The following is a 56379-nucleotide window of genomic DNA, read 5'->3' as shown; positions in this document are numbered from 1 at the left end:
ACCACGCCGTAATAGGTGAGGTAGAGGACGCCGGCCACGGCGGCGAGCGCGGCGCCGATGACGAAGGTCAGCGAGATCGTCCGGTCGACATCGACGCCGAGCAGCGCCGCCATCTTGCGGTCCTGTTCGCAGGCGCGCTGGGCGCGTCCGAGTGCGGTCTTCTGCACCAGCCACCAGAAGGCGAACAGGAGAACCGCCGTCACGACCATGATGAGGATCTGCTTATAGGCCAGCGTCACCGCATAGCTGCCGCTGTCCCACACCACGATCACGTCCGGCAGGATCGGCGGCAGCGCCTTGTTGCGCGGGCCCTGCGCCACCTGGACGAAATTCGAGAGCAGGATCGACATGCCGATGGCGGAGATCATCGGCGCGAGCCGGAACGAGCCGCGCAGCGGACGATAGGCGACCCGCTCGATCGCCCAGCTGACGAGGCCGGTGAACGCCATCGCCACGACCAGCACGATCGCCAGGACCAGGAAGATCGAGGTGATGCCGAGAAGGGTGGTCAGCAGCAGGAAGGCGATGAGGGCGGTGAAAGTGCCGACCATGAAGACATCGCCATGGGCGAAATTCACCATGCCGATGATGCCGAACACCATCGTATAACCGATCGCGATGAGCCCGTAGATGGAGCCGAGGGTCAAGCCGTTGATCAGCTGCTGGAGGAAAATGTCCATGCGGCTTCAATCCCCTCTGGTTGAAGGCGCACATTGCTTGACCGTGCCTCATGATTGGGCGGCGCCTTCCTTCAAGTCATAGCGCGCGCCGGTTCTGGTGACAAATGGGTGTCACCCACGCCTTTCGACCAAGGCTTAAGCGTGTCAGCCGGTGGTGAGCTTCAACCGCCGCATCTCCTCCGGCGAGAAGAAGAAGAGTTTCTCGCGCGGCGTCTCCATGGCGTGAACCCACACTTCGAGGTCCACGCCCATGTCGCGCAGGTGGCGCTGGCAGGCGGCCGAGATCCTCTGCGCCCGCGCCATGCTTTCCGGCAGATCCCGGCCGGAAGGCTGCGCGGCGGCATAGACCTGATGGACCCCCAGAGCCGCGTCGCGGCCGGCCCGGCGCTCCACGCCCCCGGCGAACACCAGCGGGCAGGACGAGGCACAGCGGCCATTGTCCGGGACTTCGGTGGCGTAGCCCTTGTCACGGATCATGCGCCCCATCGCGAGGGCCTCCTGGACCGCGCCGCCGGGCGAATCGAGGACCACAGTGCGCACATAGCCGCCGCGTTTCTCCAGCTCCGCCGCCAGCGCCTTCGCCGCACCGGGCAGAATGCTTCCGGTTGCGTAAAGGCGTCCATCCGCGCGCAGTTCGAAGGTCATTTCCGGGCCGGATCCCGGGTCGGTATCCGGAAGGTCGGGGTTCGGGCCTTCGAAATCCGGAATCATTCCCGGCAGATTGCTGAAGGTGGCGGGCGTAAGCCCCGCCTCGCGGGCGAAGCGCGCGCCGTCTTGCGCCAGCATCGCGCCCGTCAGCGCGAGGAGCCCGGCGAAGACCAGGCTCAGGATCGCGTCGTCGGGCCGCGTGCGCCAGTTCTTGAGCGTTGCGCGCAGGGTGGGGACGGGCATGTCGGCTCAGTCCCGCAGCGCCGGCCGGAGGGCGGTCACATTGGCCTCCGGCTCGGCATCCGCCCGGACCCGCGATGGCAAAGCGGCCGACCCGTCAGGGGCGACGTCGGAGCCGGTTGCCCGCGCCGTGTTCGTGCCCGGCATGGCGGCAGGATCCACCTCGGGCAGGCGCGGACCCGGCACGTCCGGCAGGTCGCTGGCGGGGGCGGCGGGGGCCGGGGGCGCGCGCAGCGCGGCATGGGCGCTTCCGACTTCGTGCGCCATGCGCAGCGCCGACACAAGCTCGGCCGCCGTCATCTCCCCCGCCCTCGGCAGAGGCGCGCCCTCGCGGCGGATTGCGGCGTGCACGACGCAGAGGATCAGAACCAGGACACCGGGCAGCAGGTCGATGGAGATCGCGCCGGCCCAGCTCGGCACGAAATCGTTCGCATAGCGCAGCACGGCTTCGGCGGGGGAGATCTGTTCGTACCGGCTGGCCACAACCGGCGGGCGGTCGATCACCGCATCCGCGGCCTTGGCGAGGGCGCGCGCCTGCGCTGCGACGGCGGTCTGGACACGGCCGACGACTTCGGTCTGACGCCCGGCAATCTCTGCGGTCCGGCCATCGGCGGCGGGAGCGATGAAGTTCTCCCCCAGATCCGCCGCGATCCGCTTGACCGCAGGGGCGATCGACGCCTGCTGAAGGGCGGTCATCACGCCGGCGAGCGCGGTCGATGCATTGCCGAAATCTTCGGCGCGGGCAGCGACGGGGCCGCTCGCGGCGATGCGTTCGCGCATGGCGGCGAGATGGCGCGCGCCTTCTTCATTGAGATCGGCGATCCGCCCGCCGGAGGCCGCGACTTCCTTGCCGAGGGCGGCAAGCTGGTTCGACATCTGGCCGAGCAATTGCACGACCGTTCCCGATCCGCTGGTTCCGGTCAGCGAGCCGGACCGCTCGGCCTGGGCGAGCTCGGCGAAGCGCGTCGCGGCGAGCTGGATGTCGGGCGCGAGCCCCTGTGTCGCGAGAGCGTTGCCATAGGCGCGCTGGAATTCGTCCTCTGCCTGCGCAAGGCTGGCGCCGAGATGCCGTTCGAGCGCCGCCGCGCCCGCCAAGGCGCTGGCGTTCAGCCAGGACGACATGGCGACGATCATCACGCAGCCCAGCGCCATTGCGCCGAGCAGCAACATTCGGCTGGTCGCATCCACCACCTGCGGCAGGAAGCGCATCAGGAAGGCCCAGAAGGCATAGATCGCGACGGACACCGCGGCGGAATAGATGATCGCCGCGAAGAACACCGCCGCCGGGCTCGCCTCCAGAAGCTCGCGCACGCCGAGATAGGTGTAGACCCCGCTCGCCAGAGCAAGGACCAGAAGGGAAACGCGCGCCGTGGTCTCGAGGTGACGCACGCCGTCGCGCAGCGCAATGGACATGACAGAGCTTCCCCAGGTCCCGGGACCGGTTGGAATTCGCAATATTTTTCAGGTTGTTCCGTAGGTAAGGGGGGAATTCGGCCGCAATTGGGAGACTTTGTGCCGATTTGTGCATTGCAGCGCTCGCGCTTGGGGCAAAGCGCGTTGCTCGGGCTTTCGTGGCGCGTTGTCCTGGCGCAGGATGCGGCGCGACAAAGGAGGCACGAATGGCCCTTGAAATGACCGGCTCTTACGAATTGCCCGTGGCGCGCGAGAAGGTGTGGGAAGCGCTGAACGATCCCGAAATGCTGAAGCGCTGCATCCCCGGCTGCGAGGAACTGGAGCGGGTGGCGGACAATGAATTGCGGGCCCTGGTGGTCGCCAAGGTCGGGCCGGTCAAGGCCAAGTTCAAGGGGAAGGTGTTTCTCGCCGACCTGGATCCGCCGGCCGGCTATCGCATCTCGGGCGAGGGCGATGGCGGGATTGCCGGCTTCGCCAAAGGCGGCGCGCGGGTGGACCTTGCCGAGACCTCGGTCGGGACGCTCCTCACCTACACGGCCGAGGCCCAGATCGGCGGCAAGCTCGCCCAGCTCGGCCAGCGCCTCGTCGCCGGTACGGCAAAAAAGACCGCGGACGAATTTTTCCAGAACTTTGCCGCGGCCATGACCGAAACCGCCGGCTGAGGCAGAATCGGCGCGGCCGCAGGGGGGCGCGCCGCCGCCGCATCGCTGTGGTGCGGGCCATCCGGACCGCTTCGGCGCCGCGCCTCACGATCCGACCCCATGTCACGCACAAGGCACCGGTTGCGCCTTGACCGGGTGGGAAGTGCGGCCCCACACTGGAACCTGAAAAAAGAAAAACAGGCGGCCGGCCATCGGGTCCGCGCCGCGGCCGGCGTGTTCCCGGCGTCTTTGAGGAGGTCGCGCATGACGCACGTTTCCATGACGGTGAATGGTCGCGCCGTCTCTGCCGATGTCGAACCGCGCATGCTTCTGGTGCAGTTCCTTCGCGAGAAGCTGCTGCTGACCGGGACCCATGTCGGCTGCGATACCAGCCAGTGCGGGGCCTGCGTCGTGCAGGTCGACGGCGCGGCTGTGAAATCCTGCACGCTGCTCGCAGTTCAGGCCGACGGCTGCGCCGTCCTGACCATCGAAGGTCTTGCGCCTTCGGGCGCGCTGCACCCGATGCAGGAGGCGTTCCGCGAGCATCACGGTCTGCAATGCGGCTTCTGCACGCCCGGCATGATCATGACGGCAATGGACATGGTGGCGCGGCTCGGCCCCGATCTCGACGAAGCGACGATCCGCGAAAACCTCGACGGCAATCTCTGCCGCTGCACCGGCTACCACAACATTGTGAAGGCGGTGGCGGCCGGGGCCCGCGCGATGGCTCCGGCGAGCGCGGCGGCCGAGTGAAGCCGGGCCCGGCTTAGGGCGCGCTTCGACGTCAAAGACAGATCGTCCTTCAGGGAGGACACGATGAACGCCAGCACCGTCACCCCCATCGGCGCCCCGGTCCGGCGCAAGGAAGACAAGAGGTTCATCACCGGAAAGGGACGCTACACCGACGATCTGTCCCGGCCCGGTCAGGCGCATGCCTATTTCCTGCGCTCGCCTTACGCCCATGCCCGGATCCGCACCATCGATACGGCGGCCGCCGCGGAGATGCCGGGCGTCGTCGGGGTACTGACCGGCCGTGATCTCGCGCAAGACGGGCTCGGCGGCCTGATCTGCGGCTGGATGATCAATTCCAAGGACGGTTCGCCGATGCGCGCCGGTGCCCATCCGGCGCTGGCGGTCGATACGGTGCGCTATGTCGGCGACCATGTCGCCGTCGTGATCGCCGAGACGCTCAATCTCGCCAAGGATGCGGCGGCCGCTCTCGCGGTGGAGTACGAGGTGCTCCCCGCGGTGCCGGACCTTGCAGTGGCGCAGGCGCAGGGGGCGGCCCAGATCCATGAGGCGGCGCCGAACAATACCGTGTTCGAGTGGGAACTCGGTGATCGCGCAGCGGTCGAGGCGGCGTTCGCCCAGGCTGCGCACGTGACCGAGATCGACATCGTCAACAATCGGCTCGCGCCCAATCCCATGGAGCCGCGCGCGGCGATCGGCGAATACGATGCCGGAGACGAGGCTTATACGCTCTGGACGACGAGCCAGAACCCGCACGTCGCCCGGCTCGTCCTTTCCGCCTTCGTGGGTCTCGCGCCGGAGAACAAGCTGCGGGTGATCGCGCCGGATGTCGGCGGCGGGTTCGGCTCCAAGATCTTCATCTATGCCGAAGAGACGGTCTGTGCCTGGGCCGCCAAGAAGGTCGGTCGTCCGGTCAAATGGACCTGCGAGCGCGGCGAGGCTTTCCTGTGCGACGCGCACGGCCGCGACCATGTGACGAAGGGTCGGCTCGCGCTCGACGCGCAGGGCAAGATCCTCGGCTTCCAGGTAAAGACGATCGCCAATATGGGCGCCTATCTCTCCACCTTCGCGTCCTGCGTCCCGACCTATCTCTACGCGACCCTGCTCTCCGGCCAATACGCCATTCCGGCGATCTATTGCGAGGTCGATGCGGTCTATACGAACACGGCGCCGGTCGATGCCTATCGCGGGGCCGGGCGGCCGGAAGCGACGTTCCTGGTGGAGCGGATCGTGGACAAGGCGGCGCGCGAACTCGGCATCGACCCGGCCGAGATGCGGCGGCGCAATTTCATCACCGCCTTCCCGCATCAGACGCCCGTCATCATGTGCTACGACGCCGGCGATTACGCCGCCTCCCTCGATAAGGCGCTGGAGATGGCGGATTATGCCGGATTCCCCGCCCGCAGGGCCGAGGCGGAGCGGCGCGGCAAGCTGCGCGGCATCGGGCTCTCCAATTATATCGAGGCGTGCGGCATCGCGCCCTCGGCCGCAGTCGGCTCGCTCGGGGCGGGCGTGGGTCTCTGGGAGAGCGCCGAGGTGCGCGTCAATCCGACGGGCAATGTCGAAGTGCTCACCGGCTCCCACAGCCACGGCCAAGGCCACGAGACCACGTTCGCGCAACTCGTCTCGGCGCGGCTGGGCATTCCGATCGATCAGGTCACCGTGATCCACGGCGACACCGACAAGGTGCAGTTCGGCATGGGCACCTATGGCTCGCGCTCGGGCGCGGTGGGCATGTCGGCCATCGTCAAGGCGCTCGACAAGGTCGAGGCCAAGGCCAAGAAGATCGCCGCCCATATCCTGGAAGCGAGCGAAGGCGACATCGAGTTCAAGGACGGGCGCTTCTCGGTTGCCGGCACCGACCGCGGGCTCGCCTTCGCCGAAGTCGCGCTCAACGCCTATGTCGCGCACAAATTCCCCACCTCTGAAATCGAGCCGGGGCTGAAGGAAGGCGCCTTCTACGATCCGACGAATTTCACTTTCCCGGCCGGCTGCCATGTCTGCGAGCTGGAGGTCGATCCGGAAACCGGCACAACGGAGATCGTCAATTGGATCGCCGTGGATGATTTCGGCACCGTGATCAATCCCATGATCGTCGAGGGGCAGGTGCATGGCGGCATCGCGCAGGGCGTCGGCCAAGCCTTGATGGAGCGCGTCGCCTATGACGGCGAGGGGCAGCTCGTGACGGGCTCCTACATGGATTACCAGATGCCGCGCGCCGAGGATTTTCCGGCCTTCAAGGTCGGCATGACGGAGACACGGTGTCCGTCCAATCCGCTGGGTATGAAGGGGTGTGGAGAGGCGGGCGCCATCGCCGCGCCGCCCGCCGTGATCAACGCGCTCGCCGACGCACTCGGCACGCAGGACATTTCGATGCCGGCGACGCCGGCCAAGGTTTGGGCGATCGCGCAGGCGCGGGTGACGCGTCAGGCCGCGGAATAGGGGAGCGCGTCATGTATGCCTTCGACTATCGGCGGCCTTCCGCCCTCGACGAGGTGGTTTCGCTGCTCGGCGGGCTCGAAGAGCCGAAGCTTCTGGCCGGCGGTCAGACGCTTCTACCGACCCTCAAGCAACGGCTCGCCCAGCCCGGTACCCTCGTCGACCTCGCCGGCATTCCCGGCCTTGCCGACATCGCAGCGGAAGGCGGGGGGGTGCGGATCGGCGCCATGGCCACGCATGCACGCGTCGCGACCTCGGACGTGGTGCGCGCCGCCATCCCGGCGCTGGCGGAACTCGCCGCGGTGATCGGCGATCCTGCCGTCCGCAATCGGGGAACGATCGGCGGCTCCGTCGCGAACAATGATCCGACCGCGGACTATCCGGCCGCTTGCCTCGCCCTCGGCGCCATGATCGTCACCACGGCGCGGCGCATTCCGGCGGACGAATTCTTTGCCGGCCTGTTCGAGACCGCGCTGGGCGAAGACGAGGTGATCGTCGCGATCGAGTTCCCCAGGCCCGAGCTTGCCGCCTATCGGAAGTTCCGCAACCCGGCCTCGCGCTACGCCATGGCCGGCGTGTTCGTTGCGCGGACCGGGGAGGGGGTGCGAGTCGCCGTGACGGGTGCCGGGCAGTCCGGCGTGTTTCGTTGGGGCGCGGCCGAGGCTGCGCTTACGGATGATTTCACCGCCGCCGCGCTGGAAAGCGTTCCGCTCGACGCATCAGACCTGATGAGCGATCTGCATGGCGGCGCGGACTATCGTGCGCAGCTCGTGAAGGTGATGGCGAAGAGGGCGGTGGAGGCGGCCGCGCGGTAGCCGTCCGTCAGCTGACATTACCCCGTCGGGGGCGCCCCTTCGAGCGGCACGATGGGGGCGTTCTTCGCCTGCTTCAGGGTGAGGGCGGTGCGCACGTTGCGCACGTTCGGCGTGGCCGTGATCTCCAGGACGAAGCTCTGGAACGTGCGCAGATCGGGTGCGACGCAGAGCATGATGAAATCGACATCGCCCGAGAGCATCCAGGCGCCACGCACCAGCGGCCATTGGTCGATGCGGCGCTGGAAAGCATCGAGGTCGATTTCGGCCTGGCTGATGAGGTGAACCATCGCAAAGGACATGAGATCATAGCCGAGCCGCTTCTCGTCGAGCAGCGCCCGATAACCCTGGATCAAGCCTTGCTCTTCCAGTGTGCGCACACGTCGCAGGCAGGGCGGCGCGGAGATGCCGACCCGGCGCGACAGCTCCACATTCGTCATGCGCCCGTCGCGCTGAAGTTCGGCAAGGATCTTCCAGTCCACGGAATCGAGATGGGCGCGCAAGGAAACCTCCGGGGGCGGCGGGCGCACCTTAATTGAGCCGACGCGGGGTGCAACGCAATATTATTGCGCAACGGGTTGGGGATTTCCGAAGCGGGGCCGCACTGCGGGCGCTGCACGCCTTGTGACGGAAGGGCCGTGCTCCTACATTGCCGCATAGCTCGGTACGGGAGGCATATGAATTTTATGCCCCGTCTTCCGCTTCCGTTCCGCACGAAGGCGTTCGGAGCGTTGTCTGTCTCGAGGTTTCCATGACCGCCCACCATGTCAAGGTCGTCATCATCGGGTCGGGTCCGGCCGGATATACGGCGGCCATTTATGCGGCTCGCGCCATGCTTGAGCCGGTGCTGTTCGAGGGCATCCAGCCCGGCGGACAGCTCACGATTACCACCGATGTCGAAAACTATCCGGGTTTCGCCGATGTCATCCAGGGGCCCTGGCTGATGGAGCAGATGCGCGCACAGGCGGCGCATGTCGGCACCCGGATCGTCGCCGACCATGTGGCGAGCCTTGATCTGTCGCGCCGCCCGTTCCGCCTGACGACCGATGGCGGCGACGTCTATCTGGCGGAGACCGTGGTGCTCGCCACCGGTGCGCAGGCGCGGTGGCTCGGCCTGCCCTCCGAGGAGATCTATCGCGGCTTCGGCGTTTCGGCCTGCGCGACCTGCGACGGCTTCTTCTATCGCGGCAAGCGGGTGGTGGTCGTCGGCGGCGGTAACACAGCGGTCGAAGAGGCGCTCTTCCTGACGAATTTCGCGGCCAAGGTGATTCTTGTCCATCGCCGTGACCGGCTGCGCGCCGAGCGCATCCTTCAGGACCGGCTGTTCGCCAATCCCAAGGTCGAATTGGTGTGGAATGCCGAGATCGCCGAAATCATCGGGGATGTGGAGCCGACACGGGTGACCGGCGTCAAACTGCGCGACGTCTTCACGGGCACGGAGAGCGTGATTCCCGCGGACGGCTTCTTCGTGGCGATCGGCCATGCTCCGGCGACCGCGCTGGTGGAGGGGCAACTCCGTCTGAAGTCCAACGGCTATGTCTGGACCGAGCCGGATTCCACGGCCACGTCCATTGCCGGCGTTTTCGCTGCGGGCGACGTCGCGGACGACGTGTTTCGCCAGGCGGTGACGGCTGCCGGCCGTGGTTGCATGGCGGCGCTCGAGGCGGAGCGCTTCCTGACGCTCGCCGAAGCGCCAGTCGCCGCGGAATAAAAGCGGATCCGGACGTCGGATCCGGATCGAGAACACGGGACCGCTCGTGCCTTCCCGGCCGGGCGCCTCCCAGGAGGGGCGCTCCACCATGGACTGGGACAAGCTCAAGGTCTTTCACGTCGCGGCCGAGGCCGGGTCTTTCACCCATGCGGGCGAAACGCTCGGCCTTTCGCAGTCCGCTGTCAGCCGACAGGTGTCGGCACTGGAACAGGAGCTGAAGGTTCCGCTGTTCCACCGCCATGCCCGCGGACTGATCCTCACGGAGCAGGGCGAACTTCTCTATCGCACCGCGCACGAGGTGTTTCTCAAACTCGAATCGGCGCGCGCCCAGCTGACGGACAGCCGCGAAAAGCCCAACGGCGAACTGCGCGTCACCACCACGATGGGGCTCGGCACCCATTGGCTGACCGCGCGGGTCGGCGAGTTCGTCGAACTCTATCCCGATATCCGCATCCAGCTCATTCTCACCGACGAGGAACTGGATCTCGCCATGCGCGAGGCCGATGTCGCGATCCGCATGCGCCAGCCGGTGCAGCCCGATCTGGTCCAGCGCAAACTCTTCACCGTGCATTTTCATGCCTATGCCTCGGCCGATTATATCAAGCGGCATGGCCATCCCCGGACGCTGGACGAGTTGGACAAGCACCGCATCCTTCTCCTCGGCGGGCCAATCCCAAGCTATTTCCAGGGCCTCAATTGGCTCGAACATGCGGGGCGCGATGGTGGGGCGCCCCGCGTGCCGGCTTTCGAGGTCAACAGCGTGCTGGGCCTGCGCCGCGCGGTGGAGCGCGGGGTGGGAATCGGCACTCTGCCAGACTACCTCACCGACGACGCGACCTCGCTCGTCCAGCTCTTCACGGATCGTGAAACGCCTCAATTGGAGGCATATTTCACCTATGCTCAGGAAATGCGCTCGGTCGCCCGTATCCAGGTGTTCCGTGACTTCCTCATTTCCAAGGCTCAGCGCTGGAATTACTGATTTATGACGGTTGGCGGGGCGTTCTGCCGCTGAATGCGAAATGAGCTAAGCGTCCCGAACATGCCTGACATGCGATCAGGCTCCCTTGCTTTCTGCCCATCCGAAGGGCATCTTGACCTTGCACTGCTTGCACCTTGTGCGGTGCAGCAGCTGTTCCCCTCTGGAAGGTTCGCCGCTCTGCGGCGATACTTGCCGGACCTCGAAAGAGGTCCGGCATTTTTCTTTGTGCGCTGCGGCACCCACCCGTCCGACAACGCGAAAAATCTTGCTGGTGCGATCGATTTCCTCGGATCGCGGGCGTGTGAGGAACGCGGCGGCTGGGCGGGCGGAACGTGCCGTCCCATCGTGCGTTTCTCTGCATGGACCATCGGGGGACACACGCATGACACGCAACCAAATCCCGGCTCCGGACAAAGGGCGCGCAATCTGGTGCGGCCCTTTCCCCGGCTACGATCCCGTCCGCCCGCCGGAACCGCCCATCCCGCCGCCCGACCCGGTCGAGGATCCCCACGACGTCCCGGAACCCGGCCCGGACCTGCCGCCGCTGCCTGAAGGCGATCCCACCCGCGACCCGCGTCGCGATCCTTTTCCCGAACCCGGCCCGATTGACGATCCCGCCCCCGATCGCCAGGATCCCCTGCAAAGCCTTGCCGCGGCGCTCCCCCCTTCACGGATCCCGGGCGTTCGGCAAGGCGTGCATTGAGGCCGGGACACGGGACATGGATGTACGGACGGCGGGTGTGGCGCTCGCTTTGGGATTGGCGCCGCTCCCGGCTGCGGCCAATTCCGCGCTGCCGGCGGGTTTCGTCGACGTGGCGCAGATCGTTCCGTCTGCCCAGTTCGACGTCCGCTATTACGGCACCGATAATTTCGTCGGGGCGCGGGTCGAGGGATATGACGCTCCGCGCTGTTTCCTGACCGAGGCCGCGGCGCGCGCCTTGGCGAAGGTCGCCGCAGATGCGGGGCAACAAAATCTGCGACTGCGGATCTTCGATTGCTATCGTCCGGCCCGTGCCGTCGCCCATTTCGGACGCTGGGCCGCGGATTTGTCGGACCAGCGCACCAAGCCGGCCTATTATCCCGACGTCGACAAAGGTGACCTCTTCAAGGAGGGATATATCGCGGCACGCTCCGGTCATTCGCGGGGGTCGACGCTCGATCTCACTCTGATCGACGCCTCGACCGGTTCAGACCTCGACATGGGAACCCCGTTCGATCTTTTTGGGATGCGCTCGTGGCCGGATTCTCCGGATGTCACCGCCGCGCAGCGCACCAATCGCGACCGGCTCGCCGCGCTGATGATGCGCAACGGATTCAAGCCGTTCGACAAGGAGTGGTGGCACTTCACGCTCCGGGACGAACCATTCCCCGACACCTATTTCGATTTCCCGATCCGCTGAGCCGGTGCGCAGGATGCATCAGTTGGGGGTCGCCTCTTCGACCTTCAGCCGGCGTCCCCAAGTGTCGAAGAAATGCCCGTCATTGAGCGTGAGGCGGTCTTCGCGCACCCGCGCCTCCAGGGCCCGCAGCCGCGCCCGCGCCTCCGCATTGAGCAGCGGCCCGCCCGCGTCAAGGACGGGAAAGAAGGCCGCGCCGTCCCATTTATGTCCCGATCCGCCAAACAATGCGACGATCTCCGGCCATCGGATTTCGGCGCCGATCACCGAGAGAAAGGTGGAGGCGAGCGGGGCCACTTCAAGCGGACCAATTCGAACCAGGATCACCAAAGCGGTGAATGGACCCTCGGCCTCGAAACTGGCGACCAGCCAGTCGTCGAAATCGGTCCGCCCGACGTCCTGTTTCGGCTTTTTGTATCGGGGCTTGTCCGCCCCGCGCCTAGAAGTCGACAAGCGGCGTCTCCGGCATGTAGTGCTCGAACAGATACCAGAAGGGGGTTTCGCGCGTCTCCAGATACCAGGTCTCGAAAGTCGCCATCGCGGCGGCCGGGTCGGTTATCTCGTCCCCGGCGGGAGCATCGGCCAGGGCATAATGGATCGCGGTCGCGACCGGTGCGAAATGCGCCAGCACTTCGACCCGCGCAGGGGTGTCTTCGGTCCAGCCCAACCGGTCGCGCAGATAGGCCGAGCCCCGCCGCACGGCGTCCTCGGGGTCGGCACCGCCGATCACCCCGGCGAGCGGGCGGAGGAAATTGACCCGCCGATAGGCTTCGGCGCGGGCGGCCGCGAGCGCCTTGGAGCGGGCGTCGGCTTCGGCGCGGAACGTGCGCTCCGCGGCCTCGGCCTCCTGGGCGGCGAGGTCCAGCGCGGACAGATAGGATGCAAGGCTCATGGGCGGCGCCTCATTCAGGGCCGCGTCGCGCCGTTGCGGCGCGGGGGCGGGTTGATGTCGCGTCCGCGACCGGCCGGACCGGGGGGCGTGGCGGAAGAGAGTGGGAGTCGAACCCACCAAGGACCGGCTCGCGGCCCCTCCCGGATTTGAAGTCCGGACGCCCCACCAGGGACGCTTCTCTTCCATCGCTGTGCGCCGCACCGGAAGCGGCCGGCATATCCTTCGCCGACGCATCATCTGCGAGCGGACGAAAGAGGTCCAGACGGTGCGGGTTGATGCGGCGCAGATCGCCACGGCGCAGTGTTACACCGTGGCGGTCGAAGAATTCCAGGATCTGGATCGCGACCTTGCGGCCATTCTCCATCTGGTCGCGGAATTGGGCGGCGGTGAATTCGGCGCGCCCGGCGCCCAGCCGCGTCAGGATCCCCACCATCTCCGCGACGGTGGCACGAAGGAAGAAATGGTCGTGGGCGATCTCGTCGACCCGGCCGATGCGGCTCAGAAGCTTCATCATCCGCCGCACGTCCGGCTCGGGCTCGCCGAGCAGTCCGGCAATATCCCGCACGCGCGGGGGCCGGAATCGCTCCCCGCCGGCGAGGAGGGGGCCCACCCGTTCCCAGAGCGCCTCGTCGCGCCCTCCGAGGCGGACCGTGAACCCGGCGCGTCGGATCCAGGCGCCCTCGAGCGCGACTTCGCCCGCGCGCGCCATCCCTTGGAGCGCGGCTGCGAAGACGGCAGGGGGAAGGCGGGGGACGATCTGGAGGCGCATCCGCTCCGTGCCGATCCCCGGCAGATCGGGATTGTCGGCGTGGAATGTGTCGAGGCGGCCCAGCAGCGCGGTATGGAACATCTTCCAGTGCGCCGCGGACAGGACGTGAAGGGTGGATCCCACCATGAGGCGGGTCAGGTTGAGGTTCCCGGCAATCGTCGTCTCGGCCCCTTCCTGCAGGCCGCGATCGCGGACGAAGGCGGTGAGATCGAGCACGAAGGGTGAGATATCGAGCAGCCGCGCAACCGCCGCGGTGGGCTGCGCTTCGCCATGGGCCGCGATGGCAGCGAGCCGGTCCGCCGTGCGGCGGCGGCGGGCCGGAGCGCGAAGGTCCAGCAGGCGACCGCCGCCGATCGTGCGTTGCGCCGAGGTATCGCGCACCACATAGCGGTCCCCGGAAGCGACCGCGATGGGCCGCTCCAGGACCACCTGAACGAGACCGCTCTCGCCCGGCGCAATCGGATCGCCGAGAAGGACCAGCCGCCCGCCGACTTCGCACGAGGCGGTATGGACCCGGACCGGGAGCCATTGGGCGATGGGTCTGCGCTCGCTGGCGAGCACGTTCAGCGTGGCGTCGATCCGGTCCGTGGGGGCATGGAGGCTCGGGTCGAGGACCACGTCGCCGCGCGCGACGGCGTCCTTCGAAATGGTCTCCCCGGCCAGATTGAGGCCGCAGCGGTCGCCTGCCCGGCCGATCTCGGCCGGCCGGTCCTGGGCACGGATGGAGCGGATGCGCGCCGTCCGCCCGGAGGGGCTGACGGCCACGCGATCGCCCGCCCGTACGCTGCCGGACAAGACCGTCCCGGTCACCACGGTGCCGGCCCCGGCCAGCACGAAGGAGCGGTCGACGGCGAGGCGGAAGCGTCCGGTATCCGCCCGCATTCCGACAACCCGCGCGGCCTGCGCGAGGTGCGCACGGATTTCGTCGATGCCGGCGCCCGACTGCACCGAGGTGGGAAGGATCGGCGCGCCTTCGAGCGCAGTCCCCGCGAGCGCCGCCGCGATTTCGCGGGTCACCGCCGCGATGCGGTCCGGGTCCGCGAGGTCGCTCTTTGTGAGTGCGACGAGACCGCGGGAGATGCCGAGCAAATCGATGATGGCGAGATGCTCGCGGGTCTGGGGCATGATCCCGTCGTCGGCCGCCACCACCAGCAATGCGAAATCGATCCCGGTCGCGCCGGCGAGCATGGTGTGGACGAACTTCTCGTGCCCCGGCACGTCGATGAAGCCGAGGGTGTCGCCGTCCTCGATCGGCAGATAGGCGAAACCGAGGTCGATCGAGATGCCGCGCGCCTTCTCCTCCTTCAGCCGGTCGGTATCGACACCGGTGAGCGCCCGCACCAGCGAGGTCTTGCCATGGTCGATATGGCCGGCCGTCCCGATGATCATGGCGCCGGCTCCGGCAGGGGGCGCCGCGCCCGGGCCTCGGCCGCGGTCTGCTCCTCGGGCGTGAGACCCGCGCGCGCGACGGCGAGGAACGGTCCGGCGAGGGCGCTGCCGCCCTCCTGTCCCCGCAGCAGCCATTCATAGGCGGCCGACGGATCATGCGGGACGCCGGATCCGAGATGCAGCGCAGCGCCGAGCATCGCCTGGCCGTCGGCATCGCCGCGCGCCGCGCCGCGCCGCCACCAATGGGCGGCTTCGGCGGGATCGCGCGCGACGCCGAGCGCGTTATGATAGAGCATGCCGAGGCGCGTCATGGACGAGGCGATGCCCTGGTCCGCCGCCGCTTCGGCCCAGCGACGCGCTTCGTGCACGTCGGTGGCCATGATCTCGCCTTCAAGCAGCATCCAACTCAGCATGTCCTGCGCCGGCGCATCGCCCTGTTCGGCAGCGGCGCGGTACAGCTCGGCGGCGTGCTGATAGTCCTGCGGCACGCCTTCGCCCTTGAAATACAGAGCGGCGAGATTGCGCTGGCCGACCGGGTCGCCGGCCTGCGCTGCAAGGGCGAGCCAGCGTTGCGCCAGGGCCGGGTCGCGCTCGACCCCGATGCCTTCCGCGAAACAGGCGCCGATATTGTTCTGCGCCCGCGCCACGCCGATGCGGGCGAGTTGCTCCCAAAGATCGAGAGCCGTGTGATAGTCCCCGGCGCGGGCGGCCGCCAGCGCCTCGGCCATCTGGGTGTCCGCATCGTGGGGCGCAGGAACCGGGGCGCCGCGCAGGCGGTCAAACCAGCCCATGGCGCGGCTCCAACGCTTCGAGCGCAGCCAGAAAGGCGGGCTCGTCCTCCAGACAGCGGAGGTCGAGCACCAATGCGCCCTCCTCGATGCGACCGATCACCGGAACGGGCAGCGCCCGAAGAGCCTTGGCCAGCGCGTCGAGTGCACGGCCGCCGCCATCGGGCCGCACAGCGAGCCCGTAGCTCGCGAGCGTCGCCGTGGGGAGCGCACCGGAGCCGATTTGACTGCGGCAGGGACGCGGGACCACGGCGACACCGGGGCCGAGCTTGGCCCGGAGTGCCGGGGCGAGGCGGTGCGCACTGGCCTCCAGGTCTTCCGCGCTACGGGTCAGGCGGCGCAAGGTCGGCAGCCGGGCGGCGAGGCGGTCGGGATCGCGATAGAGCTTGAGGGTGGCTTCGAGCGCGGCGAGGCGGATCTTGTCGACCCGCAAAGCCCGCTTCATCGGGTTGCGATTGATCGCCGCGATGAGGTCCTTGCGGCCGATGATGAAGCCCGCTTGCGGACCACCGAGCAATTTGTCGCCCGAAAAGGTGATGATGTCGGCGCCGTCCGCGACCGCCTCGCGCACCGTGGGCTCGTGGCCGAGCCCATAGCGCGCGAGGTCGCACAGGGTGCCGGAGCCGAGATCGTTGAACAATGGCACGCCGGCCTCGCGGGCGATGGCGGCGAGATCGCGCGGGGCGACTTCCTTGGTAAAGCCCTCGATGCGGTAGTTGGAGGTATGGACCTTAACCAGGAGGCCGGTCGACGGTCCGATCGCGGCGCGATAATCCTTGGGATGGGTTCGGTTGGTGGTGCCGACCTCCACCAGGCGCGTCCCGGCGCGCGCCATGATGTCCGGCATGCGGAACGCACCGCCGATCTCGATCAACTCGCCGCGCGACACGATCGAATCCCGATCCTGCGCCAGCGTGTTCAAGACGAGCAGGACCGCGGCCGCATTGTTGTTGACGAGCGTCGCATCCTCGGCGCCGGTGAGCGCACAGAGCAGGTCGCGCACATGGTCGTCGCGCTCGCCCCGTCCGCCGGATCCGAGGTCGAATTCGAGCGTGACCGCCTCGCGCATCGCCGCGATCGCGGCGGCGACCGCTTCCTCGGCGAGGATTGCGCGGCCGAGATTGGTGTGGAGCACCGTTCCCGTCAGGTTGAAGACCGGCCGAAGGCTGGGTTGCGCCGCGGCGTCAAGCGTCGACAGCGCGGCATGCGCGACATCGTCGGCCGTGGGCGGCGCATCGTGGCCGGTGCGGACGGCGGCCCGGGCGGCATCGAGCGCGGTGCGCACGGCTTCGGTGAAGAGGCTCCGGCCGTGGCGATCGAGGCCAGGACGCGCCGTGTCGCACGTCAGAACCTGGTCGACCGAGGGCAAAGCGCGCAGCGCCGCGCGAAGGACCTGTGGTTCCGGCATGGCCTAATAGCCCAGCAGGAAGGGATTGAACGCCGCGCGCCGATAGGGACCGCCCCGCATCAGAAGATCGAGGCCGAGCGAGGCCACGTCATCCGCCAGCGGGTCGATCCCGCTGTCTTTGCCCTCGTAGAAGACCTTCACGTAAGAGTGGCACTCGTCGCAGGTTTCAGCCTTCACCGCACCGGTTCCGCTTTCGACCTCCTGAAGGCCGATCCCCTTGGTCGAGCCGCACACCACGCAGCGCACCCGCACATGGTTCCAGAGCGTGCCGCAGAGGGCGCAGGCGCAATAGCGCGCGCCGGGCGCTTGCGGCCAATCGACGACGAGGCTCGCGAGCGGCGGACCGCCGCAGCAGGGGCACACTCCGTCCGCGAGCTTGGCGAGGCGGTCGGCCGGGAGACCCGCAGCAAGGCGGGTGAAATGCACCTGGAGGGCGCCGGCGAGGAACAGGTGCTCGGCAAGGCTTTCCACGGGCAAGGAATCTGTCAGCACGTTGCGCAGCATGGCGTCGCGCGCGACTGGGCCGGCCGCGATCACGCGATCGAGCGCGGCTTGTGCGGGGAGGGGCTTTTCCACCGCGCGGACGCCGTCGAGAAACCGCTCCAGCGTCGCGTCGAAGGCCGCATCAAGGGTGAAGCGGCCCCGGTCGAGCGGCGGCATGGCGAACTCGGCGGCGCGGGCGATCGTCTCCGCGTCGGGACCTTCCGGGGCGGGGAGATCCCGCTGGATGTCGTGCTGCACCTCAGCGAGCGCCGAGAGGAAGACGAGATACGGCTTCATCTCGCTCGCCGCTGCGAGCTGGGCGAGGCGGCGCGACCGGGTCGCGAACAAAGCGAGAGGATCGGGAAGCTTGGCATAAGCGGGCTGCGCTATGCCGCCGATCATGCTGGGATCGGGCTGAAGTCCGGAAATGCTCGACATCATGTCCTCACGAACCCCACGGGCCACGTGGTGCACAGGGTTGGCTGCCGTTGGGAAGCGGCAAGCCGAAGATTTTCCCCGAATGGGGAGAAGGCGAGGCGCAGCGCCTCGCCCCGCTCATTCTGCCGGCGTTCGGGTGGTCCGACGGCCGACCAGTTCACGCAGCCATTTGCGGTGGTGGCGCCATGCCCAGCCGCCGGTGACCTTGCCCTTGGTCATCGCACCGATCGTACCGCGCACCCAGATCGCGGCATAAACATGGATGATCCAGACGCAGATGATCGCCACCGCGGCCAAGGCATGGATCAGGATCGCGACGCGCTTCTGCTCGATCGTCGTGAAGGGATAGAAATACTGGTCCCACACGACGATGCCGCTCGAGATCAGCACGACGATCAGGAACGACATGCCCCAGAAGACGAATTTCTGGCCGGCATTGTACTTTCCGAGTTCGGGCAGCCGTTCCTCGTGCCCCGCCAGCACGTCGCGGATACGACGCAGCCAGGTGCCATCCTCGCTCTTCCAGAGATTGGCCTTCCAGAAGCGGATGAACAATCCGGCGAAGGAGAAGAACAGCACGACGCCGATCCAGGGGTGGATGGCGCGGGTGATCTGCCCGCCGCCGAACAGAGCGGTGAGGAAGTAGAGCTGCGGGCTGAACAAGGCCATGCCCGACAGCGCCAAAAGGATCAGGCTGACGGCCGTGATCCAGTGGTTGATGCGCGCGGCGAGCGTGTAGCGGTCGACGGTGACGGGGTGGCCGCGATGCACCCCGTCGCCTTTCTCGACGTCATAAGGTTTGCCGCTCATGTCCGGTCGCTCCCCGTCAGCTTCTCGGCATTCTCCTCATCCTCTTCGCTGACCCGGTTGGGACCGGCGACGAGGTGATGGAGCACGCCCGCGGCCGCGGCGATGCCGATGACCGCGAAGCCGACATATTTGGTGACACCCTTCCAGATCTCGACCACCGGGCTGATGGTGGGATCCTTCGGCAGGCCGGCATAGATTTGCGGCGTGTTGGCGTGCTGCAGCACGTACATGACGTGGGTGCCGCCGACGCCGGGGGGATCGTAAAGTCCGGCATTCTGGTAGCCGCGGGACTTCAGATCCTTGATCCGGCCGTCCGCCCAGTTCTTCATCTCGTCCTTGGTGCCGAAGACGATGGCCTGGGTGGGACATGCTTTGGCGCAGGCCGGCCACTGGCCGACCGCGATGCGGTCGGAGCAGAGGGTGCATTTGTAGGCCTTGTTGTCGACCTTCGAAATGCGCGGGATGTTGAACGGACAACCCTTGATGCAATAGCCGCAGCCGATGCAGTTCTCGTGGACGAAATCCACGATCCCGTTGGAATATTGCACGATCGCGCCGGGCGCCGGGCAGGCCTTCAGGCAGCCCGGATCCTCGCAATGCATGCAGCCATCCTTGCGGATCAGCCATTCCAGAGTGTCGGTTTCGGGATTCACCCATTCGGTGAACCGCATCAGCGTGAGGCTCGCCGGCGTGAGGTCCGGCGGGTTGGTATAGCTGCCGTTGAAGGTTCCGATCTCCTCGTGGAGATTGTTCCATTCCAGGCAGGCCGCCTGGCAGGCCTTGCAGCCGATGCACTTCGACACGTCGATGAGCTTGGCCACTTCGGTCTGCCGCGGGGAGGCCGGCGTGATGCTCGACGCCGACTTCCGGATCAGGTCCTTCTCGCCGAATTTGGCGGGGGTGGGCGCGATCGGGGGATTTGGGGCTGGGGGAAACATCTGTCCTACCTCCCTCAGGCCACCGGCCCGGTCGTGGGCTCAATATTGACGCAGAACGCCTTGTATTCAGGCGTCTCGATGTTGGCGTCGCCGACGAACGGCGTGAGCTGATTGGCGGGGAAGCCCTTGCGGGCGGCGCCGACAAAGCCCCAGTGGATCGGGATCCCGACAATGTGGACGGTTTTGCCGTCCACGAGCATCGGGCGGATCCGCTTGGTTACGTAGACCTTGGCGAACACCGATCCGCGCTTGGACCACACACGGGCCCAGCCGCCCTGCGCGATGCCCTTCTCCTTGGCCAGTTCCTCCGAGATCTCGACGAAGAATTCCGGCTGCAGGACCGAGTTCACATGGTTGTTCTTGGTCCAATAGTGGAAATGCTCGGTGAGACGGTACGAGGTCGCGGCATAGGGGAAGTCGGGCGAGGCGACCTCGGCGAACTGGGCGAAGTCGTCCTTGAAGACCCGGGCGACGGGATTGCCCCGCACTTTGGGCGCGATCACGTTCGCGACCGGGCTTTCGAACGGCTCGTAATGAACCGGGAAGGGGCCGTCGCGCATCATGCCCCGGGCGAACAGGCGGGATACGCCTTCCGGGTTCATGATGAACGGGCCAACATCCTGGGGCTTGGCGGTCGGTGCGATGTCGGGGACATCGTAGCCGGTCCAGCGGGCGCCGTCCCACCATAGGAGCTTGCGGGTCTCGTCCCACGGCTTGCCGTTGATGTCGGCAGAGGCGCGGTTGTAGATGATCCGCCGGTTCGCGGGCCAGGAGAACGCCCATTTGGCATAGGCGCCGGTCTCGCCCGGATCCGAATTGTCCCGGCGCGCCATCAGGTTTCCGGCCTCCGTATAGCAGCCGGAATAGATCCAGCAGCCGCAGGCGGTCGAGCCGTCGTCGCGCAGGGCGCCGAAGCCGGCGACCTGCTTGCCGGCCTCCAGCAGCTTCTTGGTCGGATCGTTCGGGTCCACGACGTCCGAGACGACGTAGCCGTTCATCTCCTTCGCCAATTCCTCGGGCGAGGGTTCGTGCGGGTCCTTGTAGTTCCACTGCAGATTGAGGAGGGCGTCGGGGAACGCACCGCCTTCCTTCCTGTAGAGCTCCTTCAGCCGAAGATGGATCTGCGCCATGATCCACACGTCGGTCTTCGCCTCGCCGGGAGGCGAGCCGGCGGGCCAGTGCCATTGCAGCCAGCGGCCGGAACTCACCAGCGCCCCCTCATCCTCCGCAAAGCAGGTGGTGGGGAGCTGGATGACTTCGGTCTGGATCTTGGCGGGTTCGGCCGGATTGTAGATGCCGTGATTTTCCCAGAATCGGGCCGTTTCCGTTTCCAGGGGGTCCATGATGACGAGCAGTTTCAGCTTGCCCAGCGCCTCGGCCAGCTTCGCCTTGTTGGGGAACGCCTGCAGCGGGTTGAACCCCTGGCAGATATAGGCGTTCATCTTGCCCTGCTTCATCAGCTCGAAAGCGCGAAGCACATCATAGGCCGGGACGTCGAGTTTCGGCAGATATTCGAAGGCGAAATTGTTTTCCGCCGTCGCCGCCGGTCCCCACATCATCTTCTGGAAACTGACGAAGAACTTTTTATAGTTCTGCCAGTAGCTCATCTGGTTCGGCCGCAGCGGTTTGAAGCCGCGGCTCGCCATATAAGTGGGGAAGTCGGGCTCTCGCTCGGTCGGGAGGGTGAGATATCCCGGGATCAGGTTCGACATGAGCCCGAGATCGGTCAATCCCTGAATGTTGGAATGACCCCGCAGCGCATTCATGCCGCCGCCCCGCACGCCGATATTGCCCAGGATGAGCTGGAGCATCGCCATGGTGCGGATGTTCTGCGAGCCTTTGGAATGCTGCGTCCAACCGAGCGCATACATCGAGGTCATCGTCTTGGTCGGCGACGCACATTCGCCGATCATCTCGCACACCTTCAGGAACTTGTCCTTGGGTGTGCCGGTGATGCGCGAGACCATGTCCGGCGTGTAGAGGGCGACGTGCGCCTTCAGGAGGTTCCACACGCAGCGGGGATTCTGGAGCGTCTCGTCGACCATGGCATAGCCGTCGGGGCCGATCTGATAGTCCCAGGTCGTGCGGTTATAGTCCCGCTTGCTCTCGTCATAGCCGGTGAACAAGCCGTCCTGATAGCCGAAGCCGTCCTTCACGAGGTAGGCGGCGTTGGTGAAGGCCTTCACATATTCCCACTGCACCTTGTCGTTTTGGATGCAGTAATTGATCACGCCGTTGAGGAAGGCGATGTCGGAGCCCTGGCGGATCGGCGCGTAATAGTCCGCGACCGCCGCCGACCGCGTGTAGCGCGGATCGACCACGACGAGCTTCGCTCCACGGGTGGCTTTTGCCTCCGTGACCCATTTGAAACCGCACGGATGTGCTTCGGCGGCATTGCCGCCCATGATGACCACAAGGTCCGTGTTCTTGATGTCAGTCCACGAATTGGTCATCGCGCCACGGCCAAAAGTCGGGCCCAAACTGGACACCGTGGGGCCGTGTCAAACCCGCGCTTGGTTGTCGAACACCAGCATGCCGGCGCTGCGTACGACCTTGTACGTGCACCAGGCGGCTTCGTTGGTGGTCGCCGAGGCGGCAAGGAAGCCCGTGGTCACCCACCGGTTTACCGTCACGCCGTCATTGTTCTTGGCGATGAAATTCTTGTCGCGATCGTCCTTGAGGACCCGCGCAACCCGATCGAGCGCCACATCCCAGCTGACCCGCTCGAACTTGTCCGAGCCGGCCTTGCGCATCATTGGATATTGAAGGCGCGTCTTCGAATGGACGATGTCCAGAAGGGCTGCGCCCTTGGGGCAGAGCGTCCCGCGATTGGTCGGATGGTCGACATCGCCCTCGATATGGGTGATTTCGGCCTTCTCGCCCTTCTTGAGATCGCCTTTGGAGAAGATGAGGATGCCGCAAGCCACCGAGCAATAGGTGCAGGTGTTTCGGACTTCGGTCGTGTTCGTCAGCCTGAAGGGGCGGATCGCGTCTGCCAGTGCTTCCTCGACGCCGCCGAACCCGAAAGCTCCAAGCGACGTCCCCGCGATCCCCGCACCCGCCGTTCTGAGGAACTGGCGCCGCGAGAGCTCCATGTTCATCGAAGGATGCCTCTTAACTGCCCCCGACGGGGGACCGTGACAGGTGCGCTACGCACTCCTGTGCCGGGATTCCGGCAAGCACTGACGCTATTTTGGAATTTGAATCATGTCAAACGGTGTCACTACAACCGTCCGTGACTTTTTCTTTGAAAATTGGGGTTTTGCGCCTGCCACTTCTGCGCGACGGTTGCCGGATTTTGAAGCCTGAAGATAGCTTCAAAAAATGCTGCATGTGCGAAGTGTATTCGAGAGGCGCGTGAGGAGAGCTTTGCAGTGCGAATTGTGTCGAGGCCAGATTGACGGCGCGGCACAGGAGCGCAATATTCACGCGTGATCCTAAAATCGGCTCCCGAGGTTCGGGGCGCAGACGAAGTGCCAGAGACGACGCTTGCCGCCGAGAACGGGAATGAACCCCCGATGGTGAGCCTGCGCGGAGCCTCTTGCAGCCGCACTTGCAATTCGCGCTGGGGCGCTTCGTCGGCGCTCGCCTGCGCTTTTGCCATTGCCTTGGTGAACGGTCCTGCTGCCGCAGCCGGAAGCCTCATGCCCTACCGAGGCGCGCCCTTGCCGCCGCTCCTGTTGGAGAGGCTGGCGCCAAGAGCCTCGGATCCCCCGGTACAAATGGGTCTTCCCGAAGCGACCGAGGGCGTGACAGTTGTGCATTTTTTCGCCACCTGGTGCGAACCCTGCCGTGATGAGCTTCCCAGCTTGTCGACCCTCGCACGGCAGAGGTCCGGCCTGACGGTTTCGGTGGTTCTCGTCGCCGTCGCCGAGGTCGATACGCGCGTGCGGCCATTCTTCGAAACCATCATGCCTCCCGGTCCGATCCTGATGGATCGGGATCGGGCAGCCGCGCGCGCTTGGGGGGTGAGCGCGCTGCCATCGAGTTTCGTCTTCGTGGGGGATGCGCCGCGTCTGTTCGCGGAAGGGGAGGTCGTGTGGGGGGACCCGGCGGTCGGGGCGTCGCTTCTGGCTCTGACCGAGCCGGCAGCGCGCCCCGACCGCTTGCGGAAATGAGGCTCGGGATCCGGCCGGCGATCATCGCCCGCCGGTACGCGGGATGGCAGACATACGGCAAGGAGTGCATCAGATGAGCACGAGACGTGACATCCTCAAAGTGGGCATGCTTGCGACTGCGGCCGCGGTGATGCCGCGCGCCGCGTTTGCCCAGAGCCCGGCGCCGGCGGTCTTCGCTCCGACGACCGGAAAATGGCGCAGCTACCAGATCGTGACCACGGTCGAGATTTTGAAGCCGCAAGGCCGCGTCCAGGCTTGGCTGCCGGTCGCCGCCTTCAGCAATCCGGACTGGTTCAAGGCGGGCGGCAACAGTTGGACGACCAATGCCGCCAAGGCGCAGATCGTGCGCGATCCGCGCTCCGGCGCCGACATGCTTCATCTCGTCTGGAACGAAGGCGAGACGGCGCCGAAGGTGGAACTCACCAGCCAGGCGATCAGCCGCGACTACAAGGTGGACCTCGCCAAGCCCGGAAAGCCGGTGCCGCTGAACGCCGAAGAGCGGAGCGTCAACCTCGCGGCGACCGATCTGATCCCCATCGATGGCATCGTGAAGCAGACCTCCGATACCATTGCCGCCGGCAAGACCGGGGACCTGGAAAAGGTTCGCGCAATCTATGAATGGGTGGTCGAGAACACCTATCGCAACGCCGCGACGCGCGGCTGCGGCATCGGCGACATCGCCGCTTTGTTGCAGAGCGGCAATCTCGGCGGCAAATGCGCCGACCTCAACGCGCTGTTCGTCGGTCTTGTGCGGGCACAGGGCATTCCCGCCCGCGATCTCTATGGACTGCGCGTGGTGCCCTCGCAATTCGGCTATAAGAGCCTGGGCGCCAGCAGCGACATCGTCACCAAGGCGCAGCATTGCCGGGCCGAGGTCTTCCTCTCGGATTTCGGCTGGGTTCCCATGGACCCCGCAGACGTCCGCAAGGTGGTTCTCGAGGAGCCGCCCGGAAAGCTGGCGATCGACGATCCGAAGGTGGTCGCGGCCCGAAAGGCGCTCTTCGGCGGTTGGGAGGGCAATTGGTTCGCCTATAATACGGCTCACGATGTGGCGCTCCCGGGATATGACGGGCCGAAGCTCGGCTTTCTCATGTATCCGCAGGCGGTATCGGCCGGCGGGCTGCTCGATTGCCTCGATCCGGACGGATTCCGCTATAGCATCCGGGCCGCCGAGATCGCGGTCTGAGCCTGAATTTCGCGTCCCGCCGGCGCGCGGTTTCCTGATCCACCCGTGCGCCCGTGCCTGATTGAGGAAGTTTGCATGACTGAACCGGCATTCCGCCTCACCAGTCTCGCGCATGGCGGGGGGTGTGGCTGCAAGCTTGCCCCCGCGGTGCTTCAGGACCTGCTTGCCGGGGCTCCCGCAGCGGCGGCGTTCGAGCGGCTGCTCGTCGGGACCGAAACCGGCGACGACGCGGCCGTTTGGGAGTTGGAGGACGGCACCTGCCTGGTGGCCACCACGGACTTCTTCATGCCCGTGGTGGACGATCCCGATCATTTCGGCCGCATCGCCGCCACCAATGCGATCTCCGACATCTATGCCATGGGCGGCACGCCCGTCCTCGCGCTCGCCATTCTGGGCATGCCGATCGGCAAGCTCGACGCCTCGGTGGTGCGGGCGATCTTGGGGGGTGGGCGCGCGGTGTGCGCGGCAGCGGGCATTCCCGTTGCCGGCGGGCATTCGATCGACAGTATGGAGCCGATCTACGGCCTCGCGGTGATCGGAACCGTCAAGAAGGATGCCATCCGCCGCAATTCGGACGCCCGGCCCGGGGACGTCCTGATCCTTACCAAGGCGCTCGGCGTCGGCATCTATTCCGCGGCGTTCAAGAAGGAGGCGCTTTCGCAAGACGCATATGACGAGATGATCGCCTCCACGACCTTGCTCAACAAGGTGGGCGCGGGGCTTGCGCAGGAGCCGGACGTCCATGCCATGACCGATGTGACCGGCTTCGGCCTGCTCGGCCATGCGCTGGAAATGGCGCGCGGCTCGCGCCTCTCGGTCACCATCGAGGCCCCGCGCGTGCCTCTTCTGTCTCATGCCGAGGCGCTGGTGCGGCAGGGTTTTGCGACCGGAGCGTCGCTCCGCAATTGGGACAGCTACGGTGCGGACATCCGCTTGCCGCGGGACTCGGAAATCTGGCGACGTCATCTCTGGACCGACCCGCAGACCTCCGGGGGCCTTCTGGTCTCCTGCGCGCCGGAAGCCGCCGACCGGTTGCTCGCCGATATCGTTGCTGCAGGTTATCCCAGCGCGCGCCGCATCGGCCATGTCGGCGCAGGCGCCTCGGTCGTCACGGTCGAAGACTCACACGTCGCTTGAGCCTGGCGGGAACGCGGACCGGGTATGGCGCGTTTCTCTGCGTCGGATCCGACGAGGTCGCACGACCTGGTCGGTGAATCCGCTCCCGGAGCCCGCACGCGCAATGCAGAATGCATCGTTCGGACGGATTTCCGTAGGGGAACTGCGCCGAGGAAACAAGCATGCCCAACATGATGCCGCGCCGGGGGGCTCCGATCGGAGCCGTCACGCTCTGCCTTCTTCTCTCCGGTCTCGGGGGCGGGCCCGCCGCCGCGCAGCAAATCGGGCCTGCGGGTTCGGGGTGCACAACGACGCCGCCGAAGGCCGCGCCGACTCCTTTGGCACAGGGTCCCGCGTCCGGCACGGAGCCGGGCGCCGCCGGCTCAACCGCTTGGAGCGGGGGGACGGGCGGATCCTATATCGGCACGACGCCGGGAAGCGCCACTCCGGCCTCGCCGAATTCCCAGCCTCCGACGGTTCAGGGCGTGTCGCCCTCGGTGGTCGGTCCGACGACCGGCGCCGGTTGCTGACGAATCCTCAGCCCTCGGCGTAACGCCGGCGCAGATGACTGATGAAGACGGAGGCGTCGAGCGGCCGGCCGGTTGCGCGGGTCAGCAATTCGTCGGTCTCGTATAGCGATCCCTGGCCGTGAATGTTCGCGCGAAGCCAGCGGACAAGCGGACCGAAATCGCCGCGGGCGATGCCGGGCAGCACGTCCGCGTCGGCCCGCTTCGCCGCGTCGAACACCTGTGCGGCGGTCATCGCGCCGAGTGTGTAGGTCGGGAAATAGCCCCAGCCGCCACTCGGCCAGTGGATGTCCTGAAGGCACCCGAGGCGATCGTTCGGCGGGGTGATGCCCAGAAGTTCCCGCATCATCGCGTTCCAGGCCGAGGGCATTTCGGAAAGCGGCATCTCGTCGCCGATCAGCGCCTTTTCCAGGCGGTAGCGCAGGATGATATGGGCAGGATAGGTGACTTCGTCCGCCTCGACGCGGATGAAGCCGCGCTCGACCTTCGTGTAGTGCCGCAGGAGCGCGTCAGCTTCCCAGGCCGGTCCAGACCGTCCGAAGGCCTCGCGCATCTGCGGCGCGGCGAAGGTGAGGAATTCCCGGCTTCGGCAGGCCTGCATCTCCATCAGCAGCGATTGGCTTTCGTGCACGCTCATGCTGCGGGCTTGGCCCACCGGCTGGTGCAGAAAAGTCTGGGGCCGGCCCTGTTCGTAGAGCGCATGGCCGGTCTCGTGCATGACGCCCATGAGCGCGCGCGCGAAGTCTTCCTGATCGTAGCGCGTCGTGATGCGCACATCGTTGTCGGCGCCGCCGCAGAATGGATGGGCCGACACGTCGAGCCGGCCGCGATCGAAGTCGAAGCCCAGCACCGCCATCATCGATAGGCCGAGGGCCCGCTGGGCTTCGACCGGGAACGGACCGTCCGGCGCGACGACCGGACCGCGCCCTGCCTGGATCGCGATCACCTCGTCGGTGAAGCCGGGCAGGAAATCGGCCAATTCGGCGAACAGCGCATCGATCCGTGCCGAACGCCCGCCGGGCTCGTAATCATTGAGCAACGCGTCATATGGGGAGAGGCCGAGTTTCTCGCCCTTCGCCGTGCCGATCTCGCGCTGCAGGCGCAGGACCTCGTGGAGATAGGGAAGGAGGGTTGCAAAGTCGGCATCGGCCCGCGCTTGCCGCCATGTCATCTCGCAGGCCGAAATGGCCTTGCTCGAGGCTTCCACGAGGTCCGCGGGCAAAGCGGTGTCGACCGTCCAGATGCGACGGATCTCGCGGACATTGGCCTGTTCCCAGGCGCCCAGGGCCGTGTCCGAGCCAGCGGCCTCCAGCCAATCGCCGATGCGCGGGTCCGTGACCAGACCGTGATGCGCGACGCGCAGATACGCGAGGCTTTCCGCCCGGGTGCCGACGGCTCCCTTGGGCATCATGGTGTCGCTGTCCCATTGCAAGATGCCGATGGCGTTCGACAGGGCCGACGCCCGCTCGAAATGGTTCGCGAGTTCCGAATAGGCCGACATGGTCTCTCCCGCCGGCGCCGCTTGATCCTGCGCCGCTGCGGGATCCTTAGGAGGCGCGGGGGGCGAAAACAAGCTGCACTGCGGGAGGCGCAGCGCAGCAAGACCGGCCGCCGGCTGCGGTCAGGATCGCCGGAAGTCAGGTCACCGCGACGATACGATTGCGGCCTTCGCTTTTGGCGCGGTAGAGCCCGCGGTCGACGATGTCGAGGAGTTGCGGCAGCGTCGCAGCGGGCGTTCCGTCGTCGTTCGCGGCCTGCGCGACCGCCCCGCTCATCGTGAGGGTGAAGGTGCCGCGATCGGCCACGAAAGCCCGGCCGGCGATCTCGCGGCGGAACCGGTCCATCGCGTCCGCCGCAGCGTTCCGCCCCGCGCCAATCAACACCGCGGCGAACTCCTCGCCGCCGATGCGGAACAGCCAGTCTTCCGTCCGCATGACTTTCCGGAAGATGTCGGCGAAGGCGAACAGCGCGCCGTCTCCGGCTTCGTGCCCGAAGCGGTCATTGACCAGCTTGAAATGGTCGATATCGACGATGGCAACCGAGAAGGGGCGGCCGACCCGGCGCGCCCGATTGAATTCGTTGGTTGCGACCATATCCAGCATGCGCCGGTTCCAGGCGCCGGTCAGCGCGTCCGTCGACGCGACACGGCGAAGTTCCAATTCGTGCGCCGTAATGGCCGCGAGGTCCCGGAGAATCTCGAGTTGCTTGGCCGTGAGCGTGCGCGGGATCCGGTCGAGAACACAGACGGTGCCGACCCGTACCCCCTCGGAGGACCGCAGCGGCACGCCGGCATAAAAGCGGATCGCCTCTTCCCCCACCACGAAGGGATTGTCCGCGAACCGCGCATCGCGCGTGGCGTCGGGGATAATAAGGGGATCGTTGCCTTCGACTGCATGGCCGCAGAAGGAATGCGCGATCGGCGTTTCCCGCATGTCGAGGCCGCAGACCGACTTGAACCATTGGCGATCCTCATCGACCAGGCTCACAAGCGCGATCGGCACGCCGATGGAGGCGGAGGCGAGGCGGGTGATCCGATCGAACGTCTCCTCGGGCGGCGTATCGAGAACGTTCATGGAATGCAGGACCTGGCTGCGCAGAAGAACATCCTTCCCCGGCATCCCCGTCATCGTCGACACCTCAACCTGCGTTGCGCGGAGATCGCGCAACCCTACGCTCCAGGCGCTTCGCGCAAGGATAGCGCAACCTTTGGTGACCGTCATTGTGCCGTTTGATTGAAATGAGACCAAGGTGCTTTCGATCGGTGGGCCGTATGCCCACATAGCAGTCCAGGCCCGCGCGGCGAGGGGCGCGCCGGATCGGAGGTCCCATGCACGTGAACGGCAGCTTGAATGCGAGACTTGGCGAGGTTACCGAACGCATCGTCAAACGGAGTCAGGAGAGCCGTGCGCGCTATCTCGCCCGGATCGACGCGGCCATCGAGAACACGCCGCCGCGTCAGCGCCTCGGTTGCGCCAATCAGGCCCATGGCTTTGCCGCCTGCGGGCCGACGGACAAGGCGCGCCTGCGCGACCAGCCGACTCCGAACCTCGCGGTCGTCACGGCCTATAACGACATGTTGTCGGCGCATCAGCCTTATGAGCGATTTCCCGATCTGATCCGCACGGCGGCCCGCGAGGCCGGCGGTACGGCGCAAGTCGCCGGCGGCGTGCCGGCGATGTGCGACGGCGTCACCCAGGGCGAAGCGGGGATGGAACTCTCGCTGTTTTCGCGGGATGTCATCGCGCTCTCCACCGCCGTCGCCCTCTCGCATCAGACGTTCGACGCGGCGGTGTTCCTCGGCATCTGCGACAAGATCGTCCCGGGCCTCGTCATCGGCGCGCTCTCGTTCGGACACCTCCCGGCGGTGTTCGTGCCCGGAGGGCCGATGACGTCGGGCCTGCCGAACGACGAGAAATCCCGGATCCGCCAGTTGTACGCCGAGGGCAAGGTGGACCGGGCGACGCTTCTCGAGTCCGAGTCCCAATCCTATCACGGGCCTGGAACCTGCACCTTTTATGGCACCGCCAACACCAATCAGATGATGATGGAGATTATGGGTCTCCATTTGCCCGGTGCCGCCTTCGTCAATCCCAACACGCCGCTGCGCGATGCCCTGACCCGCGCGGCGACGAAGCGCGCCCTTGCGATCACCGCGCTCGGCAATGATTACACACCCGTTGGCCGGGTCCTGGACGAAAAGGCCTTCGCCAACGCCGTGGTCGGCCTCCATGCGACCGGGGGGTCGACCAATCACACTCTGCATCTCGTCGCCATGGCGGCGGCAGGGGGCATCCGACTCACCTGGGACGACTTTTCGGACCTTGCCGAAGTCGTGCCGCTGCTCGCGCGGGTCTACCCCAACGGCAAGGCCGACGTGAACCATTTCCAGGCCGCGGGGGGGATGGGGTTCGTGATCCGCGAACTGCTCGGGGCCGGACTGCTGCATCGCGACGTGCGGACGGTGTGGGGCTCCGGGCTCGACGGCTATATCGTCGAGCCCGGCCTCGACGCCGCAGGCGACCTCGTCTGGCGCGAGACGGCGGCCCAGACCGGGGACGATGCGATCCTGCGGGGTGCGGCGACACCGTTCCAGCCGACCGGCGGGTTGAAGGTGATGCACGGCAATCTCGGACGCGCCGTGGTCAAAACCTCGGCGGTCGCGCCGGAGCGGCACGTCATCGAGGCACCGGCGAAGGTCTTCCATTCGCAGGAGGCGTTTCAGGAGGCGTTCAAGGCCAAGGCCCTGGGCGGCGATTTCATCGCCGTGATCCGGTTTCAGGGCCCCGCCGCCAACGGCATGCCCGAGCTGCATAAGCTGATGCCGCCGCTCGGCGTGCTCCAGGATCGCGGGCAGAGGGTCGCGCTGGTTACGGACGGGCGCATGTCGGGGGCGTCGGGAAAGGTGCTTTCGGCCATTCACGTGACCCCCGAAGCCGCGCGCGGCGGGGCGATCGCCAAAATCCTGGATGGCGATCTGTTGCGCGTCGATGCCGTCACCGGCGTGCTCGACGTGCTCGTCGATTCCGATGAATTTGCCGCACGGCGCCCGGCCGAGGCCGACTTGGCCTCGTCCCGTCCCGGCGTCGGGCGCGAATTGTTCGCGCCGTTCCGCGCCGCGGTCGGCGCGGCGGACAGCGGCGGCACGGTGTTCGCGGAAGCCTTTGCCTGACGGTGGCGCGACGCGGCATTGCGGTCTATGAGGAAAGCCGCGTGAGACCGTAAGGAAGACTTATATGACGGCGGTGGAACAGCGGGCCGCGCGGCCCGTCGAAATCGTGCCCGGACTTTTGCGGGTGCGTGTGCCGCTGCCGTTTCCCCCTTCCGAGGTGAATGCTTGGTTGCTGTCGGACGTCGGTGGCTGGACGCTGATCGATTCCGGTGTCGACGATGCGCCGACGCGGGCGCTGTTCTCGGACGTCCTGGCGGATCCCATCCTGAAGGGGGAGGGGATCACGCGCCTCCTCGTCACGCATTTTCATCCCGACCATATCGGTCTTGCCGGCTGGCTGCACGCCCGCACCGGCGCGCCCATTCAGATGAGCCGCATCGAATGGCTCCAGGCCCGGCTGATTCTCTCCGAGCCGCAGGAGGTGCCGCTCGCCGCCTTTCTCACGCAGTATCGCCGATGCGGTGCACCGACGGATTTTCTGACCCAGCTCGAACGCCGAGGCCTGTTCTACCGGCGCTGGGTCGGGCCTTTGCCGTATGACCACCGCACGATCCGCGAAGGTGATGCGCTCGATTTGGCCGGAACAATGTGGCGCGTCATCACGGGTGAGGGGCACGCGCCCGAAATGGTCTGCCTGTTCAGTGCCGAGCGGCGGATCCTGATCGCCGCGGATCAGATCCTCGGTCGCATCACGCCCCATATCGGCCTGCATCCCGCCGATCCGACGGCCGATCCCCTCGGGGCCTATCTCGCCTGCCTGAGCAAGTTCGAGGGGCTGCCGCAGGACACCCTCGTCCTGCCGTCCCACGGCGACCCGTTCCAGGGGCTGGACGCGCGCATCGCGGGGCTCCGCGCACACCACGAGGAGCGCCTGCGCCGGCTGATCGATTTCTGCGATGTGCCGCGCACCGTGATGGAGACGACCAGTGTCCTATTCCGCGCTCTTGCTCCGGAGCAGATCGGTTTCGGACTCGGCGAGGCCCTCGCACATCTGCGCCATCTGGTGGTGCGCGGCGCGATGGAGGATGTCGGCGATCCAGAGCTTTCGCGCTTCGTGCGCCGGTGAAAGGTGGTCGGCTGCCCGGTGCGCGCCTCGTCCGCGCGGTTCGCGGAGCGGAAGGCGCGCGCTCGCGCCGCAGGCCGGGCGTACCACTCACGCCAATCAAAGCAGACAGCTTTCCGCGAAGCCTGATATAGGACGGCGTCAAGCCATGGCCGGCAATGTGGAGCGGCCCCGAGCGTGACCATCTATCTTCCGATCGCCGAACTCCCCGTCGCGATCTTCACGATTTTCGCCATGGGCCTCGCCGTCGGCTTCATCTCCGGCATGTTCGGCGTGGGCGGCGGATTTCTCATGACGCCGCTGCTCATCTTCACGGGCGTGCCCGCGGCAGTCGCGGTCGCGAGCGTGTCTGCTCATATGGCGGCCTCCTCCTTCTCCGGCGCGCTGTCCTATTTGCGTAAAGGTCTGATCGACCTTCCCCTGTCCGGCATCCTCCTCGCGGGAGGGCTGGCGGGGACCGGGCTCGGGGTGGCGACATTCACCGTGCTGCGGGCCTATGGTCAGGTCGACCTCACGATCGGCCTCTCATATGTGATCCTGCTCTCCGGCGTCGGCCTGCTGATGTTCGTCGAGAGCGTCGGGGCGATCCGCCGGGCGCGCAGCGGACGCAAGGCCGAGGTGCGGCGGCCCGGCACCCATGGCTGGTTTCTGCGCCTGCCGTTCAAGATGCGGTTCCGGCGCTCGCGCATCTATGTCTCGGTGATCCCCGTTGCGGTGCTGGGGCTCGGGATCGGCTTTCTCGGCGCGCTGCTCGGCGTCGGCGGCGGCTTTCTCCTGGTGCCGGCTTTGATCTATCTGCTGCGCGTGCCGACCCAGATGTCGATCGGCACGTCGCTGGTCCTGACCCTCGTCACCATGACCGCCGCCACCGTGCTCCACGCCGTCGCCAACGGTACGGTGGATGCGATCCTTGCTTTGATTCTGATGATCGGTGGAACGATGGGCGCGCAGTTCGGCGCCCGGGCCGGCCAAAGGCTGAAGGCCGAGTATCTGCGCTTGCTTCTGGCGATGCTGGTGCTCGCGGTCGGCCTGCGGGTCGGCTACGATCTGGTGCGGCCGCCCGCCGACCCGTTCGTGGTGCGCACGGAGGAGGGGCGGAGATGAGGCGCCGGCTGCTCGCGATCTTGCTGTTCGGCCTCGCAGCGCTGGCGGGTCCGGCGCGCGGCGAGCGGCTGGTCCTTTCTGTGTCCCAGCCGGAGGTGCTCATCACCTCCAATTTCACGGGCGCGGATCTCGTCTTGTTCGGCGTCGTCGAAGGCGATGGCCGCCCGAAGCCGCGCTACGATTTCGCCGTCACGGTTCGGGGGCCGGCGGAGACCTTCGTCACGTGGCGCAAGTCCCGCGTGCTTGGCTTGTACATCAATACGGACAGCCGGACCTTCGTGGATTCGCCGGCGGTGCTCGCCGTCGCCACCAACCGTCCCGCGGCCGAGATCGCCCCGCCGGAGGTGCTGCGACGCGAGCAGGTGGGGCTCTGGCGCAACATTTTCGTCCAACGGGTCGGGCCGGATTTCGCCGATGTCGTTCCCGACGATCCGTTCCGCCTCGCCTTTCTGCGCATCAAGACCGCCGAAGGCCTTTACGCAGAGGATCCGTTCGGGGTGAATCTGTTGTCGCCCTTCGTCTTCCGCACGACGTTCCGCATTCCCGCGAGCGCGCCGGTCGGCAGCTACGAGGTCTCGGTCAAGCTGTTCGAGAGCGGTCTTCCCGTCGCCAGCGCCGTCACGTCGGTGATGGTGCGCAAGGACGGCTATGGGCAGGAGCTTGCGGCCTTCGCCGAGGACCGCCCCTGGCTCTACGGCTTCGGCGTCGCGTTCGGCGCACTCTTCGTCGGCTTCGGCGCCAACCTTCTGTTCCGCAAGGATTGAAGCGGGCCAGCCGGGGGATAATTGGTGGGCCCGGCAGGACTCGAACCTGCAACCAGACCGTTATGAGCGGCCGGCTCTAACCATTGAGCTACAGGCCCCACCGTCGCGGCGGTGCGCGCGCCGCGACAAGGGGCTCTAGCAAGTCCGGCGCCCCGGAACAACCGGGAGCAAGATGGCGCCGCGGGCGCGCCCCACTGCCGCCGCGTTCGCACGGTGCTCTGGGGGCCTGTTTCTTCGGAGTGTTCCATGTTCGATCTTTCCTGCGCGCGCCGTCCGGGCCTGATGCTGATGGCCGCCTTGCTGTTCGTTCCGGTCGCGCCGGCCGCCGCGCAGGAGACCGCGCGCGCGACCCTCACCGTCGTCGGCGCGGGGGAGGCGCGCGCGGTGCCCGACATGGCCACCCTGTCGAGCGGCGTGGTCGCCAGCGCGAAAACGGCGGAGGAGGCGCTGGCGGGGAATTCCAAAGTGATGGCGGACCTCGTCGCAGCAGTCCGTGCCGCCGGGGTGGAGCAGCGGGACATTGCGACCTCGGCCTTTTCGATCCAGCCGCAATACAGCCAGCCGCCGCAAAATTCCCGGGAGGCGCCGCGCGTCGTCGGCTACGAGGTGCGCAACACCGTGACCGTCACGGTTCGCGATCTCGCCCTTCTCGGTGGGCTGGTGGACCGCATGGTCGCAGCCGGAGCGAACCAAGCGGGGGCGTTGCGCTACGGGGTCTCGGAGCCGGGCGCGCTGGAGGAAAAGGCGCGCCTGACGGCGCTGAACGATGCGATGGCGCAAGCGAAGGCTCTGGCGGCCGGCGCCGGCATGCGCCTGACGCGGCTGCGGCGCATCGCGCCGGCGGAGAGCGGCGGAGCCTCCCCGTCACCGATGCTGATGAAGGCGGAGGCGCGGGGCGTCCCCTTCGAGGCCGGAGAGACGGTGGTCGAAGCGCGCGTCAGCCTGGTCTATGAGATCGAACCGCTCTGATCGGGCGCCGGGTCAGGGGAGACGGCCGGGTCCGGGCTCCGCTCCAGCCCCTTCGCCTCGATCCAGAGCGCTTCCATCTCGGGAAGACCGGCCTCGGCCGGCGTCCGACCGGCAGCCGCGAGCCGGTCCTCGATATGGGCGAAGCGGCGGGAGAATTTCTGGTTCGTGCCCCGAAGGGCGCGCTCCGGATCGATGCCGGCATGGCGGGCGAGATTGACCACGGCGAAGAGAAGATCGCCGATCTCGTCTTCCACCGCGGCGGCGTCGCTGGTGGCCAGTGCGTCGTCGACCTCCCCGATCTCCTCGCGGATCTTGGCGAGGACCTGACGCGCGTCGCGCCAGTCGAACCCGACGCGCCCGGCTTTTTCCTGGAGTTTCAGGGCGCGCGTCAAAGCCGGCAGGCCGACCGGGACACCGTCGAGGAGGCGGACGCCGGTCTCCGCGGGGAGGCCGAGAGCCGCGCGTTGGGTCGCGCGCTCGGCCTTTTCCTGCGCCTTGATCTCTCCCCACAGTGCCTTGACGGCATCCGGCGAAAGGTCGCGCGCCGTGCCGAAGACGTGGGGATGGCGGCGGATCAGCTTGGCGGTGATCGCCGCCACCACGTCGCCGAAGTCGAAAAGTCCGCTTTCCTCGCCCATGCGGGCGTGGAACACGACCTGAAGCAGAAGGTCGCCCAATTCGTCGGTGAGATCGGCCATGTCGCCGCGCGCGATCGCATCGGCGACCTCATAGGCCTCCTCGATCGTGTAGGGGGCGATGGAAGCGAAATCCTGTTCCAGGTCCCAGGGGCAGCCGCGCTCCGGCGTCCGCAGCGCCGCCATGATCTCGATGAGGCGTGCAAGATCGCGGGAGGGCTGCATGGCGGGCTCCGGAGTGTGGGGTGCGGCGTGGGCCGCCCTTCCTGTATGATGCCGGAAAGGCGGAGTGCAAAGCATGCGTGCCACGATCGAAGGGGACCAGGGCGACATTCGGCCGGGCGAGATGCAGATTGCGCTCCCTGCAGCGTTCGATGCCGGGCTCTATTTCATCGGACAAATCCGTACGCCCTGGACCCGGCGGGAGGAGTGCCCGCGCCGCGGTGCTGCGGACGGGCCGGTCTGCCGACTGGAGGTCGATCCGCTGTTCGCGGCGGCACTCGACGGCCTGGCGGGGGCCCCGCGGCTCCAGATCCTTTATTGGATGGACCGCGCGCGGCGCGACCTCGTGCGCCAGACGCCGCGTCGCGACGGGCTGGCGCGGGGCACCTTCTCGATCCGCTCTCCGGTGCGGCCAAACCCGATCGCGTCGTCGATCGTCGCGCTGGTCGCCCTTGAGCCCACGGCCGTGCTGGTGCGGGGGCTCGACTGCCTCGACGGAACGCCGCTGCTCGACATCAAGCCCGAATCCTGCGCCTTCGATGCGCCGTTGGGTGAGGCGGCGGGAGAAGCGGGTCGGACATGAGCGACGTGGAAGGGCTGGTTTATGCGGCGCGACCGAAGCTGATCGGTCCCGGCGTTCGGTTCCATTTGCAGCATGATGCGATCGACTGGTCGATCGGTGCCCGCTCCGGGCGGCTCGCGCTCGCTGACGTCGTGTCGGTTCGGCTGTCCTTTCATCCCGGCCAGCTCGCCGCGCCGAACTATGAAATGCGCCTGCGTGGCCGGCGCGGTGAGGATCTGAAAATCGGCTCGCTCTCGCGGACGTCATTGACCGGCGTCGAGGACAACCGGGCGGCCTATGCCGGCTTCGTGCGTGCCGTCCATGCCGCGCTGGCGGCGCGCGGGGGGGCGGTGCGGTGCGAGGCCGGCCTGCCGCCGTGGCGGTGGTGGCTGATGGGTGCCCTCGCTCTGGTCACGGGCCTCGGTCTGCTGGCGGTGCTGGCGAGTGCCGTGCGCGCGGGCCAATGGAGCGTTGCCGGGCTGATCGCGGTCCTCTGTCCGCTGCTCGGCTGGCCGCTGGTCGAGACACTCTGGCGCAACAAACCGGCGCCCTATTCCTTGGCGAGCTTGCCGCTCCGTCTGCTTCCAGGCTGAAGCGCGTCCTCGTCTTCCGCTGCGGCGCGCAATAGGCCCGCCGCCACGTCGGACAGGCGAGGCGCTGGGAGCGCGGCGAAGGGCAGGGGGCGCGTCACCGCGATTGCGGCGAGCCCGAGCCGCGCGGTGAGGAGACCGTTGACCACCCCTTCGCCGAGGCGGGCCGAGAGCCGCGCTGCGATCCCGTGGCCGAGCACCTGCTGCACGAGGCTGTCGCCCGCGGCCATGCCGCCGGTAATGGCGAGATGGGCGAGAACGTGCCTGACCAGTCGCACCGTCCCCAATGTGCCCGGCCGACCGCCGTAAAGCTGCGACAGACGGCGCATCAGCGCGAGCGCGGTGTAGAACACAAAGATGAGGTCGACCGCCGCGCGCGGCGAGACCGCGGTGACGACCGAGACGCGCTTTGCGGCGTCCGACACCATCTGACGCGCTCTGGCATCCAGCGGCGTCATCAAGGTGCGCTCGGTGAGGCGCACGAGGTCCGCGCCGTCGATGATGGCGGACAGGTGCCCTGCGAGTTCGGCGCGCGGGCGGGCGAGACTGGGGATGCGGCCGGCCAGGGCAAGCAGATCGCGCGCCACGTGCTCGGCTTTCGGCCGGTCGTCTTCGGCGATCGCGCTCACCGCGCGGGCGCGGATCGCATCGAGGCTCGACAGGCGGGCGAGCGCATACACCTCGCGCGCAGCAATGGCGAGCGCAGCCGCGGCGAAGAGACCGGCGAGCGTAAGGCCGACGAAGCCCAGCCACTCCGCGCGCGCGGCGAGATCTTCGATCAGACGGGATAGGGCGAGCCCGATGCCCAGGCTGACGAGGCCGCCTAGTGCCGACCAGAACACCGTGCCGAGGCCGATGCCGCGGCCGGACGGCGCCGTCGCCCGGGTGATTTCCGCCACCGGCATGAGATCGTCCCGCGCCGCGACGGGCTCCTCGGACACCGTTATTCCGGCTTCGTCGAGGCGGAACACCTGCGGGCGCGAACCATCCTGTGCCCCGGCGCGATCACGCGCCCGGGCGGCAGTCGGAGCGGAGGTCGCGGCCTTTGCCATTTTCAATCCTTGTCGCCGGTCCGGGTCTACCTCGCCGGACCTCGTCCGGAGAGCCTTTAAGCCAGCCGGTCGCCCAAAAGGAATTCAAGCGCCCGGTCCAGGCGGATATGGGGCAGGGACGCATCCGCGCCAATGCCGGCGGGCGGACGGAAGCGCAGAAAGCGGAAATCGGCGTCCGTGCCGCTTGCGAGTCCGCGAAATGCGTCGCCCGACGGGTCGAACAGGGCATCGGGCATCGCCGGCAGGGCGCCGGGAAAGAGGGCAACCTCCTCGGCCCCGTCGAACCTGTGCCCGGCCACTTCCTGCCCCGCTTCGGGCGTGCCAACGATCGCCGCGAGGCGGCGCCCGTCGCGCGTCACCTCTGCTTCGCGCGTCGCGCGCACTGCGGCCAAGGCGGCGACGTCCAAATGCGCTCCGCCGCTGCGGCCACGCGCATGGGCGCGTTCGACGAGGCGGCGCAGGATCGCTTCGAGGCGGTCGTGGCTGGTGCGGTGAAGATGGTCGGCCTTCGTCGCCGCAAACAGGACCTTCTCGATGCGTGGGCGCCACAAAGCCGACCACAGACTGTTCCGGCCGACGCGGAAGGCGAGGAGTATCGCGTCGAGCGCACGCTCCAGGTCGGCGAGCGCCGCCGGACCGGCATTGAGCGCTGCCAGAACGTCGACCAGCACGATCTGGCGGTCGAGCCGCGCGAAATGTTCGCGGAAGAACGGCCGGACCACAGCGGATTTGTAGGACTCGAAGCGGCGCACCATCATCGCCGCGAGCGAACCTTTCGGAACGGCCTTGTCCTCGCCGAGGTCGAGCGGTGCGAAGGTGAGGGCGGGCGAGCCCTCGAGATCGCCCGGAAGAAGGAAGCGGCCGGGCGGCAACAGGCTCATCGCCACCCGTTCGCTCCGGCATTCAGCCAGATAGAGCTTGAACCGGGCGGCGAGGTCCTGCGCCACGCGTTCGGCGGCGGCGGCGAAGGGGTCGGTCGCCGCAAGCGCCCGCAGCAGGTTTTCCGCTTCCGCGGCGCGTGCCGGCGCACGCGCCAAAGCCAGGCTCTCGCGGCTGAACCGGGCATAGCTCATGTCGAGCAGCGGCAGATCGAGCAGCCATTCGCCCGGATAGTCGACGAGGTCCAGCGTCAAGGTCCGCAGCCCGCCCCGTTTCGGCGCATAGCGGATTTCGAGGCGCAGCTCGCTGACGCGCGAGGTCGATTCCGGCCAGCTCCGCGCCTCTGCGATTGTCCGAACGTGCGCCTCGTAGGGAAAGCGCGGCACGGCGTCGTCGGGCTGTGGCCGGAGCGAGGCCGAGGCGATGCGCCCCGTATTCAAGGCTTCGAATACCGGCATGCGCCCACCCGTCACAAGGGAATGGACCAGGGCGGTGGTGAACACCGTTTTGCCGGAGCGCGCGAGGCCGGTGACGCCAAGCCGCAGAGTGGGGGAGGCGAGATCCGAAAACCGGTCAGCGACCGCGCGGGCGCCGATCCGCGCCTCGTCGACGAGCCGGGTCGGATCGACCATGGCTCAGCTATCACCCAGAAGGATGCGCGGCGTCACGAAACGGTCGAGCCGCCCGCTCTCGGGTGCAACCGCCGACCAGGCATCGATCGGCAGATCGATCACCGCGACCGCGCCGGTCGGAAATTTTTCGTCCATTGCGCCGCGCGCCGTCGTCGATCCGTGCTGGACCAAAAGGTCGGCGAGTTCCTCGAGGCCCGGATTGTGACCGACCAGCATCAGGGTCTGGATCTCGGGCGCCTGCTCGCGCACCACGGCGAGGAGCCGGGCGGCGGGCGCCTCGTAGATCCGCGGCTCGCTCACCGAATCCGGCGGAGCCGGGAATTCCGCGCCGACCAGATCCCAGGTTTCCCGAGTGCGGCGGGCGGGCGACACCAAAACCTTGTCCGGGCGCAGGCCCTCGTCCGCGAGGTAGCGCCCCATGCGCGGTGCAGCCTGGCGGCCGCGTGCCGCGAGCGGGCGCTCTTGATCGGCGATGCCTTCGGGCCAGTCGGATTTGGCGTGACGGAACAGGATGAGGCGACGCATGGGATCCGAGCCGGTCGTGAGGGCGATTCGCACCTTAAGGCCCCGCCGCCGTCGGTGGAAGCGGCCGGCGGTCGCGCTGTTCTGGCGCAAACGCGCCGCATCTGCCAATGAAGCGGAAAGAAGCTTGGGGAGAGACATTGGCGGGACATCCGCAGTCCGAACGCGGGACCGAGCAGACTCTCGACTGCGACGTCTGCGTTGTGGGGGCGACCTTGGCCGGCCTCTGGCTGGCGCTCGCACTTGCTTTGCGCGGCCGGGAGGTGGTCGTGCTCGATGCCGGCGGCCCCGCGCCGCACGCCGGCAGCGGCCTCGTTCGTCCCGGGCTGGGTCTTGGTGCCGCCCAGCTTTGCGCGCGCACCGACCGTGCGACGGCGCGGCGGATCTATGACCTTTCCGCCGATGCCGCGGCCGGCGCGGTTCGCTTGCTCGATGCGCTGCGCCTCAATGTGCGCGGTACGGGGGCCTTCACCCTGCCGGGGCCTCTGGGCAAGTCCGACCTTCTGGAGGAGGCGGCCGCCCGCGACGTCCTCGGCATCGGCGAGCTTCCCCATATCGGGCGGCTGGATGTCGCGGAGGTGCTCGGCATCCCAGGCTGGGGCGGCGCGCTTTACGACGCCGAGCCGGTCACCTATGCCGCCCGACGCCTGCCGCAGGAACTCGCTACTGCGGTGCGGGCAGCGGGTGCGCGGATTTTCTTCGAGACGCCTGTTCGTGAGAGCGACCTCGACGGCGTGCGCAAATATCTCCGCACCGGAACCCACCGGGTTCGAGCCGACCATGTGGTGTTCGCCGGCGAACGCAATCTCGGCGCCTTCGCGCCCTGGCTGGCGCGTGGGCTCATGTTTCAAGCCTTCGCGACCGGGAGCTTTTCGCACGATGCCGGCGGCCCCATGGCCAGCGAAGCGGTCATCGAGGGCGGCGCACGCGGGGTACGCTTCGCCTGGGAGGGGACGACGCTCGGCTTTGCCGCGCCGACCGCCCGTCTAATCCGGGGAGAGATCGCCGTCGCGTGCGCTTTGAGGCGGCACGTGCGGCGCTTCTATCCCAGCCTGGCATCGGCCGTGGTCGGAGATGCGAGGGGCGCCGCCCTTCCGGTGGCGCGCCACGGCTTGCCATTGATCGGGGCCTACCGGCCGGGCGTGTGGTATGCGCTTGCGCTCGGCATTGAGCCCATCGCCAATGCCAGCCTCGCCTCGGAGTTAATCGCTGCAGCGATCGTCGAACGGGACGATCGATTTCGCGTGTTCGCGCCGTTCGGCCCGCAATACACCTGGGGCATGGCCGGCCGATATGCGCGTCGGCTCGGCTATTGGGCCGGGCGCCTCGCCGATGCCGCCAACCGGCGCGACGCGCAGCGCGAGGCGAAGCTCGAGGAGGCATGACAGGCATCGGATGCGCGAAAACGCCGACGTATTGGCGACGCCTTGTGGCTTTGGCGCAACCAATTGCTAAGGGGAACTAGCTAAGGTACTTACATTCGCAAGGGAACCCTTTCGTGACCGCGCATCGCCCTCTGGCTGGACTTTTATTCGGCACCGCAATGGCCCTGGCCAGCGTTCCGGCGGTAGCCGCGGATGCATTCCTTATCCCTGGCTTCAAGGCGCCCGAATTCACCTATGTCGAGGACAATTGGTATTTGACGCTCGGCCTCGGCGTGCGCGTCCAGCCCTCCTATCCCGGCGGACAGCAATATCTCGGCGTGCCGTTTCCGGTGATCAACCTGTCCAAGGGGCGGGAGCTGTATGACTTTCAGAGTGTCGACGACAGTTCGTCGATCGCCCTGTTCGACAACGGCTCGATTTCCACCGGTGCCGCTTGGTCGCTCAATTTCGGCAGGGATGAAGACGATTCGCCCCATCTGACCGGCCTCGGCGATGTCGATCCGACTTTCGAACTGGGCGGGTTCGTCCAGTGGTTCCCTGTGAACTGGTTTCGGTTCCGTGGCGAGCTGCGGTACGGGATGGGCGGGTTCAGCGGCTGGGTCGCCGATCTGGGTGCCGATTTTATCGTGCCGTACGAGCAATGGCGCTTCTCCCTTGGCCCGCGCCTGTCTTTTGCGGGGTCCGGCTATATGGACACCTTCTATGGCGTCACTGCGAGCCAGGCTGCGGTTGCGAGCTTCTACGGCAATGCGCTGCCGATCTACCGGCCCAGCAGCGGGCTCGATTCCTGGGGCCTGACCGCGCAGATGACGCGGAATTTTGGCGACGGCTTCACCTGGGGCATGTATGCGACCTACGCCAACCTCGTCGGGTCGGCGAGCGACTCCCCCGTGACTTCGAACAGGAATCAGTTCGAAGCGGGGATGTCGCTGAGTTACGCCTTCAATCTCGGCAAAGCCTGGTGGTGACACGGCTGGGCTTCGGTTGCCGATCCTCCTCCGATTGACGCGAAAGATCGCACCGAGCGCGCATATTGCGGGCAGTTCGCTCATTCCGTCGTCGCCCCGGACGTTCTTGCGTACGGGCCTGTTGTCGTCGGGCGAGGGGATGGCTATAAGCGCGGCGACCCGACGGGATCAGCGACGGTGTATCGAGGACATTGCTGATGTCGATCCAAATCGCCGAGGATTACCGCCCCCGCGAGGACGAACCTTTCATGAACGACCGGCAGCGTGAGTATTTCCGCGCGAAGCTGCTCGATTGGAAGGACGATATCCTCAAGGAGGCGCGCGAGACGCTGCAGCACCTTCAGGACGAGAACCAGAACCATCCGGATCTTGCCGATCGGGCCTCCTCGGAGACCGACCGCTCGATCGAATTGCGGGCGCGCGATCGCCAACGCAAACTGATCGCCAAGATCGATGCCGCCCTCCAGCGCATCGAGGACGGCAGTTACGGCTATTGCGAGGACACCGGCGAGCCGATTTCGCTGAAGCGCCTCGAAGCCCGTCCGATCGCGACCTTGTCGGTCGAAGCGCAGGAGCGGCACGAGCGCCGCGAGCGCGTCTATCGCGACGACTGATCGATCCGCGGCGGCCAGTCTGCCGCGTTGCCAGCGCCGGTACGCGCATTATAATTGATACAGTTGGAAACCGGCCGCCGGTCACGACCGACGCGCGAGTGGAGACGGGCGAGCAATGGTGGCACGCATCTACAGGCCGGCCCGCAATGCGATGCAGTCCGGTGTCGGCAAGACTAAGCATTGGGTGCTGGAATACGAGCCCGAGCGGCCGCGGTCGATCGAGCCCTTGATGGGCTATACGTCGTCGAGCGACATGCGGAGTCAGGTGCATCTGCGGTTCGAGACCAAGGACGAGGCGATCGCCTATGCCGAGCGGCAGGGTATCCCGTATCAGGTGTTCGAGCCGCATGATCCGGCCCGGCGCAAGATCGCCTATTCCGACAATTTCACCTTCCGCCGCACGGGGCAGTGGACGCACTGAAGCCTGGCGGGTTCCGGCATCGCTCCGCGCAGGACCGAGACCGGCCCCGGCGCATGCGCGTGCCGTTTGCTTCGTTCGCTGCGGGAAGGCATCAGGGCAACGTCATTGCGCCAATGTCATCGCGGGAAGGTCATCGCGCCACCTTGACCGCGCATTTTGAGTGACGCCCGACCTGCGTTACAAGCGGCGCACCGGCCCCGTAGCTCAGCTGGATAGAGCAGCTGCCTTCTAAGCAGCAGGTCGCAGGTTCGAGCCCTGCCGGGGTCGCCAATAAAATCAAGTACTTAGATCTTATTTCAAGCATTTCTATAGAGCAGGATGGCGTCTAGTTGCGCCATAGGTGTGGCGGTGCCTTAAGTTCGTGCTGATGGCCGGTATGGTCGTCTGTGGTGCCTGTGCGCCGGTATGGCGCGAATCGATAAGGGCCAATCAAGTCCGCATTCATGATACAGACATTGCCTGCTAGAATAAATGTGATACAAATATTCAATGAAGGTCACCAGCGATCCCGCGAAGCGCGAAAATACCCTTCGGGAGCGCGATCTGGACCTTGAGGTGGACAGTGTCGAGGCATTTTCTGGCCGGACGCTGACGCTGCTGGATGATCGGTTCGACTACGGCGAGGAGCGTTTCCAGACTTATGGCCTGGTCCGCGACCGGCTGGTGATGGTCGTCTGGACGCCCCGCGACGGTGGCCGCCACGTAATTTCGATGAGGCACTGCCATGAGAAAGAAGCACGAAAAGTCCTCCCCCACCTCACCTCCTGAGGAAATCGCTCGCTTGATAGGGAATGAGGAACTCGTTCGGGAGCGCGGATGGAAAAGCCTTTCACATCAGAACCTTAATGAACCGCCGGATGAAGCCCCGGAATGGACGGATGAGCAGCTTGCCCGCGCTGAACTCGCGGAAGGCGGAAAGGTGATCCGTCCGGCCCAAGGCACGCTTACGCGCCCTCGCGGTCGCCCGAGGGTTGATAGCCCCAAGGCGCAAATTTCGGTGCGGCTTGACACCGACGTATTGGCCGCGCTGAGAGCCAGCGGCCCTGGGTGGCAAGCGCGGATGAACGATGAGCTCAGGAAGGCCTTGGGTCTTTAGGCGAATCTGGAAGCCGGCAGTGTGCTCGCCCTCAAGGGGGCACTCGTTTCGACAGGCTCGATCGGTCGCGCAACTCATTCACAGCCACGTCAGTATGTCGGCGGCTGAGAGGTTAGATCCGATCTACTACGCAGTCCCCGCGGTGAAGGGCAGCGGGGCTCTGCATGGTCGTGCATGCACACGCGGTACCTCGTGCGAAGAGCCTTGAAATCTCTGAATTGTTGCTCGCCAAAGTGGCCACATTGGCCGCAATTTTCTTTCTTCTAAGCAGCAGGTCGCAGGTTCGAGCCCTGCCGGGGTCGCCAGTCGGCAACTGCGCGCGCCATGACGTTAATCAGTCCGCCACGACATGGCAAGCCGCAATGTCGTTTGATGCCGGAGGGCGGCGAGACGCCCCGTTCGGGCGTCGCGCCGGCGCGGTCGATCATCGGGCCGTGAGGCTCCGACGCTCCGCAGGGCTATTTCCGCTTCGCCGCGTCGCCGCCGATCGCGATGCCCTTGCTGAAGGCGGCCGGAGGGGCGGCGGCCTCCTTGACCTTTTTCGGTTTCTTGACTTCGCGGCTGCTGCGCTTCTGACTTTTTGCCATCGCAAGGCTCCTGAAAATCGGGTTATCGGGCGACTATCTCGGCTGCGCCGCCGCCGGCCGATCCGTTCGCGGCTTGGCCGGCTTGCGGGGAATCAGCCCTTCGCGCTGGGCGACTTTCCGCGCGGCCTTCCGCGCCCGACGGACGGCTTCCGCTTGCTCTCTCACGCGTCGTTCCGAGGGCTTTTCATAGGATTTCCGCTGTTTCATCTCGCGGAAAACGCCTTCACGCTGCATCTTTTTCTTTAAGACCTTGAGAGCCTGTTCGATATTGTTGTCTCTTACAAAGACCTGCAATTTATATCCGATCGTTATTCAGCGTCCATACCGTCAGAATATTTAATCATTTCCCCAGGAATAAGGCGAATGAAAATTCCCGACAGAGACGGAGTTTACCACGGCAAGCGCGAATATTGAAACAGCCGCCTTTCTCCTGACACAATGGCCGTCTAGAAGGACGTCATTCGGCAGTGGCGCTTTGACGAGCGACCTGGGAGACGGACGGATGTACTCCGATCCTGGAGCATAGCTGGAGACAGGAAGCCTCGCGAAAGCGGGGCTTTTTTGTTGTTGGGTACGTCCTGTCCTTCTTCGAGATAAGTCCGATGGCATCGGATTTCCGCTCGGGCCTGGTGGCGGACCCTCGTTCGCTTCGACGGCGATGACGCTGGTGTCGAGGCGCGAGGTTTGCTTTCATGCGCCGATGTCGCACCCTGCACCTCCCTCGCTGTTTGCCGCCGCCGTCACTTTCTGCCTCGGCGTTTGCGCCTCCATCTCCGGCGCGATGGCGCAAGGGATCCCGGTGCCCGCGCTATCGGAGTATCTGTTCGGCCGCGCCAGCGTGATCGACGGGGCGACGATCGAGATTTCCGGCCGGAGCATCCGCTTGGCCGGCATCACCGCACCGCCCGCCAGCATGATGTGCACCGAGAAGGGCAAGGCGCAGACATGGCGCTGCGGCGAAAGGGCGGCGCTGGCCTTGCATGCGCGGCTCGGTCTCGCGCCGGTCGCGTGCTTTCCGACAGGGATCGACGTCTACACCCGTCTGGTCGCGCGGTGCTACGTGAACGGGATGGACGTCGCCGGCGCGCAGGTGCGGGCCGGTTGGGCCTTTCCCCTCGGCCCGGGGGACTATGCCGCGGAGGCGGAGGCGGCCAAGATCGCCGACGCGGGATTCTGGCGTTTCTCGTTCAAGACGCCATGGAGCCCCACCGGGAGCCGCGGGTCCTCAACGCAAGGTGCCGGGAGGTCCTGAAGCGAAACGCAACGGGATCCGGATTCCTTGGCGTCGGCCTCATTGCCGGCGCTGTTTGGTGATCGTAGAGGGAATGCTCTGCGCCGAATGCCCCCGTTGCCGCCGCCGTTCCATCATCGGGACCGGCTCCTCTCGCCTCGAACAGGCCCCGTCGGAAGAAGCGCCGCCGAAACTCAGGTGCGACCTGTGCGGAAGCAAAGCGGTGCGGTTGCTGCGGTTTCGCAGCCCGATCGAGGCGCTGCGCTTCGCCAATGGCCGTTTTTAGCGCGGACGTCGCGGGGACGGTGGCGCGAGGGCTTGGGGCCGCGTGAGCGGCATCCTGCATCCGATTTATCGGGCGAGTGGCAATCTCTTCTTAAAATGAAGCCCGCCCGAGAGTGGCGTTCAGGCCACTGCCGCGCGCGGATGGGGCATCATTTCCGTCAGACCGGCAGGGGCGGGAGACCCGTGGCTCATCAAAGGAAAATCGGCGAGCAATTGCCCATCCGCTCCCAGCGCATAAACCGACAGTCCGGCCGTATAGCCGCGGTCGGAATCAGCCATGTCGAGGGCCAGATCGAGGTCGAAGCAAATCGTGTCAGGCTCCGCGAGCATCGCGCCGGACGACGTGACCAGCCATGATTTTACGAGATAGGCATAAGCAGATGTATGCACAGTCATCATAATTCCCCCCGCTCCCCAGCGCGACTCCCCTCCCGACGATCATAGCCTTCGGGCGAAGGGAACTCACAATACGCTCCCGCCGCCAAAGCGGCTACAGTACTTTTTTTGACCGAATCCAATGGAGGTCCCAGGCGTCGATGGAAGCCGTGTTTCTGTCTAATGTGGTCCTCCTCATATGTGCCGCTCTGGTCGTGGCGGGAACGGTTTCCAGCCTGGTCGCGGCCCGGTTCGGTGCGCCGATCCTGCTGATGTTCCTGCTGATCGGCATGGTGGCCGGAGAGGACGGTCCGGGCGGAATCCATTTCAGCGACTTCTGGGCCACTTACATGGTGGGCTCCGCGGCCCTGGCGGTGATCTTGTTCGACGGTGGTTTGCGCATGCGCGCCGCCACGATGCGGGGTGCCCTTGCGCCCGCTCTGCTTCTTTCGACGGTCGGCGTGGTCGCCACGGCTGGGCTCGTGGCACTCGTAGCGGGGCCTTTGCTTGGCCTCACCGTGCTCCAGAGCCTGCTGGTCGGCGCCATTGTCGCCTCCACCGATGCCGCCGCCGTCCTCTTTCTGGTCCGCGCCCAGGGCTTGCGGCTCGGACGCCGGGTTGGTGCGGTGATCGAAGTGGAATCGGCCACCAACGATCCCGCGGCGGTCTTCCTTACGGTATTGCTGGTCGAACTGATCACGTCGGGCACCGGCGATGTCGGGTGGACCATCGTCCTTGGGGTGTTCCGCGAGATGACAGTGGGCGCGCTGATGGGCGTCGGCATGGGATTTCTTCTGGCGGTGTTCCTCAACCGCATCGATCTGCCGGGCGGGCTTCAGCCGGTGATGGTGGTGGCCGTCGCCGTGTTCACCTTCGCGCTCACCGCCCTTCTGCAGGGCTCGGGATTTCTCGCCGTCTATCTCGCCGGCCTGGTGCTCGGCAATCGTCCAGTCCGAGGTATCGCTGGGATCACCAGCTTCCACGACACCATCACGTGGCTTTGCCAGATCGTGATGTTCACCATGCTCGGATTGCTCGTCACCCCGCGCGGACTGATGGAGTCGCTGCCCGCGGGCCTCGCGGTGGCGGGCTTCCTCGTTCTCGTGGCCCGGCCCGCCGTGGTATTCACATGCCTTACCTGGTTCGGCTTCTCGTTCCGGGAAAAGGCGTTCGTGTCCTGGGCCGGCCTGCGCGGGGCGGTTTCGATCTTTCTCGCGACCATTCCGATGCTGGCCCAACTGCCTTTGGCACCGCTCTATTTCAATATCGCGTTCATCGTCGTCCTGGTTTCTCTGGTGCTCCATGGCGCGACTCTCGCGACCTCCGCGCGCCGGCTCGGTGTCGCTTTGTCGGGTCCGATGCGCGAGCCGCGCCGCTTCGAGATCGACCTTCCCGGCCAAAGCGAGCACGAACTGGTCGGCTATCCCGTGACCGCGCAGACGCCGACGATCGCGCCCGGCCTGCTTCCGACTTGGACGCGGCCCCTTCTCGTGGTGCGGGCAGGGCATATCCTCGGGGCGGAGGAGGCCGGTGCGTTCCTGTCTGGCGATTATGTCTATCTCCTGACGCCGCCGCAGAGGGTGAAACAACTCGACCGGGTGTTCATGTCGGAGCCGTTGGTCTGGGGGGACGACGCCGCCTTCCCATTTTCCGGCGACGTGCGGATCGGCGACGTGGCGGATCTCTACGGCCTTGCGGTCGCAGAGGCCGATCGCCACGTGACGCTCGCCGACGCCTTTGCCGATCGCGCCGACGACCGGCCGATGCCGGGCATGCGCTTTGCCCTCGGCGCTGCCTTCGTCGAGGTCAGGAGGGTGGATTCCGGCCGGGTCACGCAGGTTGCTTTGCGGCTCGGCGAGGCCTCGGATGCCGCCCCACCGGGTCGGCTCGACCGATGGAAGACACGCGCCCGCAGGATTGTCTCCGGATCGGGCGCGCAACGCGGATGAGGTCGCATCGGGCCCGTGCCGGGCATGGCCATTCGAGACGCAAGGCTTCCGCATACGGAGCCTGGGGAGGATAGCGTGCGCTTGTTCATGAGGGGCCGCGGAGAAGGTGCCGAGGCCCGGTCCGCCGCGCGGGATGCGGCGCGCGACCTTGCCGAAAAGGTGCGGACGCTCCTTCACCTGGACGCGGACGCGACCGTGAGCGTCTCCGAGATCGCCTGCGGCGATCCCGGCTGCGGCGGCGCGGAGACTGTCATCCTGGTCATGCGGGCGGGACGCCGGACCGAGGCCGCCAAGCTGCTGATGCCGATGACAAGCGTCACGGAGGCCGACCTTTCGATGGCGCTGGAGCCGCTGGCGGGTGCGCCCGGTCGCGCCGACTGACACTGCGCTTTCGCGGCTTGGCCAAACCGGGTAGAGCCGGGTTGATTCAGCCGTGCCCAGAGTTCGCGCCGTCATGCCTCTCTCCCCCTCCGTCGGGACGTCCCCGGCCCGCAGCTTCAATCCGGTCTATTCCAACCTTCCGACCACGATCTTCGAGGTCATGTCGGGATTGGCGCGGGAGCACCAGGCGGTCAATCTCGGCCAGGGCTTTCCCGACGATCCCGGTCCCGCCGATGTCCGCGCCAAGGCGGCCGAGGCCCTGATCGAGGGGTGGAACCAGTATCCCCCGATGATGGGGTTGCCGGAGCTGCGCCGCGCGGCGGCGGACCATTATCGGCGCTGGCAAGGTCTTGCGCTCGATTCCGACTGTGAAGTCATGGTCACGTCCGGTGCCACGGAGGCATTGGCCGGCGCGCTGTTCGCCCTCATCGAGCCGGGCGACGAGGTCGTGCTGTTTCAACCGCTCTACGATGCCTATCTCCCGCTCGTCCTGCGCGCCGGCGGCGTGCCGAAGCTGATCCGCCTGGAGCCGCCGGCCTGGCGCATCACCGAGGGCGCGCTCGCGGCCGTCTTCTCCGCGCGCACCAAACTGGTCCTGTTCAACAATCCGCAGAACCCGACCGGTGTGGTGCACTGCCGCGCCGAAATGGAGCTGCTCGCCGATTTCTGCCTGCGCTATGATGTAATTGCAGTTTGCGACGAGGTCTGGGAGCACATCGTGTTCGACGGCCGTCGTCATCTGCCGATGATGGCATTGCCCGGCATGCGCGAGCGCACCGTCAAGATTGGTTCCGCCGGAAAGATATTCGGCATGACCGGATGGAAGGTCGGATTGGTCTGCGCGGCGCCGCCTCTGATGCGCGTGCTGAGCAAGGCGCATCAGTTTCTCACCTTCACGACGCCGCCCAATCTCCAGACCGCCGTCGCTTATGGTCTCGGCAAAGACGAAGCCTATTTTGACGCAATGCGGTCGGACCTGCAGCGCGCCCGCGACCACCTGACTGCGGGACTGACTGCGCTGGGCCTGCCGGTGCTGCCGAGTGCCGGGACCTATTTTCTGACCGTGGACCTCGCGGCCGTCGATTCATCCTTGGACGATGAGCAATTCTGCCTGGACCTCGTCCGCGCCCACGGCGTCGCAGCCATTCCTGTCTCTGCCTTTTACGCCGAGAACGCGGTGCGCTCGGTGGTGCGCTTCTGCTTCGCAAAGAACGACGCCACCCTCGACCTCGCATTGGAGCGGCTCGGACGAGCGGTGTCCGTCTGGCGGTGAGGGGGCACCACCAAAGGGCTTGGAATCGCCGGCAAACATGACAAGATGGTAAGCCTTGCGAACGATATCGTGATCGCAATGCAAACAGGCTGCGTGTACCCTCGCGACCGAGGTCAGGCCGCGGCGGGACATCGTTGCGGGCGGCCGAGGCGGTTCGAGGAACCTAATGGCATCGGGGACGAGATCACGCGGCGTGCGGCTTCTGCTGACGCTTGCGGTGCTGGCTATGGTCGGCGCCGGAGGATGGCTCTGGCAGAGCGGTGCTTTCACCGGTAAAAGCGGCGTCGCCGCAAATGCGCAGCCGGCCGGTAACCGGGCCATTCCGGTGGTCGCGGCAACCGCCGTCCGAAAGGACGTGCCGCTGCGCGTCGACGCGCTGGGCACGGTCGAGCCGATGGTTACGGTGACGATCCGCACGCGGGTGGCGAGCCGGGTCGAGGAGGTGCGGTTCGAGGATGGTGCCGCCGTGAAGGAAGGCGACATTCTGTTCGTCCTCGATCCCCGCGAAATCGATGCGCAAATCCTCCAGGCACAGGCGACGCTCTCGCGGGACAAGACCCAGCTCGAAAAGGCGCAGCGCGATGTCGAGCGCTATGTTGGGCTTTTGGCCCGCAGCGCGGTCTCGCAAGTTCAGGTGGACGACGCGAAGACGACTGTCGACGTTCAGCGCGCGACCGTCCAGCAGAACGAGGCGAACCTTCAGGCCCTGCAAGTTCAGCGCTCCTATTATGAGATCAAGGCCCCGGTGACGGGGCGCATGGGGGTGTCCGGGGTGCGTCCGGGTGCCGTGATCCGGGTCGACGACACGCTGGCGACGATCCGGCAGATCAAGCCGATCTACATCGCCTTCGGCGTGCCGGAGCGCTATCTGACGGAGTTGCGCACCAATATGGCCCGAGCCGACGTGCGGTTCCGTCTGCAGGGCTCGGACGAGCGGGTGTCCGGCGGGCGGGTCGCGGCGCTGGACAACACGATCGATCCTCAGACCGGCACCCTCATGGTGCGGGCGCAATTCGAGAACGCCGACGAGCGGCTGTGGCCGGGAACGCTCGGGGACGTCACCGTCACGCTGCGGATGGAGCCGAACATGGTCACCGTCCCCGCCGAGGCGGTGCAGAGTGGCCAAGCCGGGACCTTCGTTTTCGTGATCGAGAACAACACCGCGAAGGTGGTGCCGGTCGGCGTCAGCCGGACCATCGACGGCGAGGCGGTGATCATATCGGGTCTCGCGGGCGGCGAGACGGTCGTCACACAGGGACAACTCGCTCTCCGCAACGGCGCAAGGGTGGACATCAAGCGCCAGACCGGGGCACCGGCCGCCGGGAGCTGACGCCATGTTCTCCGAAATGTGCATCCGCCGACCGGTGATGACCTGCTTGATGATGGTCTCACTGATCGTCGCGGGCCTTTTCGCCTACCGGCTTCTGCCGGTTGCGGCCTTGCCCCGGGTGGATTTTCCGACCATCAGCATCACCGCCACGCTTCCCGGTGCCAGCCCGGAGACCATGGCGACAGCGGTGGCGACGCCGATCGAGCGCCAGCTTTCGACCATTTCGGGGATCACCTCCCTCACATCGTCGAGCACGCAAGGGTCTAGCTCGATCACCATTCAGTTCGACCTCGCGCGCAACATCGACGACGCGGCCCTCGACGTGCAGTCCGCCTTGTCGATCGCCCAGCGTCAGCTGCCGGACGAGATGACCACGCCGCCGAGCTTCCGGAAGGTCAACCCCGCCGACGCGCCGGTGATCCTGCTCGCGGTCTCATCCGACACGCTGCCGCTTTCGGCTGTCAACGAATATGCCGACACGATCATCGGCCAGCAGATTTCGCAATTGCCCGGCGTCGCTCAGGTCCAAATCTATGGCAGCCAGAAATATGCGGTGCGCATCCGCGTCGATCCGGCGGCCGCAGGGGTTCGGAACATATCGGCCGCCGACATCCGCACCGCCATTGAGGCCGCCGCCTCCAATACCCCGATCGGCCAGTTGGCGGGGCCGCGTCAGAGCTTGACCATCGACATGGGGACGTCGAAGGCCGACGCAGAGCCGTTCCGCCGGCTGATCGTCGCCTGGCGCAACGGTGCGCCGGTGCGGCTCGACGAGATCGCCCGCATCAGTGACGGTGTCGAAAATGAACGGGTGGCGAGCTGGTTCAACGATTCGCGCGCCATCGTCCTCGCCGTGGTGCGTCAGCCGGACGCGAACACTGTAGCGGTGGTCGACGAGGTCCGGGCCCATCTCGACCAGTACCGTGCGCAGGTGCCGGGTGCGGTCAATATCGAGGTGCTGAACGACCGTTCCGTTTCGATCCGCGATGCCGTCCACGACGTGCAGAAAACGCTGCTCGAGGCGATCGTCCTCGTCGTTCTGGTGATCTTTCTCTTCCTGCGCAATGTTCGAGCGACCCTCATTCCCTCGCTCGCGCTGCCCTTGTCGATCGTCGCCACCTTCGCGGCCATGTGGGTGCTGGACTTCTCCATCAACAACATGACGCTGCTCGCTTTGACGCTGTGCGTCGGCTTTGTCGTCGACGACGCCATCGTCGTGCTGGAGAATATCTATCGCCACATCGAGAACGGCGAGCGCCCCTTCAAGGCGGCTATTCTGGGTTCGCGCGAGATCAGTTTCACCATCATCTCTATGACGCTGTCGCTGGTCGCGGTGTTCATCCCGGTGCTGTTCATGGGCGGGGTCGTGGGGCGGGTGTTCCGCGAGTTCGCCGTCACCATCTCGGTCGCGATCCTGGTGTCGGGCTTCGTCTCGCTCACCCTCACGCCCATGCTCTGCGCACGGCTTCTGAAGCCGGTGGACCATCGCAAAAGGCCCAATCTCCTGTTCCGCATGAGCGAGCGGATGTTTGACCTGTGGCTCGCCGGCTACCGGAACAGCCTCGATTTCGTTCTGCGCCGTCGCCCCTTCATGCTGGTCGTGACCTTCGCCACGATCGGGCTCTCCGTCTATCTCTATGTGGTGATCCCCAAAGGCTTCTTTCCGACCGAGGATAACGGCTTCATCACCGGAACGGTCGAGGCGGCGACCGACATTTCCTTCGATGCCATGGTCGAGCGCCAGAAAGCTGTGGCGGCGGCGGTGCGGAGTGATCCGAGCGTCGCCTATCTCGTCTACACGGCCGGGGCTACCGGGATCTCCCGCACGGCCAATTCGGGACGCTTGTTCGTCGCGCTGAAGCCACGGGCGGAGCGCGAAAAGAGCGCGTTCGAATTGATTCAGGATCTGCGCCGTCGGGTGTCGGGCATTCCCGGCGTGAAGGTGTTCTTCCAACCTGTCCAGAACATCAATGTCGGCGGCGTCGCCTCCAAGAGCCAGTATCAATACACGCTGCAAAGTTCGGATTCCGATGCGCTTTACCCTTCGGCGAGCCGGATGGAGGAACGTCTTTCCGGCTTACCCCAATTGCGCGACGTCACGTCCGATCTGCAGATCACCAATCCCCAGCTCACCATCGACCTCGACAAGGACAAAGCGGCGGCTGTCGGCATCACCGAGGACCAACTGCGCAACGCGCTCTACACCCAGTTCGGTACCCGTCAGGTGGCGACGCTCTATACCTCGACCAACCAATATGCCGTCATCGTCGAGGCACAGCCGCGTTTCCAGCAGGACGCGACCGATCTCGCCCGCGTCTATCTGCGCACGACGGGCGGTGCCGTCGTGCCGCTCGAAACGGTCGCAGAGATCCGGCGCACCGTCGGACCGCTCCAAATCGCCCACCAGCAACAGCAGCCGGCCGTCACCATCTCCTTCAACCTCGCGCCGGGGGTTTCCCTCGGCCAGGCGGTGGATGCGATTCGCGCCGCGGAGGACGAGGCGGGGCTGCCACCGAATGTCTCCACCGGGTTCCAGGGCTCGGCGCAGGTGTTTCAGAGTTCGTTGAGCAACCAGCCGCTGCTGATCCTCGCCGCAGTGGTGGTGATCTATATCGTGCTCGGCATCCTGTATGAGAGCTTCATCCACCCGATCACGATTCTCTCCGGCCTCCCCTCCGCCGGCATCGGGGCGCTGCTCACGCTGATGGCGTTCAAGATGGAGCTTTCGGTGATCGCGCTGATCGGCATCGTCATGCTGGTCGGGATCGTGAAGAAAAACGCGATCATGATGATCGACTTCGCCCTGGAGCGTCGGCGCCAGGGCGTCGATGCGCAGGAGGCGATTCGCGAGGCCTGCCTGCTGCGTTTTCGGCCAATCATGATGACGACGCTCGCCGCGATCTTCGGCGTTCTGCCGATCGCCATCGGTGCCGGTGCGGGGTCGGAGCTGCGCCAGCCTCTGGGCATTGCGGTGGTGGGCGGGCTTCTGGTGTCGCAGGTCCTCACGCTCTACATCACGCCTGTGGTCTACCTCTATCTCGACCGGCTCGATCGAGCCGTCTCCCGCGCGATCTCGGGCGAGGGGACGAAGCCGGACGTCGCGGCGCCGCACCCGGCGGAATAGCCATTGTCGTACCCACCAGCCCGGCCTTCTCCTTCTTGGCTTCTCCCTTTCGATTCTCGCCATGCGCGGATGCGGAGGCTGGCTGCGTTGATTTCCATGCGATCCTGTATTAACTAGCGGGAGATCAAGAACAGCAATTATTGAACTGTTCTAAATTCAGCGAAGACTTGTCAGATCGCTGTTTTGTGCGATTTTAATTTGGAGTCGTTCAAATGACCAAGCATGAACACAGGGGCCCAGCCTGGTCAGCGCACAGCAAGGCCCGCGTGATACCGATGGCCGAGGAAAGGCTCGACAGTCGGGATCTGTTCACGGACTCGCGCGTGATCACCATCGCCCACGGCGCCCAGACCTACCAGCTCCGGCTGACCGCACAGGACAAGCTGATCCTGACCAAGTGATAATCGTCCCGCCGGCCGGCCTCCGCCGCCGCGGGATATCGGCGTAGGCCGTTAGAGGAATAGCGGTCGGCACCGCCATTTTTCCGCCGTGCTGCCCGGCCAGTGGTGCGGACGAGCAAGGCGCGTCCGCTCGCATCGGGAATGGCACCTTTCCGGTCCGGACGTTTCTGCTATTGTCCCGCGCCCAAAACGACCGGATCCAAACCTTCGCATGGCGATTTCCGAGCCTGCCATCAGCGGACGCACGGCGGCGCGCCCGTCCGCGTCGTTCTTCTTCGCGCGCGGACTTGATGCCGCATCGGCGACGCATGTACGGGCGAGCCTGTTTCTCGTCCTGATCGCGCTGGTCGCCTTCCTTCCCGGCATTTTCACGCTCTCGCCGATCGATCGTGACGAGGCCCGCTTCTCCCAGGCCACCAAGCAGATGCTGGAGAGCGGGAATTTCGTCGACATCCGCTACAAGGAACAGGCACGGCATAAAAAGCCGGTCGGCATCTATTGGTTGCAGGCGGCGAGCGTGGCGGCCGCCGAGGCGGTGGTGGGACCCTCCGCCCGCACGACCATCTTTTTCTACCGCATCCCCTCTCTGCTCGCGGCCGTCGGCGCGGTGCTCCTGACCTATTGGACCGCGCTGCCCTTCGTTGCGCGACGCGGTGCGCTTCTCGCCGGGCTGATGATGGCGAGCTGCGTCCTGCTCGGTGTCGAGGCGCGGCTCGCCAAAACC

51 protein-coding genes, 3 tRNA genes and 1 pseudogene (2 of these 55 running past the window's edge) are annotated in these 56379 nt (G+C 66.4%); 32 read left to right on the top strand and 23 right to left on the bottom strand.

Annotation, left to right across the window (positions count from 1 at the left end):
- The 3 genes from EDC64_RS17880 to EDC64_RS17870 all read right to left on the bottom strand — a co-directional run.
- Positions 1 to 680 carry the 5' portion of an ABC transporter permease subunit gene (locus EDC64_RS17880; protein ID WP_132033871.1) on the bottom strand. 238 nt of this gene lie to the left of the window's left edge, so the window shows 680 of its 918 coding nt (coding positions 1–680); its start codon is at positions 678 to 680; its stop codon lies beyond the left edge, outside the window.
- A gap of 144 nt (positions 681 to 824) precedes the next feature.
- Entirely contained in the window at positions 825 to 1571 is a 747-nt protein-coding gene (locus tag EDC64_RS17875) for a COG3904 family protein (RefSeq protein ID WP_132033869.1), read from the bottom strand.
- Between the two features lie 6 nt (positions 1572 to 1577).
- The gene (locus tag EDC64_RS17870) at positions 1578 to 2981 is read right to left on the bottom strand and encodes a hypothetical protein (protein WP_132033867.1); all 1404 of its coding nucleotides are present in this window, start codon (positions 2979 to 2981) and stop codon (positions 1578 to 1580) included.
- 206 nt (positions 2982 to 3187) lie between these two features.
- Between EDC64_RS17870 and EDC64_RS17865 the strand changes: the two genes are divergently transcribed.
- From EDC64_RS17865 to EDC64_RS17850, 4 genes are all read left to right on the top strand, one after another.
- Positions 3188 to 3643 (top strand): SRPBCC family protein, encoded by a 456-nt coding sequence (locus tag EDC64_RS17865; RefSeq protein ID WP_132033865.1) that lies wholly within the window; start codon positions 3188 to 3190, stop codon positions 3641 to 3643.
- Positions 3644 to 3886: 243 nt separating this feature from the next.
- Entirely contained in the window at positions 3887 to 4375 is a 489-nt protein-coding gene (locus tag EDC64_RS17860) for a (2Fe-2S)-binding protein (protein ID WP_132033863.1), read from the top strand.
- Positions 4376 to 4438: 63 nt separating this feature from the next.
- Positions 4439 to 6814, top strand: a complete 2376-nt coding sequence (locus EDC64_RS17855; RefSeq protein WP_132033861.1) for a xanthine dehydrogenase family protein molybdopterin-binding subunit — start codon at positions 4439 to 4441, stop codon at positions 6812 to 6814.
- 11 nt (positions 6815 to 6825) lie between these two features.
- Positions 6826 to 7626 (top strand): FAD binding domain-containing protein, encoded by an 801-nt coding sequence (locus tag EDC64_RS17850; RefSeq protein WP_132033859.1) that lies wholly within the window; start codon positions 6826 to 6828, stop codon positions 7624 to 7626.
- A 17-nt stretch (positions 7627 to 7643) separates the two neighbouring features.
- On the opposite strand, the gene EDC64_RS17845 is transcribed toward EDC64_RS17850, so the two are convergent.
- The gene (locus tag EDC64_RS17845) at positions 7644 to 8126 is read right to left on the bottom strand and encodes an Lrp/AsnC family transcriptional regulator (RefSeq protein WP_132033857.1); all 483 of its coding nucleotides are present in this window, start codon (positions 8124 to 8126) and stop codon (positions 7644 to 7646) included.
- Positions 8127 to 8374: 248 nt separating this feature from the next.
- Here EDC64_RS17845 and trxB point away from each other — a divergent pair, with 248 nt between their 5' ends.
- From trxB to EDC64_RS17830, 3 genes are all read left to right on the top strand, one after another.
- Positions 8375 to 9334, top strand: coding sequence for a thioredoxin-disulfide reductase (gene trxB, locus EDC64_RS17840; protein ID WP_132033855.1), 960 nt, complete (start codon positions 8375 to 8377; stop codon positions 9332 to 9334).
- A gap of 88 nt (positions 9335 to 9422) precedes the next feature.
- Entirely contained in the window at positions 9423 to 10313 is an 891-nt protein-coding gene (locus tag EDC64_RS17835) for a LysR family transcriptional regulator (RefSeq protein ID WP_132033909.1), read from the top strand.
- Positions 10314 to 11032: 719 nt separating this feature from the next.
- Positions 11033 to 11713 carry a M15 family metallopeptidase gene (locus EDC64_RS17830; RefSeq protein WP_132033853.1) on the top strand — a complete coding sequence of 227 codons (681 nt, stop codon included), beginning with the start codon at positions 11033 to 11035 and terminating at the stop codon, positions 11711 to 11713.
- An 18-nt stretch (positions 11714 to 11731) separates the two neighbouring features.
- Here EDC64_RS17830 and EDC64_RS17825 read toward each other — a convergent pair whose 3' ends face one another.
- The 10 genes and pseudogenes from EDC64_RS17825 to fdnG form a co-directional block, all read right to left on the bottom strand.
- Entirely contained in the window at positions 11732 to 12163 is a 432-nt protein-coding gene (locus EDC64_RS17825) for a hypothetical protein (protein WP_245504767.1), read from the bottom strand.
- The gene (locus EDC64_RS17820; protein ID WP_132033851.1) at positions 12150 to 12602 is read right to left on the bottom strand and encodes a hypothetical protein; all 453 of its coding nucleotides are present in this window, start codon (positions 12600 to 12602) and stop codon (positions 12150 to 12152) included. Before EDC64_RS17820 ends, EDC64_RS17825 begins: the two co-directional genes overlap by 14 nt.
- 88 nt (positions 12603 to 12690) lie before the next feature.
- Positions 12691 to 12786: transfer RNA gene (locus EDC64_RS17815), tRNA-Sec, on the bottom strand.
- A gap of 150 nt (positions 12787 to 12936) precedes the next feature.
- Positions 12937 to 14760: pseudogene (selB, locus tag EDC64_RS17810) on the bottom strand (selenocysteine-specific translation elongation factor); the annotation flags it as partial.
- Complete coding sequence (locus tag EDC64_RS17805; protein WP_132033849.1) at positions 14757 to 15551, bottom strand: tetratricopeptide repeat protein; 795 nt, start codon at positions 15549 to 15551, stop codon at positions 14757 to 14759. The pseudogene selB and the gene EDC64_RS17805, both read right to left, overlap by 4 nt.
- On the bottom strand, positions 15538 to 16956 hold the full coding sequence (selA, locus tag EDC64_RS17800) for an L-seryl-tRNA(Sec) selenium transferase (protein WP_132033847.1): 1419 nt from the start codon (positions 16954 to 16956) through the stop codon (positions 15538 to 15540). The genes EDC64_RS17805 and selA overlap by 14 nt, the downstream gene beginning before the upstream one ends.
- Before the next feature lie 3 nt (positions 16957 to 16959).
- A complete protein-coding gene (fdhE, locus tag EDC64_RS17795) occupies positions 16960 to 17877 on the bottom strand; it encodes a formate dehydrogenase accessory protein FdhE (RefSeq protein WP_132033845.1) in 918 nt (305 codons plus the stop codon).
- Between the two features lie 117 nt (positions 17878 to 17994).
- Entirely contained in the window at positions 17995 to 18687 is a 693-nt protein-coding gene (locus EDC64_RS17790; RefSeq protein WP_132033843.1) for a formate dehydrogenase subunit gamma, read from the bottom strand.
- Entirely contained in the window at positions 18684 to 19625 is a 942-nt protein-coding gene (gene fdxH, locus EDC64_RS17785) for a formate dehydrogenase subunit beta (RefSeq protein ID WP_132033841.1), read from the bottom strand. The genes EDC64_RS17790 and fdxH overlap by 4 nt, the downstream gene beginning before the upstream one ends.
- A gap of 14 nt (positions 19626 to 19639) precedes the next feature.
- Positions 19640 to 22726, bottom strand: coding sequence for a formate dehydrogenase-N subunit alpha (gene fdnG / locus EDC64_RS17780; RefSeq protein ID WP_165933810.1), 3087 nt, complete (start codon positions 22724 to 22726; stop codon positions 19640 to 19642).
- 417 nt (positions 22727 to 23143) lie between these two features.
- On the opposite strand from fdnG, the gene EDC64_RS17770 reads away from it, so the two are divergent.
- The 3 genes from EDC64_RS17770 to selD all read left to right on the top strand — a co-directional run bounded on the left by EDC64_RS17770 (position 23144) and on the right by selD (position 26066).
- Positions 23144 to 23743, top strand: coding sequence for a redoxin domain-containing protein (locus EDC64_RS17770; protein ID WP_132033835.1), 600 nt, complete (start codon positions 23144 to 23146; stop codon positions 23741 to 23743).
- 73 nt (positions 23744 to 23816) lie between these two features.
- Positions 23817 to 24929 (top strand): transglutaminase-like domain-containing protein, encoded by a 1113-nt coding sequence (locus EDC64_RS17765; protein ID WP_132033833.1) that lies wholly within the window; start codon positions 23817 to 23819, stop codon positions 24927 to 24929.
- A 75-nt stretch (positions 24930 to 25004) separates the two neighbouring features.
- Positions 25005 to 26066, top strand: coding sequence for a selenide, water dikinase SelD (gene selD / locus EDC64_RS17760; RefSeq protein WP_132033831.1), 1062 nt, complete (start codon positions 25005 to 25007; stop codon positions 26064 to 26066).
- A gap of 516 nt (positions 26067 to 26582) precedes the next feature.
- Here selD and EDC64_RS17755 read toward each other — a convergent pair.
- On the bottom strand, positions 26583 to 28073 hold the full coding sequence (locus EDC64_RS17755; RefSeq protein WP_132033829.1) for a carboxypeptidase M32: 1491 nt from the start codon (positions 28071 to 28073) through the stop codon (positions 26583 to 26585).
- A 136-nt stretch (positions 28074 to 28209) separates the two neighbouring features.
- A complete protein-coding gene (locus EDC64_RS17750) occupies positions 28210 to 29190 on the bottom strand; it encodes a sensor domain-containing diguanylate cyclase (protein ID WP_165933808.1) in 981 nt (326 codons plus the stop codon).
- Positions 29191 to 29399: 209 nt separating this feature from the next.
- Between EDC64_RS17750 and edd the strand changes: the two genes are divergently transcribed.
- From edd to EDC64_RS17730, 4 genes are all read left to right on the top strand, one after another.
- A complete protein-coding gene (gene edd / locus EDC64_RS17745) occupies positions 29400 to 31241 on the top strand; it encodes a phosphogluconate dehydratase (protein ID WP_132033825.1) in 1842 nt (613 codons plus the stop codon).
- A gap of 64 nt (positions 31242 to 31305) precedes the next feature.
- A complete protein-coding gene (locus EDC64_RS17740; RefSeq protein WP_132033823.1) occupies positions 31306 to 32307 on the top strand; it encodes an MBL fold metallo-hydrolase in 1002 nt (333 codons plus the stop codon).
- Positions 32308 to 32481: 174 nt separating this feature from the next.
- Positions 32482 to 33408 carry a sulfite exporter TauE/SafE family protein gene (locus EDC64_RS17735; RefSeq protein WP_132033821.1) on the top strand — a complete coding sequence of 309 codons (927 nt, stop codon included), beginning with the start codon at positions 32482 to 32484 and terminating at the stop codon, positions 33406 to 33408.
- Positions 33405 to 34172, top strand: coding sequence for a TIGR02186 family protein (locus EDC64_RS17730; RefSeq protein WP_132033819.1), 768 nt, complete (start codon positions 33405 to 33407; stop codon positions 34170 to 34172). Before EDC64_RS17735 ends, EDC64_RS17730 begins: the two co-directional genes overlap by 4 nt.
- Before the next feature lie 22 nt (positions 34173 to 34194).
- Here EDC64_RS17730 and EDC64_RS17725 read toward each other — a convergent pair.
- Positions 34195 to 34270 (bottom strand) — tRNA-Ile (locus tag EDC64_RS17725).
- A gap of 148 nt (positions 34271 to 34418) precedes the next feature.
- Between EDC64_RS17725 and EDC64_RS17720 the strand changes: the two genes are divergently transcribed.
- Positions 34419 to 35141, top strand: a complete 723-nt coding sequence (locus EDC64_RS17720; RefSeq protein ID WP_245504766.1) for an SIMPL domain-containing protein — start codon at positions 34419 to 34421, stop codon at positions 35139 to 35141.
- Here the strand turns inward: EDC64_RS17720 and mazG are convergent.
- Positions 35120 to 36001: a nucleoside triphosphate pyrophosphohydrolase gene (gene mazG / locus EDC64_RS17715; RefSeq protein WP_132033817.1), complete on the bottom strand. Its 882-nt coding sequence runs from the start codon at positions 35999 to 36001 to the stop codon at positions 35120 to 35122. The genes EDC64_RS17720 and mazG overlap by 22 nt on opposite strands.
- A gap of 73 nt (positions 36002 to 36074) precedes the next feature.
- Here mazG and EDC64_RS17710 point away from each other — a divergent pair, with 73 nt between their 5' ends.
- Both EDC64_RS17710 and EDC64_RS17705 read left to right on the top strand, forming a co-directional pair.
- A complete protein-coding gene (locus tag EDC64_RS17710) occupies positions 36075 to 36581 on the top strand; it encodes an SAM-dependent methyltransferase (RefSeq protein ID WP_132033815.1) in 507 nt (168 codons plus the stop codon).
- A complete protein-coding gene (locus tag EDC64_RS17705; RefSeq protein WP_132033813.1) occupies positions 36578 to 37153 on the top strand; it encodes a hypothetical protein in 576 nt (191 codons plus the stop codon). Before EDC64_RS17710 ends, EDC64_RS17705 begins: the two co-directional genes overlap by 4 nt.
- On the opposite strand, the gene EDC64_RS17700 is transcribed toward EDC64_RS17705, so the two are convergent.
- Genes EDC64_RS17700 through EDC64_RS17690 form a run of 3 tightly spaced genes read right to left on the bottom strand, consistent with a single transcriptional unit; the run spans position 37111 to position 40238 of the window.
- Complete coding sequence (locus EDC64_RS17700; protein ID WP_132033811.1) at positions 37111 to 38202, bottom strand: YcjF family protein; 1092 nt, start codon at positions 38200 to 38202, stop codon at positions 37111 to 37113. The two genes, EDC64_RS17705 and EDC64_RS17700, sit on opposite strands and share 43 nt — an antisense overlap.
- Positions 38203 to 38258: 56 nt before the next feature.
- Entirely contained in the window at positions 38259 to 39713 is a 1455-nt protein-coding gene (locus tag EDC64_RS17695) for a YcjX family GTP-binding protein (RefSeq protein ID WP_132033809.1), read from the bottom strand.
- A gap of 3 nt (positions 39714 to 39716) precedes the next feature.
- Positions 39717 to 40238, bottom strand: coding sequence for a SixA phosphatase family protein (locus EDC64_RS17690; protein WP_132033807.1), 522 nt, complete (start codon positions 40236 to 40238; stop codon positions 39717 to 39719).
- A 137-nt stretch (positions 40239 to 40375) separates the two neighbouring features.
- Between EDC64_RS17690 and EDC64_RS17685 the strand changes: the two genes are divergently transcribed.
- From EDC64_RS17685 to EDC64_RS17655, 7 genes are all read left to right on the top strand, one after another.
- Positions 40376 to 41620 carry an NAD(P)/FAD-dependent oxidoreductase gene (locus tag EDC64_RS17685; RefSeq protein WP_165933807.1) on the top strand — a complete coding sequence of 415 codons (1245 nt, stop codon included), beginning with the start codon at positions 40376 to 40378 and terminating at the stop codon, positions 41618 to 41620.
- A 113-nt stretch (positions 41621 to 41733) separates the two neighbouring features.
- Positions 41734 to 42588 carry a MipA/OmpV family protein gene (locus tag EDC64_RS17680; protein WP_132033803.1) on the top strand — a complete coding sequence of 285 codons (855 nt, stop codon included), beginning with the start codon at positions 41734 to 41736 and terminating at the stop codon, positions 42586 to 42588.
- Between the two features lie 197 nt (positions 42589 to 42785).
- On the top strand, positions 42786 to 43202 hold the full coding sequence (gene dksA, locus EDC64_RS17675) for an RNA polymerase-binding protein DksA (protein ID WP_132033801.1): 417 nt from the start codon (positions 42786 to 42788) through the stop codon (positions 43200 to 43202).
- 115 nt (positions 43203 to 43317) lie between these two features.
- Positions 43318 to 43623: an ETC complex I subunit gene (locus EDC64_RS17670; protein ID WP_132033799.1), complete on the top strand. Its 306-nt coding sequence runs from the start codon at positions 43318 to 43320 to the stop codon at positions 43621 to 43623.
- A gap of 193 nt (positions 43624 to 43816) precedes the next feature.
- A tRNA-Arg gene (locus EDC64_RS17665) sits at positions 43817 to 43893 on the top strand.
- Positions 43894 to 44112: 219 nt separating this feature from the next.
- The gene (locus tag EDC64_RS17660) at positions 44113 to 44391 is read left to right on the top strand and encodes a BrnT family toxin (protein ID WP_132033797.1); all 279 of its coding nucleotides are present in this window, start codon (positions 44113 to 44115) and stop codon (positions 44389 to 44391) included.
- On the top strand, positions 44348 to 44719 hold the full coding sequence (locus tag EDC64_RS17655; RefSeq protein WP_132033795.1) for a BrnA antitoxin family protein: 372 nt from the start codon (positions 44348 to 44350) through the stop codon (positions 44717 to 44719). Before EDC64_RS17660 ends, EDC64_RS17655 begins: the two co-directional genes overlap by 44 nt.
- A gap of 620 nt (positions 44720 to 45339) precedes the next feature.
- Here the strand turns inward: EDC64_RS17655 and rpsU are convergent.
- Positions 45340 to 45600 carry a 30S ribosomal protein S21 gene (gene rpsU, locus EDC64_RS17650; RefSeq protein WP_132033793.1) on the bottom strand — a complete coding sequence of 87 codons (261 nt, stop codon included), beginning with the start codon at positions 45598 to 45600 and terminating at the stop codon, positions 45340 to 45342.
- A gap of 364 nt (positions 45601 to 45964) precedes the next feature.
- On the opposite strand from rpsU, the gene EDC64_RS17645 reads away from it, so the two are divergent.
- Positions 45965 to 46558 (top strand): thermonuclease family protein, encoded by a 594-nt coding sequence (locus EDC64_RS17645; protein ID WP_165933806.1) that lies wholly within the window; start codon positions 45965 to 45967, stop codon positions 46556 to 46558.
- Positions 46559 to 46942: 384 nt separating this feature from the next.
- On the opposite strand, the gene EDC64_RS17635 is transcribed toward EDC64_RS17645, so the two are convergent.
- Positions 46943 to 47221: a hypothetical protein gene (locus tag EDC64_RS17635; RefSeq protein ID WP_132033787.1), complete on the bottom strand. Its 279-nt coding sequence runs from the start codon at positions 47219 to 47221 to the stop codon at positions 46943 to 46945.
- 137 nt (positions 47222 to 47358) lie between these two features.
- On the opposite strand from EDC64_RS17635, the gene EDC64_RS17630 reads away from it, so the two are divergent.
- The 7 genes from EDC64_RS17630 to EDC64_RS17600 all read left to right on the top strand — a co-directional run.
- Positions 47359 to 49146 carry a potassium/proton antiporter gene (locus tag EDC64_RS17630; protein ID WP_132033785.1) on the top strand — a complete coding sequence of 596 codons (1788 nt, stop codon included), beginning with the start codon at positions 47359 to 47361 and terminating at the stop codon, positions 49144 to 49146.
- Between the two features lie 87 nt (positions 49147 to 49233).
- Positions 49234 to 49527: a hypothetical protein gene (locus EDC64_RS17625; protein WP_132033783.1), complete on the top strand. Its 294-nt coding sequence runs from the start codon at positions 49234 to 49236 to the stop codon at positions 49525 to 49527.
- A gap of 73 nt (positions 49528 to 49600) precedes the next feature.
- Complete coding sequence (locus EDC64_RS17620; RefSeq protein ID WP_132033781.1) at positions 49601 to 50800, top strand: aminotransferase; 1200 nt, start codon at positions 49601 to 49603, stop codon at positions 50798 to 50800.
- 193 nt (positions 50801 to 50993) lie between these two features.
- Positions 50994 to 52130, top strand: coding sequence for an efflux RND transporter periplasmic adaptor subunit (locus EDC64_RS17615; protein ID WP_165933805.1), 1137 nt, complete (start codon positions 50994 to 50996; stop codon positions 52128 to 52130).
- Between the two features lie 4 nt (positions 52131 to 52134).
- Entirely contained in the window at positions 52135 to 55254 is a 3120-nt protein-coding gene (locus tag EDC64_RS17610) for an efflux RND transporter permease subunit (protein ID WP_132033777.1), read from the top strand.
- 275 nt (positions 55255 to 55529) lie between these two features.
- Positions 55530 to 55655, top strand: coding sequence for a hemin uptake protein HemP (gene hemP / locus EDC64_RS17605; protein WP_132033775.1), 126 nt, complete (start codon positions 55530 to 55532; stop codon positions 55653 to 55655).
- A 211-nt stretch (positions 55656 to 55866) separates the two neighbouring features.
- Positions 55867 to 56379, top strand: partial view of an ArnT family glycosyltransferase gene (locus EDC64_RS17600; protein WP_132033773.1) — the beginning only. Its footprint extends 1227 nt past the window's final position; 513 of the gene's 1740 nt are visible here — the first part of the coding sequence; it begins with the start codon at positions 55867 to 55869; its stop codon lies beyond the right edge, outside the window.

The organism is Aquabacter spiritensis (genome assembly GCF_004346185.1).
Classification (GTDB): Bacteria; Pseudomonadota; Alphaproteobacteria; order Rhizobiales; family Xanthobacteraceae; genus Aquabacter; species Aquabacter spiritensis.
The sequence above is the reverse complement of the archived record's forward strand: the minus strand, read 5'-3'. Positions and strand labels throughout refer to the sequence as shown.

Excerpts from the sequence above, each read along its gene's own strand:
- selD (WP_132033831.1), top strand. The coding sequence starts at position 25,005 with ATGACTGAACCGGCATTCCGCCTCACCAGTCTCGCGCATGGCGGGGGG.
- EDC64_RS17820 (WP_132033851.1), bottom strand. The coding sequence starts at position 12,602 with ATGAGCCTTGCATCCTATCTGTCCGCGCTGGACCTCGCCGCCCAGGAG.
- EDC64_RS17730 (WP_132033819.1), top strand. The coding sequence starts at position 33,405 with ATGAGGCGCCGGCTGCTCGCGATCTTGCTGTTCGGCCTCGCAGCGCTG.
- EDC64_RS17855 (WP_132033861.1), top strand. The coding sequence starts at position 4,439 with ATGAACGCCAGCACCGTCACCCCCATCGGCGCCCCGGTCCGGCGCAAG.
- EDC64_RS17835 (WP_132033909.1), top strand. The coding sequence starts at position 9,423 with ATGGACTGGGACAAGCTCAAGGTCTTTCACGTCGCGGCCGAGGCCGGG.
- EDC64_RS17635 (WP_132033787.1), bottom strand. The coding sequence starts at position 47,221 with ATGATGACTGTGCATACATCTGCTTATGCCTATCTCGTAAAATCATGG.
- EDC64_RS17670 (WP_132033799.1), top strand. The coding sequence starts at position 43,318 with ATGGTGGCACGCATCTACAGGCCGGCCCGCAATGCGATGCAGTCCGGT.
- EDC64_RS17695 (WP_132033809.1), bottom strand. The coding sequence starts at position 39,713 with ATGGTCGATCCGACCCGGCTCGTCGACGAGGCGCGGATCGGCGCCCGC.
- trxB (WP_132033855.1), top strand. The coding sequence starts at position 8,375 with ATGACCGCCCACCATGTCAAGGTCGTCATCATCGGGTCGGGTCCGGCC.
- EDC64_RS17660 (WP_132033797.1), top strand. The coding sequence starts at position 44,113 with ATGAAGGTCACCAGCGATCCCGCGAAGCGCGAAAATACCCTTCGGGAG.
- EDC64_RS17755 (WP_132033829.1), bottom strand. The coding sequence starts at position 28,073 with ATGTCGGCCTATTCGGAACTCGCGAACCATTTCGAGCGGGCGTCGGCC.
- dksA (WP_132033801.1), top strand. The coding sequence starts at position 42,786 with ATGTCGATCCAAATCGCCGAGGATTACCGCCCCCGCGAGGACGAACCT.
- EDC64_RS17620 (WP_132033781.1), top strand. The coding sequence starts at position 49,601 with ATGCCTCTCTCCCCCTCCGTCGGGACGTCCCCGGCCCGCAGCTTCAAT.
- EDC64_RS17875 (WP_132033869.1), bottom strand. The coding sequence starts at position 1,571 with ATGCCCGTCCCCACCCTGCGCGCAACGCTCAAGAACTGGCGCACGCGG.
- EDC64_RS17705 (WP_132033813.1), top strand. The coding sequence starts at position 36,578 with ATGAGCGACGTGGAAGGGCTGGTTTATGCGGCGCGACCGAAGCTGATC.
- EDC64_RS17630 (WP_132033785.1), top strand. The coding sequence starts at position 47,359 with ATGGAAGCCGTGTTTCTGTCTAATGTGGTCCTCCTCATATGTGCCGCT.
- fdxH (WP_132033841.1), bottom strand. The coding sequence starts at position 19,625 with ATGTTTCCCCCAGCCCCAAATCCCCCGATCGCGCCCACCCCCGCCAAA.
- EDC64_RS17830 (WP_132033853.1), top strand. The coding sequence starts at position 11,033 with ATGGATGTACGGACGGCGGGTGTGGCGCTCGCTTTGGGATTGGCGCCG.
- EDC64_RS17610 (WP_132033777.1), top strand. The coding sequence starts at position 52,135 with ATGTTCTCCGAAATGTGCATCCGCCGACCGGTGATGACCTGCTTGATG.
- EDC64_RS17850 (WP_132033859.1), top strand. The coding sequence starts at position 6,826 with ATGTATGCCTTCGACTATCGGCGGCCTTCCGCCCTCGACGAGGTGGTT.
- selA (WP_132033847.1), bottom strand. The coding sequence starts at position 16,956 with ATGCCGGAACCACAGGTCCTTCGCGCGGCGCTGCGCGCTTTGCCCTCG.
- EDC64_RS17645 (WP_165933806.1), top strand. The coding sequence starts at position 45,965 with ATGACGCTGGTGTCGAGGCGCGAGGTTTGCTTTCATGCGCCGATGTCG.
- EDC64_RS17860 (WP_132033863.1), top strand. The coding sequence starts at position 3,887 with ATGACGCACGTTTCCATGACGGTGAATGGTCGCGCCGTCTCTGCCGAT.
- EDC64_RS17625 (WP_132033783.1), top strand. The coding sequence starts at position 49,234 with ATGAGGGGCCGCGGAGAAGGTGCCGAGGCCCGGTCCGCCGCGCGGGAT.
- EDC64_RS17750 (WP_165933808.1), bottom strand. The coding sequence starts at position 29,190 with ATGCCGGGGAAGGATGTTCTTCTGCGCAGCCAGGTCCTGCATTCCATG.
- EDC64_RS17740 (WP_132033823.1), top strand. The coding sequence starts at position 31,306 with ATGACGGCGGTGGAACAGCGGGCCGCGCGGCCCGTCGAAATCGTGCCC.
- EDC64_RS17655 (WP_132033795.1), top strand. The coding sequence starts at position 44,348 with ATGAGAAAGAAGCACGAAAAGTCCTCCCCCACCTCACCTCCTGAGGAA.
- fdhE (WP_132033845.1), bottom strand. The coding sequence starts at position 17,877 with ATGTCGAGCATTTCCGGACTTCAGCCCGATCCCAGCATGATCGGCGGC.
- edd (WP_132033825.1), top strand. The coding sequence starts at position 29,400 with ATGCACGTGAACGGCAGCTTGAATGCGAGACTTGGCGAGGTTACCGAA.
- EDC64_RS17865 (WP_132033865.1), top strand. The coding sequence starts at position 3,188 with ATGGCCCTTGAAATGACCGGCTCTTACGAATTGCCCGTGGCGCGCGAG.
- hemP (WP_132033775.1), top strand. The coding sequence starts at position 55,530 with ATGGCCGAGGAAAGGCTCGACAGTCGGGATCTGTTCACGGACTCGCGC.
- EDC64_RS17870 (WP_132033867.1), bottom strand. The coding sequence starts at position 2,981 with ATGTCCATTGCGCTGCGCGACGGCGTGCGTCACCTCGAGACCACGGCG.
- EDC64_RS17710 (WP_132033815.1), top strand. The coding sequence starts at position 36,075 with ATGCGTGCCACGATCGAAGGGGACCAGGGCGACATTCGGCCGGGCGAG.
- EDC64_RS17700 (WP_132033811.1), bottom strand. The coding sequence starts at position 38,202 with ATGGCAAAGGCCGCGACCTCCGCTCCGACTGCCGCCCGGGCGCGTGAT.
- EDC64_RS17770 (WP_132033835.1), top strand. The coding sequence starts at position 23,144 with ATGGTGAGCCTGCGCGGAGCCTCTTGCAGCCGCACTTGCAATTCGCGC.
- EDC64_RS17805 (WP_132033849.1), bottom strand. The coding sequence starts at position 15,551 with ATGGGCTGGTTTGACCGCCTGCGCGGCGCCCCGGTTCCTGCGCCCCAC.
- EDC64_RS17765 (WP_132033833.1), top strand. The coding sequence starts at position 23,817 with ATGAGCACGAGACGTGACATCCTCAAAGTGGGCATGCTTGCGACTGCG.
- mazG (WP_132033817.1), bottom strand. The coding sequence starts at position 36,001 with ATGCAGCCCTCCCGCGATCTTGCACGCCTCATCGAGATCATGGCGGCG.
- EDC64_RS17690 (WP_132033807.1), bottom strand. The coding sequence starts at position 40,238 with ATGCGTCGCCTCATCCTGTTCCGTCACGCCAAATCCGACTGGCCCGAA.
- EDC64_RS17790 (WP_132033843.1), bottom strand. The coding sequence starts at position 18,687 with ATGAGCGGCAAACCTTATGACGTCGAGAAAGGCGACGGGGTGCATCGC.
- EDC64_RS17720 (WP_245504766.1), top strand. The coding sequence starts at position 34,419 with ATGTTCGATCTTTCCTGCGCGCGCCGTCCGGGCCTGATGCTGATGGCC.